This is a genomic window from Allosphingosinicella sp. (assembly GCF_036403745.1).
Lineage (GTDB): Bacteria > Pseudomonadota > Alphaproteobacteria > Sphingomonadales > Sphingomonadaceae > Allosphingosinicella.
This window is the reverse complement of sequence record NZ_DASWQI010000006.1, coordinates 1-52353: the sequence shown is the minus strand read 5'-3', so window position 1 is coordinate 52353 and position 52353 is coordinate 1. Positions and strand designations below refer to the sequence as shown.

Annotated in this window: 61 protein-coding genes (1 of these 61 only partly in view); 42 read left to right on the top strand and 19 right to left on the bottom strand. The window is 69.1% G+C overall.

Going from position 1 to position 52353, the window contains the following annotated elements:
* Positions 1-240: the 3' end of a TMEM175 family protein gene (locus tag VGC56_RS01010; RefSeq protein ID WP_464122684.1), read on the top strand. 375 nt of this gene lie to the left of the window's left edge; 240 of the gene's 615 nt are visible here — the last part of the coding sequence; the start codon falls outside the window, past its left edge; its stop codon occupies positions 238-240.
* Between the two features lie 88 nt (positions 241-328).
* Here the strand turns inward: VGC56_RS01010 and VGC56_RS01005 are convergent, their stop codons facing one another.
* Positions 329-613 carry a hypothetical protein gene (locus VGC56_RS01005; RefSeq protein WP_464122683.1) on the bottom strand — a complete coding sequence of 95 codons (285 nt, stop codon included), beginning with the start codon at positions 611-613 and terminating at the stop codon, positions 329-331.
* 388 nt (positions 614-1001) lie between these two features.
* Between VGC56_RS01005 and VGC56_RS01000 the strand changes: the two genes are divergently transcribed.
* The 4 genes from VGC56_RS01000 (at position 1002) to VGC56_RS00985 (ending at position 4314) form a co-directional block, all read left to right on the top strand.
* Positions 1002-1523, top strand: a complete 522-nt coding sequence (locus VGC56_RS01000; protein WP_464122682.1) for a hypothetical protein — start codon at positions 1002-1004, stop codon at positions 1521-1523.
* On the top strand, positions 1524-3014 hold the full coding sequence (locus tag VGC56_RS00995; RefSeq protein ID WP_464122681.1) for a DNA-packaging protein: 1491 nt from the start codon (positions 1524-1526) through the stop codon (positions 3012-3014).
* A 50-nt stretch (positions 3015-3064) separates the two neighbouring features.
* Positions 3065-3916, top strand: a complete 852-nt coding sequence (locus tag VGC56_RS00990; RefSeq protein WP_464122680.1) for an alpha/beta hydrolase — start codon at positions 3065-3067, stop codon at positions 3914-3916.
* Positions 3917-3993: 77 nt separating this feature from the next.
* Positions 3994-4314: a PilZ domain-containing protein gene (locus tag VGC56_RS00985; RefSeq protein WP_464122679.1), complete on the top strand. Its 321-nt coding sequence runs from the start codon at positions 3994-3996 to the stop codon at positions 4312-4314.
* Here VGC56_RS00985 and VGC56_RS00980 read toward each other — a convergent pair.
* Entirely contained in the window at positions 4299-4739 is a 441-nt protein-coding gene (locus VGC56_RS00980; RefSeq protein ID WP_464122678.1) for a hypothetical protein, read from the bottom strand. The genes VGC56_RS00985 and VGC56_RS00980 overlap by 16 nt on opposite strands.
* 107 nt (positions 4740-4846) lie before the next feature.
* Here VGC56_RS00980 and VGC56_RS00975 point away from each other — a divergent pair, with 107 nt between their 5' ends.
* A complete protein-coding gene (locus VGC56_RS00975) occupies positions 4847-5065 on the top strand; it encodes a hypothetical protein (RefSeq protein ID WP_464122677.1) in 219 nt (72 codons plus the stop codon).
* A 10-nt stretch (positions 5066-5075) separates the two neighbouring features.
* On the opposite strand, the gene VGC56_RS00970 is transcribed toward VGC56_RS00975, so the two are convergent.
* Positions 5076-5420, bottom strand: coding sequence for a hypothetical protein (locus VGC56_RS00970; RefSeq protein WP_464122676.1), 345 nt, complete (start codon positions 5418-5420; stop codon positions 5076-5078).
* Positions 5421-5464: 44 nt separating this feature from the next.
* Here VGC56_RS00970 and VGC56_RS00965 point away from each other — a divergent pair, with 44 nt between their 5' ends.
* The 4 genes from VGC56_RS00965 (at position 5465) to VGC56_RS00950 (ending at position 7044) form a co-directional block, all read left to right on the top strand.
* Complete coding sequence (locus tag VGC56_RS00965; RefSeq protein WP_464122675.1) at positions 5465-5872, top strand: phage tail tube protein; 408 nt, start codon at positions 5465-5467, stop codon at positions 5870-5872.
* On the top strand, positions 5869-6186 hold the full coding sequence (locus VGC56_RS00960) for a gene transfer agent family protein (RefSeq protein ID WP_464122674.1): 318 nt from the start codon (positions 5869-5871) through the stop codon (positions 6184-6186). The genes VGC56_RS00965 and VGC56_RS00960 overlap by 4 nt, the downstream gene beginning before the upstream one ends.
* On the top strand, positions 6173-6373 hold the full coding sequence (locus VGC56_RS00955; RefSeq protein ID WP_464122673.1) for a phage tail assembly chaperone: 201 nt from the start codon (positions 6173-6175) through the stop codon (positions 6371-6373). The genes VGC56_RS00960 and VGC56_RS00955 overlap by 14 nt, the downstream gene beginning before the upstream one ends.
* A gap of 80 nt (positions 6374-6453) precedes the next feature.
* A complete protein-coding gene (locus VGC56_RS00950; protein ID WP_464122711.1) occupies positions 6454-7044 on the top strand; it encodes a tail tape measure protein in 591 nt (196 codons plus the stop codon).
* 4 nt (positions 7045-7048) lie between these two features.
* On the opposite strand, the gene VGC56_RS00945 is transcribed toward VGC56_RS00950, so the two are convergent.
* Positions 7049-7495, bottom strand: a complete 447-nt coding sequence (locus VGC56_RS00945; RefSeq protein ID WP_464122671.1) for an OmpA family protein — start codon at positions 7493-7495, stop codon at positions 7049-7051.
* 36 nt (positions 7496-7531) lie between these two features.
* Between VGC56_RS00945 and VGC56_RS00940 the strand changes: the two genes are divergently transcribed.
* From VGC56_RS00940 to VGC56_RS00905, 8 genes are all read left to right on the top strand, one after another.
* The gene (locus VGC56_RS00940; RefSeq protein WP_464122670.1) at positions 7532-9820 is read left to right on the top strand and encodes a phage distal tail protein, Rcc01695 family; all 2289 of its coding nucleotides are present in this window, start codon (positions 7532-7534) and stop codon (positions 9818-9820) included.
* On the top strand, positions 9817-10632 hold the full coding sequence (locus VGC56_RS00935) for a DUF2163 domain-containing protein (protein ID WP_464122669.1): 816 nt from the start codon (positions 9817-9819) through the stop codon (positions 10630-10632). Before VGC56_RS00940 ends, VGC56_RS00935 begins: the two co-directional genes overlap by 4 nt.
* The gene (locus VGC56_RS00930) at positions 10629-11036 is read left to right on the top strand and encodes a peptidoglycan endopeptidase (RefSeq protein WP_464122668.1); all 408 of its coding nucleotides are present in this window, start codon (positions 10629-10631) and stop codon (positions 11034-11036) included. The genes VGC56_RS00935 and VGC56_RS00930 overlap by 4 nt, the downstream gene beginning before the upstream one ends.
* Entirely contained in the window at positions 11036-13216 is a 2181-nt protein-coding gene (locus tag VGC56_RS00925; RefSeq protein WP_464122667.1) for a phage tail protein, read from the top strand. Before VGC56_RS00930 ends, VGC56_RS00925 begins: the two co-directional genes overlap by 1 nt.
* A 17-nt stretch (positions 13217-13233) precedes the next feature.
* Entirely contained in the window at positions 13234-13731 is a 498-nt protein-coding gene (locus VGC56_RS00920) for a DUF2793 domain-containing protein (protein ID WP_464122666.1), read from the top strand.
* A gap of 202 nt (positions 13732-13933) precedes the next feature.
* Entirely contained in the window at positions 13934-15058 is a 1125-nt protein-coding gene (locus VGC56_RS00915; RefSeq protein WP_464122665.1) for an OmpA family protein, read from the top strand.
* Positions 15059-15387: 329 nt separating this feature from the next.
* Positions 15388-16701: a UDP-glucose dehydrogenase family protein gene (locus tag VGC56_RS00910; RefSeq protein ID WP_464122664.1), complete on the top strand. Its 1314-nt coding sequence runs from the start codon at positions 15388-15390 to the stop codon at positions 16699-16701.
* 59 nt (positions 16702-16760) lie between these two features.
* Positions 16761-17288 carry a superoxide dismutase family protein gene (locus VGC56_RS00905; protein ID WP_464122662.1) on the top strand — a complete coding sequence of 176 codons (528 nt, stop codon included), beginning with the start codon at positions 16761-16763 and terminating at the stop codon, positions 17286-17288.
* On the opposite strand, the gene VGC56_RS00900 is transcribed toward VGC56_RS00905, so the two are convergent.
* Positions 17285-18931 (bottom strand): spinster family MFS transporter, encoded by a 1647-nt coding sequence (locus VGC56_RS00900; protein WP_464122661.1) that lies wholly within the window; start codon positions 18929-18931, stop codon positions 17285-17287. The genes VGC56_RS00905 and VGC56_RS00900 overlap by 4 nt on opposite strands.
* Positions 18932-18972: 41 nt before the next feature.
* On the opposite strand from VGC56_RS00900, the gene VGC56_RS00895 reads away from it, so the two are divergent.
* Genes VGC56_RS00895 through VGC56_RS00875 form a run of 5 tightly spaced genes read left to right on the top strand, consistent with a single transcriptional unit; the run spans position 18973 to position 22201 of the window.
* A complete protein-coding gene (locus VGC56_RS00895; protein ID WP_464122660.1) occupies positions 18973-19446 on the top strand; it encodes a low molecular weight protein-tyrosine-phosphatase in 474 nt (157 codons plus the stop codon).
* Positions 19443-20252: a fructosamine kinase family protein gene (locus VGC56_RS00890; protein WP_464122659.1), complete on the top strand. Its 810-nt coding sequence runs from the start codon at positions 19443-19445 to the stop codon at positions 20250-20252. Before VGC56_RS00895 ends, VGC56_RS00890 begins: the two co-directional genes overlap by 4 nt.
* A 52-nt stretch (positions 20253-20304) precedes the next feature.
* Entirely contained in the window at positions 20305-21261 is a 957-nt protein-coding gene (locus tag VGC56_RS00885) for an alpha/beta hydrolase (RefSeq protein ID WP_464122658.1), read from the top strand.
* A complete protein-coding gene (locus VGC56_RS00880; RefSeq protein WP_464122657.1) occupies positions 21261-21536 on the top strand; it encodes an autorepressor SdpR family transcription factor in 276 nt (91 codons plus the stop codon). Before VGC56_RS00885 ends, VGC56_RS00880 begins: the two co-directional genes overlap by 1 nt.
* Positions 21533-22201, top strand: a complete 669-nt coding sequence (locus tag VGC56_RS00875) for an SdpI family protein (RefSeq protein WP_464122656.1) — start codon at positions 21533-21535, stop codon at positions 22199-22201. Before VGC56_RS00880 ends, VGC56_RS00875 begins: the two co-directional genes overlap by 4 nt.
* Here the strand turns inward: VGC56_RS00875 and thpR are convergent.
* Complete coding sequence (thpR, locus tag VGC56_RS00870; RefSeq protein WP_464122655.1) at positions 22186-22719, bottom strand: RNA 2',3'-cyclic phosphodiesterase; 534 nt, start codon at positions 22717-22719, stop codon at positions 22186-22188. The genes VGC56_RS00875 and thpR overlap by 16 nt on opposite strands.
* Before the next feature lie 122 nt (positions 22720-22841).
* Between thpR and VGC56_RS00865 the strand changes: the two genes are divergently transcribed.
* The gene (locus VGC56_RS00865) at positions 22842-23600 is read left to right on the top strand and encodes a Bax inhibitor-1/YccA family protein (protein ID WP_464122654.1); all 759 of its coding nucleotides are present in this window, start codon (positions 22842-22844) and stop codon (positions 23598-23600) included.
* A gap of 102 nt (positions 23601-23702) precedes the next feature.
* Entirely contained in the window at positions 23703-24092 is a 390-nt protein-coding gene (locus tag VGC56_RS00860) for a DUF1761 family protein (RefSeq protein WP_464122653.1), read from the top strand.
* 25 nt (positions 24093-24117) lie between these two features.
* On the opposite strand, the gene VGC56_RS00855 is transcribed toward VGC56_RS00860, so the two are convergent.
* The 3 genes from VGC56_RS00855 to VGC56_RS00845 all read right to left on the bottom strand — a co-directional run bounded on the left by VGC56_RS00855 (position 24118) and on the right by VGC56_RS00845 (position 27554).
* On the bottom strand, positions 24118-24768 hold the full coding sequence (locus VGC56_RS00855; protein WP_464122652.1) for a glutathione S-transferase family protein: 651 nt from the start codon (positions 24766-24768) through the stop codon (positions 24118-24120).
* A gap of 121 nt (positions 24769-24889) precedes the next feature.
* Entirely contained in the window at positions 24890-27229 is a 2340-nt protein-coding gene (gene clpA / locus VGC56_RS00850) for an ATP-dependent Clp protease ATP-binding subunit ClpA (RefSeq protein ID WP_464122651.1), read from the bottom strand.
* Between the two features lie 127 nt (positions 27230-27356).
* The gene (locus VGC56_RS00845) at positions 27357-27554 is read right to left on the bottom strand and encodes a DUF1192 domain-containing protein (protein ID WP_464122649.1); all 198 of its coding nucleotides are present in this window, start codon (positions 27552-27554) and stop codon (positions 27357-27359) included.
* 51 nt (positions 27555-27605) lie between these two features.
* Between VGC56_RS00845 and VGC56_RS00840 the strand changes: the two genes are divergently transcribed.
* Positions 27606-28595, top strand: a complete 990-nt coding sequence (locus tag VGC56_RS00840) for an NAD(P)H-quinone oxidoreductase (RefSeq protein WP_464122648.1) — start codon at positions 27606-27608, stop codon at positions 28593-28595.
* Here the strand turns inward: VGC56_RS00840 and VGC56_RS00835 are convergent.
* The 3 genes from VGC56_RS00835 to VGC56_RS00825 all read right to left on the bottom strand — a co-directional run bounded on the left by VGC56_RS00835 (position 28592) and on the right by VGC56_RS00825 (position 31763).
* The gene (locus VGC56_RS00835; RefSeq protein ID WP_464122647.1) at positions 28592-29992 is read right to left on the bottom strand and encodes a DUF2142 domain-containing protein; all 1401 of its coding nucleotides are present in this window, start codon (positions 29990-29992) and stop codon (positions 28592-28594) included. The two genes, VGC56_RS00840 and VGC56_RS00835, sit on opposite strands and share 4 nt — an antisense overlap.
* Positions 29989-30945 (bottom strand): glycosyltransferase family 2 protein, encoded by a 957-nt coding sequence (locus VGC56_RS00830; protein WP_464122646.1) that lies wholly within the window; start codon positions 30943-30945, stop codon positions 29989-29991. Before VGC56_RS00830 ends, VGC56_RS00835 begins: the two co-directional genes overlap by 4 nt.
* A 155-nt stretch (positions 30946-31100) precedes the next feature.
* A complete protein-coding gene (locus VGC56_RS00825; RefSeq protein WP_464122645.1) occupies positions 31101-31763 on the bottom strand; it encodes a class I SAM-dependent methyltransferase in 663 nt (220 codons plus the stop codon).
* A gap of 215 nt (positions 31764-31978) precedes the next feature.
* Between VGC56_RS00825 and VGC56_RS00820 the strand changes: the two genes are divergently transcribed.
* From VGC56_RS00820 to VGC56_RS00780, 9 genes are all read left to right on the top strand, one after another.
* Complete coding sequence (locus VGC56_RS00820; protein WP_464122644.1) at positions 31979-32599, top strand: glutathione S-transferase family protein; 621 nt, start codon at positions 31979-31981, stop codon at positions 32597-32599.
* 95 nt (positions 32600-32694) lie between these two features.
* A complete protein-coding gene (locus tag VGC56_RS00815) occupies positions 32695-33387 on the top strand; it encodes a DUF1013 domain-containing protein (RefSeq protein ID WP_464122643.1) in 693 nt (230 codons plus the stop codon).
* A gap of 12 nt (positions 33388-33399) precedes the next feature.
* On the top strand, positions 33400-34494 hold the full coding sequence (locus VGC56_RS00810; RefSeq protein ID WP_464122642.1) for an MBL fold metallo-hydrolase: 1095 nt from the start codon (positions 33400-33402) through the stop codon (positions 34492-34494).
* A gap of 45 nt (positions 34495-34539) precedes the next feature.
* On the top strand, positions 34540-34788 hold the full coding sequence (locus VGC56_RS00805; protein ID WP_464122641.1) for an exodeoxyribonuclease VII small subunit: 249 nt from the start codon (positions 34540-34542) through the stop codon (positions 34786-34788).
* 40 nt (positions 34789-34828) lie between these two features.
* Positions 34829-35695, top strand: coding sequence for a polyprenyl synthetase family protein (locus tag VGC56_RS00800; protein WP_464122640.1), 867 nt, complete (start codon positions 34829-34831; stop codon positions 35693-35695).
* A 67-nt stretch (positions 35696-35762) separates the two neighbouring features.
* Entirely contained in the window at positions 35763-36260 is a 498-nt protein-coding gene (coaD, locus tag VGC56_RS00795; protein WP_464122710.1) for a pantetheine-phosphate adenylyltransferase, read from the top strand.
* Between the two features lie 62 nt (positions 36261-36322).
* The gene (locus VGC56_RS00790; RefSeq protein ID WP_464122639.1) at positions 36323-37042 is read left to right on the top strand and encodes a peptidylprolyl isomerase; all 720 of its coding nucleotides are present in this window, start codon (positions 36323-36325) and stop codon (positions 37040-37042) included.
* Between the two features lie 11 nt (positions 37043-37053).
* Positions 37054-38085 carry a tRNA preQ1(34) S-adenosylmethionine ribosyltransferase-isomerase QueA gene (gene queA, locus VGC56_RS00785; protein WP_464122638.1) on the top strand — a complete coding sequence of 344 codons (1032 nt, stop codon included), beginning with the start codon at positions 37054-37056 and terminating at the stop codon, positions 38083-38085.
* Positions 38086-38136: 51 nt separating this feature from the next.
* A complete protein-coding gene (locus VGC56_RS00780) occupies positions 38137-39921 on the top strand; it encodes an SLC13 family permease (RefSeq protein ID WP_464122636.1) in 1785 nt (594 codons plus the stop codon).
* Positions 39922-39949: 28 nt separating this feature from the next.
* On the opposite strand, the gene VGC56_RS00775 is transcribed toward VGC56_RS00780, so the two are convergent.
* The 4 genes from VGC56_RS00775 to uvrB are packed head-to-tail and all read right to left on the bottom strand — an operon-like array spanning position 39950 to position 42866.
* Positions 39950-40096, bottom strand: coding sequence for a hypothetical protein (locus tag VGC56_RS00775; protein ID WP_464122635.1), 147 nt, complete (start codon positions 40094-40096; stop codon positions 39950-39952).
* Between the two features lie 5 nt (positions 40097-40101).
* Positions 40102-40335 (bottom strand): type II toxin-antitoxin system HicB family antitoxin, encoded by a 234-nt coding sequence (locus tag VGC56_RS00770; RefSeq protein WP_464122634.1) that lies wholly within the window; start codon positions 40333-40335, stop codon positions 40102-40104.
* Positions 40332-40625, bottom strand: coding sequence for a type II toxin-antitoxin system HicA family toxin (locus VGC56_RS00765; RefSeq protein ID WP_464122633.1), 294 nt, complete (start codon positions 40623-40625; stop codon positions 40332-40334). Before VGC56_RS00765 ends, VGC56_RS00770 begins: the two co-directional genes overlap by 4 nt.
* A gap of 36 nt (positions 40626-40661) precedes the next feature.
* Positions 40662-42866 (bottom strand): excinuclease ABC subunit UvrB, encoded by a 2205-nt coding sequence (gene uvrB, locus VGC56_RS00760; RefSeq protein WP_464122631.1) that lies wholly within the window; start codon positions 42864-42866, stop codon positions 40662-40664.
* A 78-nt stretch (positions 42867-42944) separates the two neighbouring features.
* Between uvrB and VGC56_RS00755 the strand changes: the two genes are divergently transcribed.
* The 3 genes from VGC56_RS00755 to VGC56_RS00745 all read left to right on the top strand — a co-directional run bounded on the left by VGC56_RS00755 (position 42945) and on the right by VGC56_RS00745 (position 45091).
* Positions 42945-43469, top strand: a complete 525-nt coding sequence (locus tag VGC56_RS00755) for a DUF3617 family protein (RefSeq protein WP_464122630.1) — start codon at positions 42945-42947, stop codon at positions 43467-43469.
* Positions 43470-43506: 37 nt separating this feature from the next.
* The gene (locus tag VGC56_RS00750) at positions 43507-44127 is read left to right on the top strand and encodes a DUF3617 domain-containing protein (protein ID WP_464122629.1); all 621 of its coding nucleotides are present in this window, start codon (positions 43507-43509) and stop codon (positions 44125-44127) included.
* A gap of 88 nt (positions 44128-44215) precedes the next feature.
* On the top strand, positions 44216-45091 hold the full coding sequence (locus VGC56_RS00745; protein WP_464122628.1) for a diacylglycerol/lipid kinase family protein: 876 nt from the start codon (positions 44216-44218) through the stop codon (positions 45089-45091).
* 142 nt (positions 45092-45233) lie between these two features.
* Here the strand turns inward: VGC56_RS00745 and VGC56_RS00740 are convergent, their stop codons facing one another.
* The 3 genes from VGC56_RS00740 to VGC56_RS00730 are packed head-to-tail and all read right to left on the bottom strand — an operon-like array spanning position 45234 to position 47516.
* Positions 45234-46304, bottom strand: a complete 1071-nt coding sequence (locus tag VGC56_RS00740) for an MBL fold metallo-hydrolase (RefSeq protein ID WP_464122627.1) — start codon at positions 46302-46304, stop codon at positions 45234-45236.
* A 38-nt stretch (positions 46305-46342) separates the two neighbouring features.
* Positions 46343-46780 (bottom strand): hypothetical protein, encoded by a 438-nt coding sequence (locus tag VGC56_RS00735; RefSeq protein WP_464122626.1) that lies wholly within the window; start codon positions 46778-46780, stop codon positions 46343-46345.
* Positions 46781-46820: 40 nt separating this feature from the next.
* A complete protein-coding gene (locus VGC56_RS00730; protein WP_464122625.1) occupies positions 46821-47516 on the bottom strand; it encodes an SIMPL domain-containing protein in 696 nt (231 codons plus the stop codon).
* A 315-nt stretch (positions 47517-47831) separates the two neighbouring features.
* Between VGC56_RS00730 and trpD the strand changes: the two genes are divergently transcribed.
* Genes trpD through trpA form a run of 4 tightly spaced genes read left to right on the top strand, consistent with a single transcriptional unit; the run spans position 47832 to position 52228 of the window.
* A complete protein-coding gene (gene trpD, locus VGC56_RS00725) occupies positions 47832-48881 on the top strand; it encodes an anthranilate phosphoribosyltransferase (RefSeq protein ID WP_464122624.1) in 1050 nt (349 codons plus the stop codon).
* A complete protein-coding gene (gene trpCF / locus VGC56_RS00720; protein WP_464122623.1) occupies positions 48874-50259 on the top strand; it encodes a bifunctional indole-3-glycerol-phosphate synthase TrpC/phosphoribosylanthranilate isomerase TrpF in 1386 nt (461 codons plus the stop codon). Before trpD ends, trpCF begins: the two co-directional genes overlap by 8 nt.
* Positions 50253-51428, top strand: a complete 1176-nt coding sequence (gene trpB, locus VGC56_RS00715) for a tryptophan synthase subunit beta (protein ID WP_464122622.1) — start codon at positions 50253-50255, stop codon at positions 51426-51428. Before trpCF ends, trpB begins: the two co-directional genes overlap by 7 nt.
* Entirely contained in the window at positions 51425-52228 is an 804-nt protein-coding gene (gene trpA, locus VGC56_RS00710; RefSeq protein WP_464122621.1) for a tryptophan synthase subunit alpha, read from the top strand. The genes trpB and trpA overlap by 4 nt, the downstream gene beginning before the upstream one ends.
* The last annotated feature ends 125 nt before the right edge of the window (positions 52229-52353 follow it).

Here is a 52353-nt window from a genome sequence, read left to right as displayed (position 1 = left end):
GCTTTGCTCGTCGCCGGCCTGCTCAACATCGCTGTCGTGCACATCGCCACCGGGCCGTCGATGCTGGTCGAAGACGCCGATCCGGCGCGGATCCGCTATGTGCGGGGGCGGAGCGTGGCGGTCGCTTTGGGCGCGGCGACGGCGCTGATCCTGTCCTGGTACACGCCGGAATGGGGGCAGCTCGGCATGCTGACGATCATCGTCTGGCGCCGGCTGCTGACGCGGGGCGCGAAGGCCTAGGTTCGCGCTGCGGGGACGAGGAGAAGGGCGGGCTTCGACGGGCTCAGCCCGAACGGATTTCCTGTACCTTTCACCCCATCGGGCCGGCTCAGCGGTCGAGGGCGTTGAGGGCGAGCTTGGGGTCGATCTTCGCGGGATCGACCTTCGCGGCGCTGTTGGCCATCTTGTCGAGATCGGCGGCAGTGTCGGTGGGGACGATGCGCGGCGGCACCGCCGCCTTGCGCTGGGCCTCGGCATTGTCGACCGCGGCGTGGAGAATTGCCGGCGGAACCGGCGGCGCGGCGTCGGCGTGCGCGGCGCGGCTGCTCATCGACAGCGGGAAGAGAATCGCCGCGGCGGCGGCGGCGGGAACCAAAGGAAGGTACTTCTTCATCAACCCCCAACGGACGAGGCCCACGCAAGTGCCGGAAAAAATTTGAAAACACATTTTTCTTTTCCGCGAATTCCTATTTTCGGCGGTTAAACGGGAAAAATAGGAAATCGCCTATCTGGAAAAAACGCTTGACAGCGTCACGCTGCTAAGGTACCTTTCTGTCATCGTCGAGAAGTGTAGCTGATTCGCTTCTCACCGAAATCGACAGCCAGCCGGCCGGGTTTTCCCGCCGGCTTTTTTATTGCCGCCGGGGGGCGGTCGAGGAGGGGCTATGGGCAATCGGAGGCGGGGCAGGAACGGACAGTATCTGTCCGCGACGGCGCCTGATGAGGAAGTGGTCGCCGGGGACAATGGGGACGTTGATGGCGGGGCTGTAAAGGGGGCGTCGGTGTCGCCGAAGCAGAAGGCGACGCCAAAGCCGAAGGGGAAGGCGGCGAAAAAGGCCCCGCGAAAGAACGCGGCGCGGGTGCGGTGGCCGAAGGACAAGGAGGCGATCTTCTTTCGCGAGCTCTCCATCGTCTGCAACGTGACGGCGGCCTTGCGGGCCGCGGGGCTGCTGAGGCGCAGCCGCGACGTATACGACCAGCGCTCCGACCCTGCCTTCCGGGCGCGGTGGGAGGAGGCGCTGGCGGAGAGCCGGGTGCTGATGGCGCTGGAGCTACACGAGAGGGCGCGGTTCGGCGACAACAGGCCGGCGCCGGCCAACGAGATCGAGGCGAAGCTCCGGGCGGTTCCGACGGCGCTCGCGCTGCAGCTTCTCAAGCTTTACGAAGGGCGGGCGGCCAAGGCGGCGGCAAGCGCCGGCGCGGCGCCGGTGGCGCGGCGGGACGCGGAGCGGCGGCGGGCGCTGCGGCGCGAGCTGCTCGATCGCCTGGCCGAGTTCAACCGCCGCATGGGCGGCGAGGGCTAGATGATCGCGCTGCTCCAGGCGCTCCCGGAGGCGGAGAAAGCGGCGCGCTTCTCGCCGTTCGAGCGGATCTCGATGACGCCGTTCAGCGCGCGGATCGACTTCGTGCGAGGGCTGCGGCGGGAGCTGCGGGACGAGTTCCTGCTCGGCTGGGGCGCGATGGCGCGGCCGGCGCAGATGCCGCCCGAGAGCGACTGGCGGGTTTGGCTGGTGATGGCCGGCCGCGGCTTCGGCAAGACTCGGGCCGGCGCGGAATGGGTGCTCGACGTCGCCGACGAACCGGGGCGGCGGATCGCTTTGGTCGGCGCGACCGAGGAGGAGGCGCGGGCGATCATGGTCGAGGGGCCTTCCGGCGTCCTCGCCTGCGTCGACGGGACGGCGCGGCCGGACTGGGAGCCGTCGCTCGGGCGGCTGACCTGGCCGGGCGGGACGATCGCGCGCATCTATTCGGCGGCCAATGCCGAGGCGCTGCGCGGGCCGGAGCATGATTTCGCCTGGTGCGACGAGGTCGGGAAATGGGCCAATGCCGATGCGGCGTGGGACAATCTGATGTTCGGGTTGCGGCGCGGAGACAGGCCCCAGGTGCTGGCGACGACGACGCCGCGGGGGACGCCGCTGATGCGGCGGATCGCGGCGCTGCCGGCCTTGGCGAAGACGCGGGGGCGGACGGCGGACAATCTGGCGCTGGCGCGCAATGTCGTCAGCCATTTCAGCGACCTTTACGGCGGCACCCGGCTGGGGCGGCAGGAGCTCGACGGCGAGCTGATCGAGGATGCCGAGGGGAGTTTGTGGCCGCGGGACTTGATCGAGCGGTGCCGGGTGGTGCCTCTCCAGGCTGGGCTTGGGGAGGGGGGTCAGCCGGGCGCTGGTGGAGGGGTGGAAGGCGGCGAGGTTGGCGGTTCGGGAGCGAGTGACGGCGGATCGTGCCAATTACCCCTCCACCAAGCAGAGCTTGGTTCCCCTCCCCATCTGGCGATGGGGAGGCAGGGGATGCGCCGCGTCGTCGTCGGCGTGGATCCGCCGGCGACGGTGGGCGGCGATGCGTGCGGGATCGTGGTGTGCGGGCTGGGGGCGGACGGCGTCGGCTATGTGCTGGCCGATGCGAGCGTGTCGGGGCTGCGGCCGGGGGGCTGGGCTGCGGCGGTGGTGCGGGCGGCGGACATGTGGGACGCGGACCGGGTGATCGTCGAGACCAACCAGGGCGGCGATATGGTCGAGAGCGTGCTCCGCAGCGTCGACTGCAGCCTGCCGGTGCGGACCGCGCGGGCGGTGAAGGGCAAAAGCGCGCGGGCCGAGCCGGTTGCGGCTTTCTTCGAGAGGGGCAAGGCGAAGTTTGCGGGCGTGTTTCCGGCGCTGGAGGACGAACTGGCCGGGATGATCATCGGCGGCGGCTATGAGGGGCCGGGACGATCGCCCGACCGGGCGGACGCGATGGTGTGGGCGCTGACCGAGCTGCTGCGGAAGCGTTCCGCGCCGCGGATCACGTTCTTTTGAAGGCTGTTTGCGGGCGGGGGCGGAGAGGTTTAGCCTTGGCGGCGATGTTCGTGGCTCCGCTCCTGATCGCGCTTGCCGCCGCTGCTGCTCCGGCTCCGACCTCGGTGCCGCGGGGGACGGAGGCGGGGCAGGTGCCGCTCGACTTTCTGCCGGCGCTGAAGGGCGGGTATTTCGCGCTGCGATCGAAGGCGGTGGGGCGGGTCTATCACATCTATGTTCGGGTGCCGGAGGAGTATGCGAAGGCGCCGGGGCGGCATTGGCCGATCGTTTATCTGCTCGACGGGGACAGCGCCTTTCCAATGCTCGCGCCGGAGCACCTCTTCCTCCATTACGACGAGGGGCTGGAGGACGCGATCGTGGTGGGGATCGCCTACGGATCGTTCGATCCGGCGGTGAACAAGCGCGACGTGGACTTTCTTGATGAGCCCGCGACGCCGGGCGGCACGGCGGGGGCGGCGGCCTTCTCGGTGTTTCTGAAGGACGAGCTGCTGCCCGAGGTGGAGCGGCGGTTCCGGGGCGATCCGGCGCGGCGGGTGCTGGTGGGGCAGTCTTACGGCGGTACCTACGTGCTCTACTCGGCGCTTACCGATCCGGACCTCTTCCGCGGGCGGATCGCGAGCAACCCGAGCTTCCGTTACGGGCGGGCGCGGTTGTTCGCCGGAGCGGCAGCGGGGGCCCGCAAGGATCTGGGCCTGGTGCTGGTCAGCGGCGAGCGCAACAATGGGCCGGGGCGGCAGGGGGCGGCGGAATGGTTCGCGGCCTGGCAGGGACGCAAGGACGCGCCGTGGGCGGTCAAGAAGGTCGATCTGCCCGGCGGAACGCATGCGGCGGACCTCACCAACGCCTATCGGGCGGGGATGCTGTGGCTGTTTCGGGACGGGCAGCGGGGCGCGCCGCGGTAACCTTTGGTTCGTCTTTGGGGGCGTAGGATGTGCGGGCGCGCCGCGTGGGTGGGGCGCGTGTGTGTGGGAGAACGGCCTTGCGCCTCGCGGCATCGCTCGAACGCGGCAGCGAATATGACCGGCGCCGCTACGCGCGCGCGCCGGTCCAGATCGGTGCGGGCTTGCGGAGCGGCGGCGACGACCGCCCGTCCTGCGCGATCAACGTCGTGGACCTTTCCACGGGCGGCGCCGGCATCGAGGCGGGCGTGCATCTGGAATGCGGATCGCGGGTGTGGCTGAAGCTGCCGGGGCTGCAGAGCTGGGCGGCGCGGGTGATGTGGTGCGACGGAAACCGCGCGGGCATCGCCTTCGACAGCCCGCTCCATCCGGCGGTGGTGGAGCGCTACGCGCGGGGGTGAAGGGGCGCCAGCTCCGAAATCATCAGCGCGAGGATCATCGCTGTGATCGCGGCTTCGACGAGGACGACCGTCCAATATTCCCGCGCTTTCTCGGTGCGTACGAAAAACGTGCCGAGGAATTTTACGCGGCCGTAGCGAAAGGCGCGCGCCACCTCCCGCACCAAAAGGGCGGGAAGGATGACGTCGATCGCGTTTATCGGACGGCCGTCGCCGCCGAGCATCGGCGGACCGAGCAGACACGCAACGATGTAGAGGAGGACGGCCGCGGCCGCGATCATCTCGAACCAGTAATCGGGCGCGCATTCGGCGCGGCGGTAGAGGATGCCGGCTTGGTTGATCTCGCGCATCGCCAGGGCGTTCACGAGGCGGATCGCGCCGATGAGCACGACGATCCACAGGATGAAGGCAAAGATGCCGGAGAACATAGGAGCGGAGATAGACGATGAAATGGTTTGGCAGGAAGGGCTCTTCGAGGGCCGGGCGGGAGGCCGCCCGGCCCTTTTTGTATCGCGCGTGGGCGGGGGGACCGCCGGTGGGCGAGTGGCCGCGCAGCTACGAGGCGCAGGTGCGCGAGGCGTATCTGGGCAATGCGGTGGCGCAGCGCTCGGTGCGGCTGGTGGCGGAGAGCGTGGCGTGGGCGCCGCTGCTGGCCGCCGACGGAGCGGCGGGCGGCGCCAAGGCGCCGGCCGGCGCCGATACGTTGTGGGCGGGCTCGCTCGAATTCCGCGCGCGGCTGCTCCGCGCCGGCTGACCGGCCGGGTTTAGCGCGGCGTCGTGTTGGTCTCGAAGTAGCTCTTGTAGCGCTCGAACTGCATCTCGACGATGTCCTTCAGTTCGGATGCCGCATTGTCCTGCGCCGCCGAGGTCTTGATGCCGACCGCGACGTCGGAATGGACCGAGGCCTGACGGAACGCCTCCGCCTCCGGTTTGCAGAGCGTGTCGAGCTTCGCCTTGAACGCGTCCACCGCAACGTGGGCGTGCAGATCCGTGGCGAGCGTCTCGGTGTAGCAGTGAGTCAACGCCTGGCGCTGGACATTGGGATTGGGCGGCGGACCGGCGGAATGGGCCGGCGCGGCGAGAGCCAGGAGAAGCAGCGGAGTAATCATACGACCTCCAATGCAACCGATTTGAACGAAAGGGAGAATGTCCGATGAGCGCGGAAAAGGGAAGTGCCTTCTTGCTGAAGGTCGGGGACGGCGCCGAACCGCCGGTTTACGCAACGGTCGCGGGGCTGCGCGCGACGCAGCTTTCGGTGAACGGCGAGGCGGTCAACGTCACCAGCAAGGATTCGGGCGGATGGCGCGAGCTGCTGTCCGGCGCCGGGCTGCGATCGGTGTCGGTGTCGGCGAGCGGGATATTCACCGGCTCGGCGGCGGAATTGCGGATCAAGGGGAATGCCTTGGGCGGGGCGATCGACGCGTACGAGCTGAGCTTCGAAAGCGGCGAGCGGCTGCGGGGGCGCTTCCTCGTCACCCGGCTCGATTATGCCGGCGATTATAATGGCGAGCGGACCTACGCGCTGAGCCTCGAAAGCTCCGGCCCGGTGGCGGCGGCATGAGCGGCGCGGCGAACGCAGCGCGCGGCGAGGCGGCGCTGGTGGTGGGCGGGCTGGCGCTCGTGCTGCGGCCGAGCTTCGAGGCCCTGGTTGCGGCCGAGGAGGAACTCGGCCCGCTGTTCGGCCTGGTCGAACGCGCGGCGGCGGGCGGGCTGAGGCTTGCCGAGATGGCCGCCTTGTTCTGGCATTGCGTGCGCGACCGGCCCGCGGGGCTGAGCCGCGAGCGGGTCGGCGCGGCGATCGCCGAGGCCGGGCTGGCACGGGCGACGCCGGTGCTGAAGGCCTTGCTAGGGCAGATTCTCGATGGCCGCGGATAGGTTCGCGCCCGCAGCCTCGCGGCTCGCGGGGCTCGCGGGGGTGTTGCTGGGCTGGAGCCCCGAGGCGTTCTGGCGGGCGACGCCGACGGAGCTGCGTGCGGTGCTCGAGGCTCTGTGCGAGCCGGCGGGTGGTGCGGCGGTGGGGCGCGACGAGCTGGCGGGGCTGATGGCGAAGTTTCCGGATTAGAGTTTCGCAGATCGGGGCGGGTACCCCTCCACCAGGTTTCACCTGGTCCCCCTCCCCATCTGGCGACGGGGAGGAAGATGATGGACGAGGAAATCGAGCGCCTGCTGGTGAGCGTGCGGGCGGATACGGGCGCGTTCTCGCGGGACGTGGCGGAGATGCGGGCGCAGCTCGCCGGGCCGCTTTCCGAAGGCGCGGCGCGGGCCGGGCTGACGATCGAGGCGGCGCTGCTGCGGGCGGTGCGGACGGGCAAGTTCGGCTTCGAGGATCTGAAGCGGACGATCCTGACGATGATGAACGAGATCGCCTCGAGCGCGCTGCGTTCCGGGGTGAACGCGCTGGCGGGCGGCGGCGGGGGCGGCGGCGGGTCGGGAGGAGGCCTGGGGGGCTTGGCGGGGCAGCTGATCACGTCGCTGCTCGGCCTTCCGGGCCGGGCGGGGGGCGGACCGGTGGCGCCGGGCCGGGCCTATGTGGTCGGCGAGCGGGGGCCGGAGCTGTTCGTGCCGACCGCCAGCGGGCGGATCGACGCGGGCAGCGGGCAGACGGCCCCGCGCGACATCCGGATGAGCATCACGGTCAACGCACCCTCGGGCGGCGCACCGGAGGCGTTGGCGAAATCCAGCCGCCAGGTCGCGCGGGCGGTGCGGGAGGCCCTGCTGCGCGTCGAGGATTGAGCGGTCAGAGGCACTCGATGATGCTGCCGGGCGGATACAGGTTCCGCACGGCGGCGAGCGGCGCGAACGCACGGGCGTGCCCGGCATCGCTGAGCTCGATGGCGTAGTCGTCGAAGGCGGTGAAGCGCAGGCGCTGGCCGATGACGATCTTGATCCGGGCGGGCGGGACACCGTGCTGAACCAGAAAGCTCTTCATCGTCGACGCGCGACGTACGGCGAGGCGGCGGTCGAAAGGATGACCGGGAATCGCATCGCCGCCGCCTTCGACCTCGTAGGTCGGCGGGACGGCGGCTTGCTGCGAATCCCGCAGGAAAAACCCGAGATGCTCCAAAGCCTGCGGCGTCAGCCGGGCCTTTCCCCGCCCGAACCGGATCATCGCGCTGCCAAAGCATAGTCGTGCGTCCGAAGCCGCGGCCGGGGCTGCAAGCATCAAGGCGAGCGCCGTCAGCATAGTGGCCGGGTAGGCGCTAAACGGGGGAGAAGCGACATGGCATATTGGCTTGCGCCGCGCGGGGCGGGGCGGCGGACGGGGTTCGTCAAGCGCTTCGACTCCCGCTTCTGGACCGTCAATTTTCCGCGGCCGATGGTGGCGTCGGTGGTAACGATTGCGGCGGATGCGCTGCGCGTGGATGCGGTCTTCTACAAGGCGAACGATCTTGCCGGGTTGATTTGGGAGGCCGAGGACCGGTTCGACCACGCCTTGCTCGGCTATGAGACGAGCCGCGATTTCCGGGGCTGCACGCTGCGCTTCCGGTGGCGGAGCGGGGGCGTGATGCCGCTCGATGCGGTGAACGGGCCGACGCTGACGATCGAGGCGCGCGACGCCGGCGGCGCGGCGCGGACCTGGTACGTGCGGCTGTGGAATTATGCGTCCGGAGCGCCGGAGGATGCGGCGGTGGCGCTCGACTTCGACGCTCTCGCAGGGGGCTGGGCGAAGGACGATCCGGTCTGGGCGGGCGATGTCGACCGGATGTTCGTGTCGCTGGTGCCGCCCGGTTTTACCAATTCGGATGTGCCGCTCGCGGCGCCGGCGGAGGGGTGGGTCGAGCTGAGCGGAATGGCCTGCGACGGGCCTGGATCCGTGCTGGCGATCGGCGACGTGCTGGTGCCGGAGCACCGGCTTCGCATCGCCACCGGCTATGACGATCTCTATCATCTGACGCCGGCGCGGGTGCTGCGGAACATGCTGCAGCTCGGCTACCGCGGCGCCGTCGACCATTATATCGGGATGAGCCATTATTTCCGGCTCGAGGCGCTGGGGGCGGATTTCTACGTCAGCCTCGCCGGCGGGGTGCTGAACGGGCCGTGCGCGGTGTGGCACCGGGACTTTGCGGCGGGGGCGAAGGCGCTCCGGTTCGAGCTTATCCTGTCGCTCTCCTACGAGCTGCTCGACCGCCATTGCTGGAACGATTGGAAGCAGCGGGCGGCGGACGGAGCGCCCGCGCTGACCGGCTGGGAGCCGCCGTCGGCCTTGCTTTCTCCCGCGCATGACGGGGCAATGGGCTATCTGCGGCAGGTGGCGCAGGCCTTTGCCGGCGTCGCCGCCGAGGCGGGGCTGCGGGTGCGGTTCCAAATCGGCGAGCCCTGGTGGTGGGTGCGCGGCGACGGGGCGATCTGCCTCTACGATGCGGCGGCGGTGGCGGCCTATGCGCCGGTGCCGATCGGAGATGTGCGCGGGACACTGGACGCGGCGCAGAAGGCGACGCTCGACGCGGCGGGGGCGGTGCTCGCGCAGTCGACGGCGCAGCTCGCGGCAGCAGTGCGCGCGGTGGCGGCGGAGGCCGAGCTGCTGCTGCTCGTCTATTTGCCGACTGTGCTGACGGGGGCGGAGGTCGTGCGGGCGAACCTTCCTACGGGCTGGGCCGCACCGGCTTTCGATGTGCTGCAGTTCGAAGATTATGAATGGGTGACCTCGGGCCGCACCGGCGCCAGCGCCGCGGGTGCGGCGGCGGCCGGCGCGAGGCTCGGCTACCCGTCTGAAGACCAGCATTATTTCGCCGGCTTCGTCGAGGCTGCGGCGGATGCGGCGCAGTGGCGGCCCATCGCGGACGCGGTGGGCGCGGCGCGAGGGCGCGGGGCAGCGGAGGTGTTCGCCTGGGCGCTGCCGCAGGTGCTGCGGGACGGCTTTACCTGGTTCGATCTGGAGGAGGGGGATGTGGACGCATTCGATGACGTGCGCTTTCCGATCGCGCTCGGGCGCGCGGCGAGCGTGGAGCCGGCTTTCTCGACCTCGGTGGTGACCGCGGCGGGCGGAGCCGAGCAGAGGAACAGCGACTGGGCCGACGCGCGGCTGCGCTTCGATGCAGGGCCGGGGGTTCGGGGACAGGCGGAGATGGAGACTCTGGTGGCCTTTTTCCGCGCCCGGCGCGGCGCGGCGGTCGCCTTTCGGTTCGAGGACCCGTTCGATCATAGCTCCAGCGGCATGACGGCGGAGCCCGGCGCGGCGGACCAGTTGCTCGGCATTGGCGACGGGGCGCGAACCGATTTCCCGCTGGTGAAGAGCTATGGCGACCAGGTGCGGCGGATCACCCGGCCGGTCGCGGGGTCGGTGCGGGTGGCGGTGGCAGGGGAGGAGCGGGCGTCGGGCTGGACGCTCGGGCCGCTCGGCATCGTCCGGTTCGATACGCCGCCGGCAGCGGGGGCGGAGGTGCGGGCGGGGTTCCGCTTCGACGTGCCGGTGCGCTTCGCCGAAGACCGGCTGAGCCTCAGCCGCGCCACGTTCGCGGCGGGCGAGGCGGCGTCGGTGCCGCTCATCGAAGTGCGGGAGGGGTTATGAGCTTCTTCGAACGCGACCTCACGACGATCGCCTTTTGCTGGCGGCTGGAGCGGCGCGACGGCGTTGCGATCGGCTTCACGACGCACGACCGCGACCTCGACATCGAGGGCCTGCGCTATCGTGCTGCGCCGGGGATGCTGCCGTCGGCAATTTCGCTGTCGGACGGCTTCGAGGCTTCGGCGCTCGACGTGACGGGCGCGCTGACCAGCGCCGCTATCTCGGAGGCCGATCTTGCCGCCGGGCGGTGGGACGGCGCCGCGGTGCGCCTGTTCCTCGTCGATTGGGAGGATCCGTCGGCGCCGCTGCCGCTGGTGCGCGGCGAGCTCGGCAACGTCTCGATGCAGGGGGAGGGGTTCGAAGCGGAGCTGCGCGGGCCGGCGGCTTTGCTCGACCGGGCGGTGGTCGAGCAGACCTCGCCGACGTGCCGCGCCGAGCTTGGCGACAAGAGGTGCCGCGTCGACATGGCGGGGCGGACTCGGGTGACGCGGGTGATTGCGGTCCCGGAGGAGGCGGTGGTGGAGGTGGCTTCGGCTTCCCCGGAGACGAATGCCTACGGCTTTGGCCGGCTGCGGTGGCTGAGCGGGCCGAATAGCGGTCTCGAGGCGGCGATCGTCGCTTCGGACGGCCCGCGGCTGATGCTGCGTGAGGCGCCGGTGCACCCGCCGAACCTGGGCGATCTCGTCGAGACCGCCGAAGGGTGCGACAAGCTGTTCGCAACCTGCACCGGGCGCTTTGCGAACGGCGAGAATTTCCGCGGCGAGCCCCATCTGCCGGGGATGGACCTGCTCACCCGCTATCCGGGTGCGTCATGAGCCTGCGGGGGGATCGCATCGCGGCGCGGGCGCGGGACCTGGTCGGCACGCGGTTCAGGCCGCAGGGGCGCGACCCCCGCTTCGGGCTCGACTGCGTCGGCACCGCCGCGCGGGCGGCAGGCGTGGCGGCCGAGCGGGTGCGGCGGGACTATCCGCTGCGCGGGCCGGACCTGACCCAGGTCGAGAACGGCCTCTGCGATCTCGGCTGCGCGCCTGTGCGGCAGGAGGAGATGGAGGCGGGGGACGTGATCGTCTGCGCTCCGGGCGCGGGGCAGATCCACCTCGCCGTCGCGATCGGCACCGGCATCGTCCACGCCGATGCCGGGCTCAAATTGGTCGTCGAGCGGCCGGGGCCGTTGCCGTGGCCGGTGCTCGGCGTGTGGCGGATGATGGGAGACGAATGATGGCGACGCTCGTCCTTACCACGGTCGGCACCTTGGTCGGCGGGCCGATCGGCGGCGCCGTCGGCGCTTTGCTCGGCCAGGCCGTCGACAGCCGGCTGTTCGCGCCCAAGGCGCGGCAGGGGCCGCGGCTCGGCGACCTTTCGGTGCAGACCTCGACCTATGGCAGCGAGATTCCGAAGCTGTTCGGGACTCTCAGGGTGGCGGGCACGGTGATCTGGGCGACCGACCTCAAGGAAACCCGCTCGACGGCCGGCAACGGCAAGGGTCAGGCGAAGAGTGTCTCCTACACTTACTCGGCGAGCTTTGCGGTGGCCCTGTCAGGGCGCCCGATCCTCGGCGTTCGGCGGATTTGGGCCGACGGCAAGCTGCTGCGCGGCGCGGCGGGCGACTTCAAGAGCGCGACGGGGTTTCGGCTGCTCTCCGGCGGCGAGGGGCAGGTGGTGGACCCGCTGATCGCCTCGGTCCAAGGGGCGGGGCAGACGCCGGCCTATCGCGGCGTCGCTTATGCGGTGTTCGAGGATTTCCAGCTCGCCGACTACGGCAACCGGATTCCTTCGCTCACCTTTGAAGTCGATGCCGATCCCGGCCCGGTCGCCGTCGCCGCCATTGCCGCCGAGTTGGCGGATGGGGATGTGGAGGCGGGGGAGACGGACGACGTCGCGGGCTATGCCGCGAGCGGGGACGGAGTGCGCGCGGCGATCGAGGCCCTGGGCGAGATCGCGCCGCTGTCGCTGGTCGACACCGGCTCGCGGCTGCGCATCGAGCGACGCGGGGCGGGCGCGGCGTGGCTGGTTGGAGACGACGAGCTGGGCAACGCCGCGGGAAGCGCTGGCGGGCGGGCGAAATGGGCGCGGGTGGCGGCGTCGAACGTGCCGGGCGAGACGACGATCGCTTATTACGATCCCGCGCGCGACTATCAGACGGGATTGCAAAGGGCTTCGCGCGGCGGGGCCGGCGGCAAGGGCGAGCGGCGCTCGGTGGCGGCGGCACTGGATGCAGAGGTCGCGAGGGCCGCCGCGCAGCTCCGGCTGGACAGTCTGTGGGCCGGGCGGGAGACCGGGACGGTGAACCTCGCGCCGCGCCGGCTCGGCCTGCGCCCGGGCGCGGTCCTGAGGATCGAGGGCAAGCCGGCCGGCTGGAGCGTCGCGCGGCTGACGCTGGAGAAGATGGTGCTCGCCGCCGAGCTCGAACGCCTGCCGCCGTCGACGCAGGCCGCCGCAGCGGCGGCTCCGGGCCGGCCGGTGGCGCAGCCAGACGCGCCGGCCGGGACGACGCGGCTGGTGCTGCTCGACCTCCCCTCGCTCCAGGACGTTCCGGCGTCGCGGCCGCAGCTCCTGGTGGCGGCGGCGGGCGATGAAGGCTGGCGGGCTGCGGCGCTGAGCGCGAGCTATGACGGCCGGGCCAGCTGGCAGGCAGCTGGAAGCACGGCCGCGCCTGCGGTGATGGGCAACGTGGTGGTGCCGCCGCTCGCGGGGGGCTCCGCGCTGTTCGACGATAGCGCAAGCTTCGAGGTCGCGTTGCTGAATGAGGAGATGTGGCTCGAGAATCGTGACGATTCCGCTCTTGCGGCGGGCGCAAATCTCGCGGTCGCCGGGGATGAGCTGCTGCAGTTCGGCCGCGCCGACCCGCTCGGCGGGCGCCGATTCCGCCTGTCGCGGCTGGTGCGCGGGCGGCGGGGAACGGAATGGGCGGCGAGCCTCCACGGCGCCGGCGAAGCGTTCGTGCTGGTCGATGCGGCGGCGCTAGCAGCGGTCGAACCGCCGCTTGCCGCCGTCGGCGCCGAGGTGCGCCTGCAGCCGCACGGGATCGGCGACGGCCCGGATCCGCCGGCGGCGGTGCGGGTCTTCGGGGGCGAGAGCCTGCGGCCGCCGTCGCCGGTCCATCTGCGCTGCGAGCGGCAGGAAGACGGCGCTCTCGCTTTCTCCTGGGTGCGGCGGAGCCGGAGCGGGTGGCTGTGGATGAGCGGCAGCGACACGCCGCTCGGCGAGGAACGCGAGGCCTATCGGCTCACCGTCGCCGGCGTGGCCGGGGGCGGGCGCACCGTCGAAACGGACCAACCGGTGTTCAGCTATGCCGCCGCGGAGCAGGCCGCGGACGGCATTGCCTTCCCGCTGACGGTGCGGGTGGCGCAGATCGGGACCTCCGGCAGCTCGCGTGAGGCGGTCCTCACGATTTCCTGACAAGAGGAGTGAACGACATGAGCGATCAAAGCCCGCGCTTCGGGCTGCCCTTCATCCTGCCGGGGCAGGCGCAGAAGGAGCTGTTCCACAACGAAGCCCTCATCCTCGTCGACGCTGTGCTCCAGGCGGCGGTGGAGGAAGGACCGCGCGCGGCGCCGCCCGCGTCGCCGGTCCCGGGGGAGTGCTGGATCGTCGCGGCGGGGGCGACGGATGCCTGGAGCGGCCGTGGAAATGCCTTGGCGGCGTGGATCGACGGCGGCTGGCGGTTCGTCACGCCGCCGGCGGGGATGACGGTCTGGGACAAATCGGGCGGGTTCCCCCGGCGGTGGGACGGGAGCGTCTGGAGCGGCGGGCGGCTCACCTGCTCCGGCCTGTCGATCGACGGCAAGGCGGTGGTCAGCGAGCGGCTTCCGGCGCTTGCAAACCCTTCTGGCGGAACGATAATCGACGCCGAGGCGCGGGCAGCGGTGGCGGCGCTGATTGCGACATTAAAGTCACACGGCCTCACCGATTGAGGTTTCTTGATGCGGCGGTGAAACCAAGGCCGCTACCTGTCGTTTGCGGCCCGTCTGACGAGGTGTTTGCACTTCCCCTTTCGAGGCGAGTGCGGCATTTCGGCAACATATGTACGGATAAGCCTGCTTGCGCCGAAACCTCGGTTACCGTATTGAGTTCAACGGTCGTCCTGATGGGACGCAGTAGAAAGGGGATTACGTTATGCGGAAGCTCGCCATTGCTGTGGCGCTTTCATCCACCTTGCTCGCAACACCAGCCTTTGCGCGCGATGGCGCCTGGTATGTTGGCGGCGATTTCGGTGCGATGATCGTCGAAGATTCGAATGTGAACGTGGGTGCCACGACCAATGCGCTTCGGTTGCGCTACCGGTATGGCTATGACGGCGACATCAATGTCGGCTACGACCTCGGAAGCTTCCGCATCGAGGGCGAAGTCGCTTACAAGCACGCCAACATCCGGAGCGAACTGAACACGATCGCGCTTCCGGGCCAGAACAGCGCCACCTTCACGCAGAGCAACCGTTCGTCGGGTACGACGACGGCGCTCAGCTTCATGCTGAACGGCATGCTCGATTTCGGCGACGACGCCGGCATCAGCGGCTTCGTCGGCGGCGGTGCGGGTATCGCCCGGGTGAAGATCAACAATGCGCGGATCTTCTCCAACCAGTCCCCGTACCTCGACGATTCCGACTCGCGCTTCGCGTGGCAGGTCTTCGCCGGCGTTCGTCAGGCTGTGAGCGACAACATCGACGTCACCGTCAAGTATCGCTTCTTCAACGTTCCGAACGTGCGGATGACGGCGTTCAACGGCCAGCAGGTCAAGATGCGGTTCCGGTCGCACAGCCTGCTCGGCGGCATCGCGTTCAACTTCGGTGCGGCCCCGCCGCCGCCGCCGCCACCGCCGCCGCCGCCGCCGCCTCCCCCGCCGCCGCCGCCTCCTCCGCCCCCGCCGCCTCCGCCGCCGCCTCCGCCGCCGGTTCAGGTTGGGCCGTTCATGGTGTTCTTCGACTGGGATAAGTCGGACATCACCCCGCAGGCAGCTGCGATCCTGGACAATGCGGCTTCGTCCTATGCGCAGACCGGTCAGGCCCAGGTGATGATCGCCGGCCACACCGACCGCTCGGGTTCGGACCAGTACAATATGGGCCTTTCCCAGCGTCGTTCCGATGCGGTCCGTGCGTACCTGGCCGGCCACGGCATCCCCGATGGCGTCATGACCACCCAGGCGTTCGGCGAGAGCCGTCCGCTGGTCGAGACCGCCGACGGCGTGCGCGAGCCGCAGAACCGTCGCGTCGAGATCACCTTCGGCGGGGGCATGGCCCACTAAGAAGGTCCGGCTCCGCTCTCGCGGACCGGTCGATACGAAAGAGGAGCCGGCCTTCGGGCCGGCTCCTTCTTTTTTGGGCGCAGCGCCGCGCGCCGCCCGCGGGAGGCTCAAATTGCGCGGCCGCCGACAGTCATCTGGAAGGCGGTGGGTTTCATCCTTTTCTGTGCGGTGAGAGGGGGTCCCACGGCCCGCTTCCTATCCTCCGCCACCGGCTTCCTTCCCGAGCGAAGCCTTGCTCTGGAGGCGTCTTCCGGAAAACTGCTTGTCCGGCGTCGGCGGCGGGGGCTATCGGCGCCTCTTTCCACCCTCATTCCGCAGCGGGAATTTCGATGCGTATTGCAATGATCGGGACAGGCTATGTCGGGCTGGTTTCCGGCACCTGCTTCTCCGATTTCGGCCACGACGTGGTCTGCGTCGACAAGGACGCGGCCAAGATCGACGCGCTGCACCGGGGCGTGATGCCGATCTTCGAGCCGGGCCTCGACCGCCTGGTGGCGAGCAACGTCCGCGGCGGCCGCCTCTCCTTCACGACCGACCTTCCCGGCGCGGTCGCGGAGGCTGACGCCGTGTTCATCGCGGTCGGAACCCCCTCCCGGCGCGGGGACGGCCATGCCGACCTCTCCTACGTCTTCGGCGCGACCGAGGAGATCGCGCGAGCGCTGCGCAAGCCGGCCGTGGTCGTGACCAAATCCACCGTGCCGGTCGGCACCGGGGACGAGGTGGAGCGGATCATCCGCGAGACGGCGCCGGACGCAAAGGCATGGGTCGTCTCCAACCCCGAATTCCTGCGCGAGGGCGCCGCCATCGAGGACTTCAAGCGGCCGGACCGCATCGTCGTCGGCACCGAGGACGAAGATGCGGCGGAGATCATGCGCGAAATCTACCGGCCGCTTTACCTGAACAAGGCGCCGCTCCTATTCACCAGCCGCCGTACCGCCGAGCTCACCAAATATGCGGCCAATGCCTTCCTCGCGACCAAGATCACCTTCATCAACGAGATCGCGGATCTGTGCGAAATCGTGGGGGCGGACGTGCAGGACGTCGCCCGCGGCATCGGCCTCGACAATCGGATCGGCGCGAAATTCCTCCATGCCGGGCCGGGCTATGGCGGCTCGTGCTTTCCCAAGGACACGCTCGCCCTTCTGAAGACGGCCGAGGACCACCAGACCCCGCTGCGCATCGTCGAGTCGGTGGTGGCAGTCAACGATGCTCGGAAGCGCGCGATGGGCCGCAAGGTCGTCCAGGCGCTCGGCGGCGATGCGCGCGGCAAGATTGTCGCGCTGCTCGGCCTCACCTTCAAGCCCAATACCGACGACATGCGCGACGCGCCGTCGCTGAGCATCGTCCGGGCCCTGCAGGATGCCGGGGCGATCGTCCGGGGCTACGATCCGGAGGGCGTCGAGCAGGCGCGGCCGCTGATGCCGGGCGTGGAATTCTCCGACAGCCCCTATGCCGCCGCCGACGGCGCCGCCGCCGTGGCCCTGGTGACGGAGTGGGACGTGCTGCGCGCGCTCGACCTGCCGCGCCTGGCGCGAACGATGGCGGAGCCCAATTTCGTCGACCTGCGCAATGTCTATCCGATCGAGGATGTCGAGGAGGCCGGGCTGCGCTGGTTCGGCGTCGGGCGCCCCCCGCGGGGCTGAGCGGGCTACTCTTCAAGCCGCCGATCGCCTAAGATCGCGGCAGCAGAAGGAGGCGATCGATGCGACTGCGCCATGCCATACTCGTCTCCGGAATGGTCGGGCTGAGCGCCTGCGCCACCGTCCCCCCGCCCGCGCCTTCGGCCTCTGCGGCGATTGCCGATGCCGCGGTAAGGACAGTCGCCCGCGCGAAGATCCGGCAGGGGCCGAATGGGCTGTCCGTGCATGTCGAGGCGGCGGGCCTGGCGCCGGGCACTTATGGCGTTCACCTCCACGCGGTAGGCCGCTGCGAGGTGCCGGCCTTCGCCAGCGCGGGGCCGCACTGGAACCCGACGGCGCGCCAGCATGGCCGCGACAATCCCGCCGGTTCGCACATGGGGGATCTTCCGAACCTGACCATTGCCGCTGACGGCCGCGGCACGCTCGATTTCGATCTTAGCGGGGCGGCGCTCACGGGCCCAGGTCCCAATGTGCTTCTCGACGCGGACGGGGCGGCGATCGTCATTCATGCCCAGCCGGACGATTACCGCACCGACCCCTCGGGCAATTCGGGCGCGCGGATCGCCTGCGGGGTGCTCGCCGCGGGCTAGACGGGCTCCCCGGCGAGGCGTGCCCGCTCGACCTTGCTTTCCTCGAGTGCCGCGAGACGGTTCGCGCCAGCCCACAACGCGACGAGCGTGAAAGGCGGGACGACGTAGAGCCAGGCGATCCCGCCGGCGAGGCTGCCGGTCACGACCGACATCTTGCCGGCGAAATAGGGGCCGAGCGCGAGGCCGACCATCGTCGTGCCGAGCACGTAGGTCGCGCCGGCGGTTGCGCGCATGCGGGGGAGGACGACGTCCTGGAGTGTCGCCACCGCGGCGCCGACCCACATCGAGCCGAACAGCTGCGCGACCGGGCTCATGGCATAGAAGAGCGGCAGGCTGCGCGTCGTGAACATGATCGCGACCGCGGGGAGGGGCAGGACGACGGCGAGGATGTTGACGAACACCCGCCCGCGCGGATCGCGGCGCCGCCACGCGTCGGCGAGGATGCCGCCTGAGATGACGCCGACGGCGGCGGCGATGGCGGCCGTCGTGCCGATGATCAGCGAAGCCTCGTCCCGGGCGGTGGCGCCGGCGAGGTAGCGTGCGGCGTCCGCGGGGCCGGCGTAGAAGGTTCTGAGCGCATAGGGCGCCGCCCAGAAGGAGACGGCGTAGGTGATGAACGAGATGCTGCCGAAGGCGATGGCGAGCATCACCACGGTGGGCGAGCCCCAGATCAACTGCCAGGTCGGCTTGTCGCGGCGGTGGAGGACCAGCACCCACGAGTAGATCGCATAGGCGCCGATGCCATAGGCGACCCATTGCGGGGCGTCGCCCGTCAGCCGGATCAGCCCGAGAGCGGCGAAGGTGATCCCGGCGAGGCCCATGAGGTTAGCCGCAAGGGTTCCGTTCGCCGCGGCGGCGATCAGAGTGAGCGGCGGCAGGATGGCGACGAGTTCGGCACCGAAGCTGCGCCAGGCCCCCTCGCGCACCACCGGCTGCGGCAGGCCGTCCGAAGCCCCGCGTTGCGGCTCGCGGAGGGTCAGCACCCACAAAGCGAGGAGCAGGCCCGGTATGCCCACGGCGAGGAAGGCAGCTTGCCAGCCGGCGAGGTGGAGAGGGGCCGTCGCGGGATTCGGATGCAGGTGGTTCCAGCGGCTGCTGACCAGCGCGCCGATGGGCAGGCTGAGACCGCCGCCGATGTAGAGGCCGCTCGAATAGATGGAGAGCGCGGTCGCGCGCCGCGCCTTCGGGAAATAGTCGGAGATCATCGAGTAAGCGGCGGGGGAGGCGCTCGCCTCGCCGATGCCGACGCCGATCCGAGCGAGGCCGAGCATGTGGAACGAGCTGGCGAAGCCGGAAAGGGCGGTCATGCCCGACCAGAGCGCGAGGCCGGTGGCGATGAGGCGGCCGCGATACCAGCTGTCGGCGAGGCGGCCGAGCGGGATTCCGAACAGCGCATAGAAGACGGCGAAGGCGGTGCCGTAGAGGAAGCCGATCTGGGCGTCGTCGAGGTGGAGGTCGCGCTTGATGTCCTGGGCGAGGATCGAGATGATCTGCCGGTCGACGAAATTGATCGCGTAGACGAGGACGAGGACGATGAGCGCGTACCAGCCATAGGCGCCGACGCCGCGGCGGCCGCTTGCGGCGGAAGATGCTTGTGCGGCCTCGTCCATCCCGCTCCCCCGATTGTCTGCCTCGTCCGACATGGCTAGCAGAGGCGCACCTTTTGGCAATGCGGCAGGTTCCTGTGGCCGTTTCAATGCTCTTCGTCTGCCTCGGCAACATCTGCCGCTCGCCGCTCGCGGAGGCGACGTTTCGCGCGGAGGCGGAGCGGCTGGGCCTCGAGGTCGAGGTAGACTCGGCCGGCACCGGCGACTGGCATGTCGGCCGTGCGCCCGATCCGCGGGCGCAGGCGGTGGCGGCGCGCAACGGGGTCGACATCGCCCATTTGCGGGCGCGGCAGGTGAAGGCGGGCGACTTCCAGCGGTTCGATTACATCGTCGCCCTGGACGAGAACAATCTCCGCGATCTCGAGCGGATGAAGCCGGCGGCCGCGAAGGCGAAGCTCTCGCTGCTTCTCGACCATGTCCCCGGACGCGCGGGCTCGGCGGTCGCCGACCCTTATTATGGCGGCGAGGAGGAATTCGATCTGGCCTGGGCCGACGTCAATGCGGGCGCTCGGGCTCTCGCCGAACATATCGCCGACGAAGCCGGGCTGTGACGGCGTTCCGCCACCGCGTCGCGACGCTGACCGGTGTGGCGGAGGAAGGGCTCGAACGGCTTGCCGGCGGACAGCTGTCCGAAGTCCTCCTCGTGCGGCGCGCGGACGGGCGGGTTTCGGTGGCCAAGGGCGGCGCTGCGGTCACCGCCGAAGCGGCGATGCTGCGGGGCCTTGCCGGGGTCGGCGTTCCCGCGCCGGCGGTCGAGGCGGAGCATGATGCGCTGTTGCTGCTCGAATATGTGCCGAACGACAGGGTCTTCACCGCCGCAGCGTGGGCGGAACTCGGCGCCGCGCTCCGCCGCCTCCACGATGATGAAGGGGAGCATTACGGCTGGCCGGTGGATTACGAGATCGGCACCGTCACCCTCGACAATCGCCGCCGCGACGACTGGCCGGGCTTCTGGGGGGAGCAGCGCCTGCTCTCGACGGCGGCTTTGCTCGACCGGCCGTGGCGCGCGAGGATCGAAGCGCTGGTGCCGCGGCTGCCGGAGCTGCTGCCCGCGGCGCCGCGGGCGTCTCACCTCCATGGCGACCTGTGGAGCGGCAACATTCTTGTCAGCGGCGGTAGCCTGGCCGCCCTGATCGACCCCGCCTGTTATTACGGCGATGCCGAGATCGACCTCGCGATGCTGACGCTGTTCGACACCCCGCCGGACGGGTTCTGGCACGCTTATGGGCCGCTGGAGCGGGGCTGGCGGGCACGGCGTGCCGTCTACCAGCTGTTTCCCGCGCTGCTCCACCTCCGGCTGTTCGGGGGCAGCTACGCCGGCATGGTCGAGCGGCTGCTCGACGCGGTGGGGGGTTGACGCGCGATTGGATATTAGGTATTTGCCTAAGTACCTAATTGGGGGACTCGCCGTGTTGCTCATCGCTGCCTTTATCGCCGCTGCCCTCGCTGCCGCACCGGCGCCGGCCGGAGCGCCGATCGAGGCGCCGGGGCCGCTCGCGCCGCTCAAGGGCACCTTGCTGGCGCCGGCCGGGAAATCGCGCGCGACCGTGCTGATCGTTCCCGGCTCCGGGCCGACCGACCGCGACGGCAACAACCCTATGGGTGTGGCGGCCGCGCCTTACCGGATGCTGGCCGAGGCGTTGGCGGGGCGGGGCGTGACGACGGTGCGGATCGACAAGCGCGGCATGTTCGGCAGCAAGCCCGCGATTGCCGACGGCAATGCGGTGACCATCGCCGACTATGCCGCCGACGTGCGGGCGTGGGTGAAGGCGGCGCGGGAGCGGACCGGCGCCTCCTGCGTGTGGGTGCTGGGGCATAGCGAGGGCGGGCTCGTCGCCCTGGCGGCGGGGCAGCAGCCCGACGGAATATGCGGGCTGGTATTGGTGTCGGCGCCGGGGCGGCGGCTCGGCGAGACCATCCGCAGGCAATTGCGCGCCAATCCGGCCAACGCGCCGGTGCTGCCACAGGCGATGGCGGCGCTGGATAGCCTTGAAGCCGGCAAGCGCGCGGACACGGCGGGGATGCACCCGGCCCTGCTGCCGCTGTTCGCGCCGCAGGTGCAGGGCTTCCTGATCGATCTCCTCTCCTACGATCCGCCGGCGCTCGCCGCGCGCGTCCGCCGGCCGGTGCTCATCGTCCAGGGCGAGCGGGACCTTCAGGTGCTTCCCGACGACGCCAGGGCGCTCGCCGCGGCCGACCCGAGGGCGAAGCTGGTCATGATCCCCGGCGCCAACCATGTCCTGAAGCCGGTCGCCAGCGACGATCGTGCGGCCAATTTCGCGACTTATGGCGATCCCGCGCTGCCGCTGGCGCCGGGGATCGCCGACGCGATCGCCGCGTTCGTGACGGGCCAAGCCGCCCGCTGATGAACAGCGTGTTCGAAGCCCTGGCGCATCCGACGCGCCGCGCGATTCTGGAAATGCTGAAGGGCGGCTCGAAGACCGCCGGCGAGCTGGCCGACGCCTTCCAGGTCTCGAAGCCGACCATGTCCGGCCATTTTGCCAAGCTGAAGGAAGCGGGGCTGATCCAGGCGGACCAGCGCGGCGCGACCATAATGTACAGCCTCAACCTCTCGGTGCTCGAGGAAGTGTTGCTCGGGTTCATGGGGGCGATGGGGGCGGGGAAGGAGGCAGGGGAATGAACCGGACGTCGATGGGGATCGCCTCGGTGGCGATGGTGCTGGCGCTGGCGGCGGTGGCCTTGTGGGTGGGCAGCCGGCTGCCGGCCGACATGCTGTTGCCGACCCATTTCGGAATCGGCGGCGAGCCCGACCAATATTCCGGAAAGTGGGTGGCGCTGCTGCTGCCGGTCGGCATGGCGGGGGGCCTTTCGCTGCTCCTCTGGTGCCTGCCGGCGCTGGAGCCGCGCCTCGCCAATCTCGAGCGCAGCGCCGGCCTCTATTATTGGAGCTGGGCGGCTTTGCTGCTGATGAGCGCGGTGATCGAGTTCGTGATCGTCTCCACCGCGCTCCACTGGGGGCTGAGGATCGAGCATATCGTCGCCGGCGCGATCGGCGCGATGTTCGTTCTTATCGGCAACCAGCTCGGCAAATCGCGCAGCATGTACATGGTTGGCATCCGCACGCCGTGGACGCTGGCGAGCGAGGAGGTGTGGATCCGCACCCATCGGCTCGGCGGGAAGCTGATGGTGGCGGGCGGGCTGCTGATGATCCTGGCCGCACTGCTGCCGATTCCGTCGGGGCTGCTCGCCGGGGTCTGCGGCGCGTGCGTGGCGGTGATGGTCTGCGTGCCGGTCGTCTACTCCTACGTTCTGTGGCGGCGGGAAAAGGCTCAGCCGAGCCTGTAGCGCTCGACGATCGTGTATATCGGGCCGGCGGGGGTGAGGCTGCTCTCGTACAGGCAGAATTCGTCCACGGGGAATGAGGGGCCGGAAAGGGCGCCGCCTGCCTCAAGGAAGTGGCCGATCGGCCCGGCGCCGCGGGGCAGGCGGGCGAGGGTGATGTGGGGGTGGTAGGCGCGGCCGTCGGCCTCCAGGCCGGCGCGGACGATCGCCTGGTCGATCTTCTTGTGCAGAATCTTCAGCGGCGCCTGCGGAGCGACGCCGGCCCAGAGGATCGCCGGCTGGCCGCGATGCTCGAAGGTGCCCGCGCCGGCGAGGGCAATCTCGAACGGCGGCTGGAGGCTCGAGGCGAGGGCGGCGTCGACATCCGCCGCCTGGTGCCGATCCACGTCGCCTATGAAGCGGAGGGTGAGGTGGAGTTGGTCCTCGGCCTGCCAGCGGGCGCCGCTTACGCCGCCCATCATGGCGAGCAGATGCGCGCGGACGCTTTGGGGCAGCCGGATCGCGACGAACAGGCGGTGCATGGCCGAGCGCCTTAGCGCAGCCTGTGCCGGGGCGCGAACCGGTTTCGCTTGAATGTCTCCGCGCGCCCCACGATATTGGGGAGACGCGCGGGCGGGTGCCCGCGCACAAGGAGAATGTCATCATGGCAAACGGATTTGACCCGCGCATCGGCGCCGCGCCGCGTTCGGCGACGACGCTGGACGGCCGCACCGCCGTCGATGCGGGCCTGCGGTCCTATATGCTGTCCGTCTACAATTACATGGCCTCGGGCGTGCTGCTTACCGGTATCGTCGCTTTGCTCGTCGTCCAGACCGGCGCGATCAACGCGCTGATCGGCGTGCGTGCCAACGGCGGGATCGGCATGACGCCCCTCGGATGGCTCGTGACGCTGGCGCCGCTCGGGCTGGTCATGTGGTTGAGCTTCGGCATCAACCGCATGACGGCGAGCACGGCGAAGGCACTGTTCTGGGTCTATGCGGCGGTCGTCGGCGCATCGCTCTCGACGGTGCTGCTGGTCTACACCTACTCGTCGGTCGCGCAGACCTTCTTCGCGACCGCGGCCGGGTTCGCCAGCCTCAGCCTCTGGGGCTACACGACCAAGCGCGATCTCAGCGGCATGGGGAGCTTTCTCATCGTCGGCCTCGTCGGCCTGATCGTCGCCTCGCTGATCAACATGTTCTACCATAGCGGCCCGTTGGGCCTTGCGATCAGCGGCATCGGCGTGCTGCTCTTCGCCGGCCTCACGGCCTACGATACGCAGAAGATCAAGAGCATGTACTTCTTCGTCGGCAACACCGGCGAGGCGTCGCAGAAGAGCGCGGTGATGGGGGCGCTGACCCTCTACCTCGACTTCATCAACATGTTCCTGTTCCTGCTCCGCTTCATGGGCGACCGCCGCTAAGGTTGCTCCGATGGACGCACGAGGGAGGGCCTGGCGGCGACGCCGGGCCCTTTCTTTTTGCACGGCGTCGATCGTGCTACGCTCACGGCCGGGGAGGATCGCATGACACTCAATCTCATCTGGGCGACGCTGGCGGGCGCGGTTCTCGGCTCGCTGGCCGACTGGCTGTTCGCCGGCGTGCTGTTCCACGACCGCTACCAGACCTATCCCGAAGTCTGGCGGCAGGGCGGCGAGCGCGGCCGGATCCTCCTCGCGCAGGCGCTGGCCCTGGTCACGGCCGCGGGTTTCGTCGGCCTGGCGTGGAAGATGCACCAGACCGACGCGCGCGGCGCACTGAAGCTCGCGGCGATGATCTGGCTGATCGGCCCGCTGCCGCTGCTGCTTGGCAACCACCTCTTCATCAAGCTCGACCCACGGGTGACGGCGAGCCATGCCGCCGGCTGGCTGGTCAAGCTGCTGCTGATCGGCGCCGCGACGGCCTGGTTGCTCTGATCCTCCCGTTCCCGCTGGGGAGGGGCTAAGTCGCCGCCGGCTGCTGGGCCTGCTGCTGCGCGATGAGGGCGTCGTCGATCTCCATCGCCCGCTTGTAGTCGCGACGCTCCTTCACCCGCCCGACATAGTCGGTAAAGGCCTGCCGCTTATCGATGATCCCGAACTCCATGCCCCAGCCTATCGAGGCGCCGACATAGACGTCGGCGGCGGTGAACTGCTCGCCGCAGAGATACGGATGCGCGCCCGCCGCCGCTTGCTCGAGCGTATCGAGCGTCTCCTCGAACGTGCCGTAGCCGGCCATGCGCGACTTGTCGGCGGGGGCGAGGAGGCCGAGCGCCTTGCCGGTGATAATCGCCTCGACCGGACCGGCGGCGAAGAACATCCACCGGTAATAGGGGCCGCGCAGCGCGTTGCCGGAGGGCGGTGCGAGGCCGGCGTCGGGGAAGGCGTCGGCGAGATAGGCGCAGATCGCAGCGGCCTCGGTGACCACCGTGTCGCCGTGCTTGATCGCTGGCACCTTCCCCATCGGGTTGATTGCCCGATACTCCGCGCTCTTCATGCTGTCCTCATAGCCGAGGATCACTGTCTCGTACGGCTGGCCCACCTCCTCCAGCATCCAGCGGACGATCCGCCCGCGCGACATCGGGTGGGTGTAGAAGGTCAGTGACTGGCTCATGCTCGCTCTCCCTTTGCGGGCCAGCGTAGCGCTTTCGCGCTGGCGCGAGGAGAGGGCGCAAAAAGAAAGAGCCCCTCCCGTGGTGGGGAAGGGCTCTTCTACTCCATGATCGGCGGAGCGATCAGGCCTGGGCCTCCGGCTGGCCCTGCTCGCCCTCGGGCTCGGGGGCGGCCTTCTTGCTCTTCCGCTTCGACGCCTTGGGCGCCGCGGCGACGATCTCGAAGGACGGCGCATTGTCCTTGATGGTGACCTTGACCTCGCCGCCATGGATGAGCTTGCCGAAGAGCAGCTCCTCGGCGAGCGGCTGCTTGATCTTCTCCTGGACGAGCCGGCCCATCGGGCGCGCGCCGTAGAGCTTGTCGTAGCCCCGCGACGTCAGCCACTTCCTGGCTTCCTCGTCGAGATCGATGTGGACGTTGCGGTCCGCCAGCTGCAGCTCGAGCTGGAGGATGAACTTGTCCACAACCCGCGCCACCACCTCGGTCGGGAGGTAGCTGAACGGAACGATCGCATCGAGGCGGTTGCGGAATTCCGGCGTGAACATCCGCTTGATCGCTTCCTCGTCCTCGCCCTCGCGGGTCTGGGCGCCGAAGCCCACGCCTTCGCGCGCCATATCGGAGGCGCCCGCGTTCGTGGTCATGATCAGGATGACGTTGCGGAAATCGACCGTCTTGCCGTGGTGATCGGTAAGCTTGCCGTTGTCCATCACCTGCAGGAGGATGTTGAACAGGTCCGGATGCGCCTTCTCGATCTCGTCGAGCAGCAGCACGGAGTGCGGATGCTGGTCCACGGCATCGGTGAGGAGCCCGCCCTGGTCGTAGCCGACATAGCCCGGAGGCGCGCCGATCAGCCGGCTGACCGAATGGCGCTCCATATATTCCGACATGTCGAAACGCTGCAGCGGGATACCCATGATGTTGGCGAGCTGGCGCGCGACCTCCGTCTTGCCGACGCCGGTGGGGCCGGAGAAGAGGTAGTTGCCGATCGGCTTGTCCGGATCCCGGAGGCCGGCCCGCGACAGCTTGATCGCCGACGAGAGCACGCCGATCGCCGCGTCCTGGCCGAACACGACCCGCTTCAGGTCACGGTCGAGATGCTCGAGCGTCTTCTTGTCGTCGGACGACACGCTCTTCGCCGGGATCCGCGCCATGGTCGAGATGACGCTTTCGATCTCCTTGGTGGTGATCGTCTTCTTGCGCTTGTTGGGCGGCACCAGCATCTGCATCGCGCCGACCTCGTCGATCACGTCGATCGCCTTGTCGGGCAGCTTGCGGTCGTTGATGTAGCGCGCCGAAAGCTCGACCGCCGCTTTGATGGCGTCGGGCGTGTATTTGACGTGGTGATGGTCCTCAAAGGCCGTGCGGAGCCCCGCGAGGATCTTCACCGTATCCTCGATCGTCGGCTCGTTGACGTCGATCTTCTGGAAGCGGCGGAGCAGCGCGCGGTCCTTCTCGAAATGGTTGCGGAACTCCTTGTAGGTGGTCGAGCCGATGCAGCGGATGGTGCCGCCCGACAAAGCCGGCTTCAAAAGGTTCGACGCGTCCATCGCGCCGCCCGACGTGGCGCCGGCGCCGATCACCGTGTGGATCTCGTCGATGAAGAGCACCGCGTCCGGCATCTTCTCGAGCTCGGTGACGACCGCCTTCAGCCTTTCCTCGAAGTCGCCGCGATAGCGGGTGCCGGCGAGCAACGCGCCCATGTCGAGCGAATAGATCACCGCGTCCTTCAGCACCTCGGGCACATCGCCCTCGATGATCTTGCGGGCGAGTCCTTCGGCGATGGCGGTTTTGCCGACGCCGGGATCGCCGACGTAGAGCGGATTGTTCTTCGAGCGGCGGCAGAGGATCTGGACGGTGCGGTCGACCTCCGGCCCGCGGCCGATCAGCGGATCGACGCGGCCGCTCTTCGCCTTCTCATTGAGGTTGACGGTGAACTGCTTGAGGGCACTCTCGTTCTTCTTCTTGCCCTCCTCGGGCTTGCCCTCGTCGGCGCCCTTCACCTCCTGCGGCTCGGCGGCGGTCTCGCCTTTGCCGACGCCGTGGCTGATGTAGCTCACCGCATCCAGCCGGCTCATGTCCTGCTGCTGCAGGAAATAGACGGCATAGCTCTCGCGCTCCGAGAAGAGGGCGACGAGCACGTTGGCGCCGGTCACCTCGTCGCGGCCGGAAGACTGGACGTGGAGGATGGCGCGCTGGACGACGCGCTGGAAGCCGCTGGTCGGCGACGGGTCGGTCGTCCCGTCGATCTTCAGCGCCTCCAGTTCATTGTCGAGATAGGCCTTTACGGCATCGCGCAACTCCTTGAGGTCGACGCCGCACGCGGTCATCACCTTGGACGCATGGGCATCCTCGGTGAGCGCGAGCAGCAGATGCTCGAGGGTTGCATATTCATGGCGACGCCCGCTCGCTTCGGCGAGCGCCGTATGCAAAGTCTGTTCGAGTTCGCGGGCAAATGACGGCACTTAACTCACTCCTGTGAGCCCGCGAGGAATCACGGACTGCTTTGCTCCAATGTCGGGTGTGGGAGACCCGTCATCAAGCAGGTCTCTAAGAAAGCTGGGGAAAAGCTTTTCTGTTCCCCGCGCCCCCTCATTTTTTGAACAAAGCTTCGGCGGCGGACATGTGGGTGACCGACGCGTCGATCTTGGCGCGGACGCGGGCGATCTCGCCCTCAAGCGTCTCGATACGCGTGTGAAGTTCCTCGACCGACAGCGGATCGAGGTCCTGCTTGACGAGCTGCGTCAGCGGGTCCTGCGGCTTCGCGGGGAAGAGCTCGTCGAGGTCCATTGACCGGAGAATCCGCTGTTGCGGCCCCTCCTGTCAAGTTAATCGGCGGCGATGCGAGATATTCCCGAGACGATGCCCGAAACGATGGTCGCCATAGACCCCGCCGCGCCGGGCGGGCCGGAGGTGCTCCAGCCGGTCGAGCGGCCGGTGCCGCAGCCGGGCCCGGGCGAGCTGCTGATCCGCGTGGAGGCGGCGGGCGTCAACCGTCCGGACGTGATGCAGCGCCGCGGCCTCTACCCGCCGCCGCCCGGTGCGCCGTCGATCCTCGGCCTCGAAATCGCCGGCACCGTGGTTTGCGGCCCGCGGACGGGAGAGGGCGTCTGCGCGCTCGTCGCGGGCGGCGGCTATGCCGAATATTGCGCGGCGCCGGAGGGGCAGTGCCTGCCGGTGCCGGACGGCCTCTCGATGGTCGAGGCGGCGGCCCTGCCGGAAACGTTCTTCACCGTCTGGACAAACCTTTTCCAGCTCGGGCGCGCCAGGGCCGGCGACACATTGCTGGTCCACGGCGGCACGAGCGGCATCGGCACGACCGCGATCCTGCTCGGCACGCTGTTCGGCCTCAGGGTGATCGTCACCGCCGGCACCGCGGAGAAATGCGCGCGCGCGATCGACATCGGCGCAGCGCAGGCCATCGACTACAAGGCTGAGGACTTCGTCGCCCGCATTGCGGAGCTGACCGGCGGCCGCGGCGTCGACATCGTGCTCGATATGGTCGGCGGCGACTATGTGCCGCGCAACCTCGCCTGCCTCGCCGAGGAAGGGCGCCACGTGTCGATCGCGATCCAGCGCGGGGGCCAGGCGGAGATTCCGCTCTGGCCGATCATGGCGAAGCGGCTCGTCCTCACCGGCTCGACGCTGCGCGCCCGCCCCGCGGCGTTCAAGGCGGCGCTGGCTGCCGAACTGGGCCGCGAGGTCTGGCCGAAGCTGGGCGGAGTGCGTCCGGTCATCGACGCGACCTTCTCCCTCGCCCAAGCGGCCGACGCGCATCGCCGCATGGAAAGTGGTGATCACATCGGCAAGATCGTCCTGACCACAGTCTAGACGCTGTAGAAGGTGGCTGCGATGGTGCCGAGCGTTGCAGCATGAGCGGCTAGCACGAGGGCGATTGTGACTGTCATGACACCCCGCGGCGCGTCTTCGCCACGCCGCATCAGCCCGATCGCGCCCAAGGGAAGCACGGGCAAAAAGTAGCGGGCCTGGATACCCTCGATGACTATTGCACCGCGGGCGGCGAGGGTCAGGAACATGGCAAAGGCGATCAGCAGGGCCACGGCCCCAAAGGTCAGCAGTATCCACAGCCGCCGTCCTCGCGTCAGGTCCAGGGCGTTTCGCTCGCCATAGGCCATGGCAACCAGCAGCGCTGCGGTCCCGGGGATTGCCGCAGCCCAGATCGTTGGCACCGTGGAATCGCCAAAGGTGTAGAACCGCGCCCAGAGCGTCGGCAGTTCGAAGAGGAAGGTGCGCCCGATCAGCGCGGTGAATTCCAGAGGATGGGCCGCGGCCCACGAGACCTGCTCCGGCATGGTCGGCACCCAAGGGCGAAACGACGGAACCAGCGCCGGCGCGTTGATGCGGATCCAGGCGTAGACGAGAAATGCGGCGGCGGCGCCGATCAGCAGCGGCGGGGTGAACCAGCGCCGTAAGCTTACGGCGCGCGGCAGCGGAAAGACGGCGACCGCCACCAGCGGAAGATATACGAATTTCGCCAGCGAGACCGCGAGGGTGGCGAGACCCACCGTCGTCGCCCGCGCGCCGGTCCAGCGCCGCTCGGCGGCGATCCTCAGCCCGAGCGCGGTGAGCAGAAACCCGCTGCCGCCCACGAGGGCGTCCTGACCGAACGACGCTGCCGCCGCCGCCATCGGGGGCGAAAGGGCGATGATCGCCATCGGCCAGCGGCCATAAGGAATGAGCTTCAAGGCCCACAAGACGAGGCCAAGGCAAAGCGCCACGTTGGACAGCCGGCCGAGCCTGAGCGTCCACTCAACCGAGAGGCCTGCGGCCACGCCGATGCGCACGGCGAGAATTTGCGGCAGATAACCGACCGGCGCGTAAACGACGGCGCCAAAGAAATCGTAGTAGATCGGCTTCTCGGCGGTGCCGATAGGCGTGTTCCATCCGAACATTTGGGAGACCGGTCGGCGGACCGTCCGCCTCGCTGTCTGTGGGGTGATGGACCCGATCTCCTGCACCGTCGCACGCGCCAGCCCCGGCGGAAGTTCGCCGCCCGACCGGGCCCCTCTCCGCTCCCCCACCAACTGCGATGTGCTGATCTGCCAGGCGCGGTAGAGGTGCTGGTTCTCGTCGAAATTCTGGAAGGCAGGCGTCAAGAGGGCATATGCCGCGTACAGAAAGGGCGCGAGGAGCAGGAAAGCGCGTCGTGGGACAAGGTCGGGCCGCAGCTCCCGCACGCGATCGGTGATCGGCTGGAAGGCGCTCATCTGCGCAGCCGGAGGGCCAGTGGATGCCGCACGACGGTGGGGACATTGCGCATGTCGAAGTTGAGCGCCGAGAGGAGCATCTGCAGGCCGCTGAGGATCGGGAGCGCCGCGATCATCACCTGACCCGGCGTAGCCAACTGGCCAGCTGTATAGGATCTTCCCCAGAAAACCGCCCCCGCGATCAGGCCGAAGGCGAGGAGAGCGAGCCCCGCTATGGCTTCGAGCGTCGCGAGCGAGAAGTCGCGGATGAGATACTGGACAAGAAAGCGTCGCGCGGTGTTGCGGACGTTCTTTACGAAGAACGGCAGGACGATCCGGCCGATGCGCAGGTTGCTCTTCTCCGCGCCGTAAACCGCCTCCATCGGTACGTCCTGCACGACCGCGCGCAGCAAATAGAGGTTGAGCAGCATGTCACTTTCGAAAAAGTATCGCTTGTCGATCTTGCGCTGGAGGATGAGCTCCCCGAGCGACCGGTGGATCGCGGTGTAGCCGTTCGTGGGATCGAAGATGTTCCAGTAGCCCGAGGAGAGCTTGGTCAGGAAGGAGAGGGCTCCGTTGCCGACCAGGCGAAGGATGGGCATCCCGTGGACGTTCTCCAGATTGAAGAAACGATTCCCCTTTGTGTAATCCGCCGCTCCCGTTTCGATAGGGTAGACGAACTGGGGAATGAGCGACGGATCCATCTGTCCGTCGCCATCGATCTTGACGAGGATGTCACAGCCGTGGGTGATCGCCGTGCGGTAGCCGGTCAGCACCGCGCCGCCGACGCCCTGGTTCGTGTCGTGATAGAGAACCTTGACGCGCTCATCGGCGATAGCGCCCTCGATCAGCTTCCCGGAACCGTCCGGACAAGCGTCATCAACGCAGTAGATCGCGCACACCTCCGGCCCAATGCTTTCGATGACGGCGGCGATATGCGCCTTCACCCTGTAGCATGGGATGATCACCGCCACTCGGGGCGCTCCCATGATCGTGGTATGCTGGATCGCGGCGTGAAACATATCAGCCCCGCGACGTTCTCAGTGGTGGGAAGCGGACCGGCCGAAGGCTGCCGCAAAGTCGCGGCGAGTGCCGTTTATCCGCCACGATAGTCGGATTTCCCACGATCTTAGCGCGCAACCCGCGGGCGCCAGGCGGTTACCCTGAACAGCGCGGGCAAGAAGGGAACCCGCCGCGCATCGACCAAGGTGCAATGCTTTGCGACGATCGCCTCGATGTCGAAGATGTTGGAATGGTGATAGTGGCCGGAGAAGCCGGCGAGGCGCCGGCCGAGCCTGTAGAACCAGCTCTCGGTCGGCCCCGACAAAATGAGCACGCCGTTTTCCCTCAGAAGCGGCACGAGGCGCGCCACGAGTGTCGGAATGTCCTCGTTGTGCTCGAGCGAATCGAGCGCGAACATGGCGGCGAAGCTGCCCGGGCGTGCTTCGTCGAGCGTCGTCCTTTGTGCCTCCTGCCACTCCCCGCAGACGCCGGCGAGCAGGTCGTCCTGCTCGATGATGGTGTAGGCCCCCCGCTTCTCGATCAGGTGGCCGACCTCGCCGGTGGCCGCGCCGAAATCGAGGATGGCTCCGGCGCTCCCATGACGCCGGTAGAGGGCCGCGGCTGCTTTCGTACGCTGCCATGCCACCCATGCGGCGAGCTTGTTGCCGTGAACGTAGGAGGGGACGCAGCTTTCCTCCAGCTTCTCGAACTGGCGTCGCACGTCGAAGTGCGACTGAAGGGTGCGGCGCCGCGCGGCGATCACAGGTCCGAAGACGAGATTGTCCAACATAGCTGTCCCCGTTCGCGCCTGTTCCCCATCGTGGGGCTGGTCCGCATTGCAGGGGTCGCACGGAAATCACTACCAAAGGATTAACCAAAGATCTTGTGGCGGCCTTCACGCCGAAGAGACGCCGTCGCAGGCCCTTCGGTCATCGCGGGAATTCACTTCCGCGACCGATCGCCTAGGATGGCGCCCATGCAAAAGAAGCAATGACGGGGATGCAGATGACCTCACCAATGATCCTCCACGAATATACCGCGTCCGGCAATTGTTACAAAATCCGGCTCACCGCCGCTTTGCTCGGCCTGCCGGTGGAGCGGCGCGAATATGACATATTGAAGGGCGAGACCCGCACGCCGGAATTCCTCCACGAGGTTAACGCCAACGGCCGCATCCCGGTGCTGCAGATCGGCGAGCGCTTCCTGCCGGAGAGCAGCGCCGCCTGCTTCTACCTTGCCGAGGGGACCCGCCTCGTTCCCGAAGACCGGTTCGACAAGGCGGACATGCTGCGCTGGATGTTCTTCGAACAATATAATCACGAGCCCAATGTCGCCACCTTGCGCTTCTGGCTCGCTTATGTCGGTGAGGAGCGTCTGTCGGAGGCGCAGAAAGCGCAGGTTGGGGCGAAGCGGGCTGCCGGCGACGCGGCGCTGAAGCTGATGGACGAGCATCTCGCCGACCAGGATTGGTTCGCCGGCGGCCGGTTCAGCCTCGCCGACATCGCGCTTTATGCCTACACCCATGTCGCGGAAGAGGGCGGCTTCGACCTCGCCGCCTATCCCGCCGTCGGGCGCTGGCTGGCCCGGGTTGCGGCGGCGCCAGGCTACATCGGGATCGACGCCTGACTCTTGGCTTGCTTCCTAAGCCCCCTCTCCTTACATCTCCGTTCAGGATCGGCCGCTCCGCAAGGGGCGGCCCTTATTGTTTCCGGGAGATTTCAGTGGCCCAGCCGCTCATGCCGCACGCGACCGCCTCCTGGCTGGTCGACAACACCGCGCTCACCTTCGAGCAGATCGCCGAATTTTGCGGCCTCCACATCCTCGAGGTCCAGGCGATCGCCGACGACACCGCCGCGACGAAGCTGACCGGCCGCGACCCGATCCGCGCCGGCGAGCTCACCCAGGAGGAGATCGAGAAGGGCCAGAAGGACCCGTCCTACCGCCTCCACATGCACAAGGAGCCGGACCAGACCCGCCGCACCAAGGGCCCGCGCTACACGCCGGTCTCGAAGCGCCAGGACAAGCCGGACGGCATCGCCTGGATCATCCGCAACCACCCGGAGATCACCGACGGCCAGATTTCACTGCTGATCGGCACTACCCGCACGACGATTGCCGCGATCCGCGACCGCAGCCATTGGAACATCGCCAACATCCAGCCGAAGGACCCGGTCACCCTCGGCCTGTGCTCGCAGCGGGAGCTCGACGCTCTGGTCGCCAAGGCGGCCAAGCAAGCGGGGATCGAAGCGCAGCAGGACACCAAGTTCGACGGCGACCGCGAGGCGCTGATCGAGGAGCTGCGCCGCGAGCGCGAGACCGCGGCGCGCGACGCCGAAGCGGCGCTTGCCGCGGAGGAAGCGGGCGACACGCCGCAGACTCCGGCGTCGGAAGCCGAAAACCTGTTCAAGAGCTGAGGCGCAAGGGCGGTGCCCGCCCCGCCGGACGCGGAAGCCTTGTCTCCGGACGTCTCGCTCGTCGCGTCGGACGCCTATAGCCACAAGGGTCTCACCTACCCGCTCGGCCGCCGGGCGCCCGAAGCGGGGGAGCTAATCGCGCTGGCGGACGGCGTCGGCTGGGCGCGGCTGCCGATTCCGGGCTCGCTCAAGCATATCAACGTCTGGGTGCTGGAGGACGGCGACGGAGTCGCTCTGGTCGATACCGGCCTTAACATCCCCGACTGCCGGGCCGCCTGGGACGCGCTGTTCGACGGCCCCCTCGCCGGCCGCCGCGTCAGCCGGCTGATCGTCACCCACTTTCACCCGGACCATCTCGGCCTTGCCGGCTGGCTCACCGAGCGCTTCGGCGTGGCGCTGTGGATGACCCGCGGCGAATGGCTGTTTGCCCGCATGCTGTCCGCGGACGTGCGCGACGCCCCGCCGCGCGAGGCGATCGCGAGCATGCGGGCCGCCGGATGGAGCGAGGCGCGGATCGCCGAGGAGCAGATGAAGGGCTGGGGCCGCTTCGCCGCGATGATGAGCCCGGTACCGGTCAGCTTCGTCAGGATCCGCGACGGCGACACGCTGCGGATCGGCGCCCGCGACTGGCGGATCGTCGGCGGCTGCGGCCATTCGCCCGAACATGCATGCTTGTGGGACCAGACCGCCGGGCTGCTCATCGCCGGCGATCAGGTGTTGCCGCGCATCAGCTCGAACGTGTCGCTCAGCCTCTCCGAGCCGGAAGCCGATCCGCTGGGCGACTGGCTGGACTCGATCGCGACGCTCCACACGCTGCCCGAGGACCTCCTCGTCCTTCCGTCGCACGGCGAGCCCTTCACCGGCCTCCACGCCCGGCTCGACGCGCTCGATTACGGCCATCGCGACCGCCTCGACGCCCTTCACCGCCGCCTCGCGGAGCCGGCGCGCGCCGTCGATTGCTTCGCCACCCTCTTCGCCCGAAAGATCGAGGACAACATGCTCGGCCTCGCCACCGGTGAGGCGATGGCCCATCTGCGACGCTTGGAAGTCGAAGGGCGGGCGACGCGGGAGGTACGCGACGGCGTCTTCTGGTACCGCGCCGCCTGACGCGGAGCCTTGACCCCCAAGAGCGGGCGGACCATTGCTCCGCCCATGGCCGAACAGCCCGACACCATCGCGGATCTTTCCTTCGAAGCAGCGCTGAAGCGGCTCGAGGAGATCGTCCGCCGCCTTGAAAGCGGCGATGCGTCGCTGGACGAATCGATCGAGCTTTACGGCGAGGGCGATCGCCTCCGCCAGCAATGCGAGGCGCGGCTGCAGGCGGCGCAGGCGCGGATCGAGAAGATCCAGCTCGGCCGCGAGGGCCAGCCGGCCGGCACCGCCCCCTTCGACGCGGCCTGACTCGGCCGTGGCGGGGACGGCATCCCTCCTTCAAGCGGAGATGGCGCGCGTTCAGCGTGAGGTCGACGCGTTCCTGGACGGCGTGCTCGAAATCCCGCCGGACCCGCGCGTGCCGCTCTACGAGGCGATGCGGCACGCGGCGATCGGCGGCGGCAAGCGCCTCCGGCCGCTGCTCGTCGTCGCCGCCTGCGCGCTGTTCCACACCGACCGGAGCCGCGCGATGCGGGTCGGCGCCGCCGTCGAATGCGTTCACGTCTACTCGCTGATCCACGACGACCTGCCGGCGATGGACGACGACGACATCCGCCGCGGCAAGCCGACCGTCCACCGCGCCTTCGATGAGGCGACGGCGATCCTTGCCGGCGATTCGCTCCACGCCCTCGCCTTCGAGATTCTCGCGGACGACGCCACGCATGAGGATCCCTTCGTCCGCACCGAGCTGGTGAGGGAGCTCGCCCGCGCCGCCGGGCCCGCCGGCATGGCGGGGGGCCAGATGATGGATCTGGGCGCCGCCACGGCCTCGCTCGATATCTCCGCCGTCACCAGGCTCCAGCAGCTCAAGACGGGGGCGCTGATCGGTTTCTGTCTCGATGCCGGCGCCATCATGGGCCGCGTCCCGCCCGAGGGCCGGACGCCGCTGCGGGGCTATGCGCGCGACGTCGGCCTCGCCTTCCAGATCGCCGACGACCTGCTCGACGAGGAAGGGTCGGAGGCGAAGACCGGCAAGCGCGTCGGCAAGGACCGGGCGCGGGGCAAGGAGACCTTCGTCTCCCTGCTCGGCCGCGAACGGGCGCGGCAGCAGGCGGAGTTGCTCGTGGGCCAGGCCGTGGAATATCTCGCCCGCTACGGCGTCGAAGCCGATCTGCTCCGCGAGATCGCACGGTTCGCAATCGATCGCGACCACTGACCACCGGCTTCGACAAGCGCATGCGGAGCCGCTAAGAGCGCCGGTGCTGAAAGCGACGGGGGAGCGGATGAGGACGGGAGTTTATCCAGGCACGTTCGACCCGATCACGCTCGGGCACATGGACATCATCCGGCGCGGCGCCAAGCTGGTCGACCGGCTGGTAGTCGGCGTCACCACCAACCCTTCCAAATCGCCCATGTTCACGATTGACGAGCGGATGCACATGGTCCGCCGCGAAGTCGCCGGCATTGCGGACATCGAGGTCGTCCCGTTCGATTCCCTGCTCATGGCCTTCGCCGAAGCGCAGGGGGCGAGCGTCATCGTCCGCGGCCTGCGCGCCGTCGCCGACTTCGAATATGAATTCCAGATGGCGGGCATGAACCAGCAGCTCAACGACCGGGTGGAGACCGTCTTCCTGATGGCCGACGTGTCGCTGCAGCCGATCGCCTCGCGCCTCGTCAAGGAGATAGCGATGTACGGCGGAGACATCGTCAAGTTCGTCCCCGCGGCCGTGGCGGCCGACGTTGCCCGGCGGGTGGAGCAGCTCGGCCGCAAAGGGGCTTGATCCTTGCCGCCGCTCCATGCACGGTCTCGCGGGGGCCACAGGCCATTTTCAGGAAATTCGCCATGCGTTTGAAGGCTTTTCTCGCGGTGCTGCTCGGCATCTTTTTCGCCGGGGCGCTCGCCGCGCAGGGAATCCAGGCGCCCCCGCCGGTCCCGCCGCTCGACCCGGGCGAAACGCTGCTGCTCGACCTTTCCACCGGCGGCCGTGTCGCGATCCAGCTCCGCCCGGACGTGGCGCCCAAGACCGTCGAGCGGATCAAGACACTGACGCGGCGCGGTTTTTACAACGGCCTCACTTTCCACCGGGTGATCGAAGGCTTCATGGCGCAGACCGGCGATCCGAAGGGCGACGGTACCGGCGGCTCCGATCTTCCGAACCTCGCCGCCGAGTTCAACGGCCTTCCCCACGTCCGGGGCGCCGTCGCGGCGGCCCGCGCCGAGGACGAGAACAGCGCCAACAGCCAATTCTACATCATGCTCTCGCCCAAGCTGCCGCTCGACGGCCGCTACACCGTGTTCGGCCGGGTGGTGAGCGGCATGTCCTATGTCGATGCGATCAACCGCGGCGAGCCGCCGTCGCAGCCCTCGGTGATCGTCCAGGCCTCGATGGCGTCGGACAATTTGCCGCCGCCGTCCGCGGAAAGGGTCGCCGCTGCGCTCAGCCGTGCGGGCCCTGCCTCGGTGCTGCCCGCCTCCGGACATGCCGCCGGGCCCGCCCAGCCGCCGCCGCCGTCGATCAAGATTCCGGACCCGCCGAAGCCGCGCCCCCGGAAGCCGGACTGAGCCAGACGCCGATGCGGGTCGACCAGTTCGACTTCGCGCTGCCGCCCGATCGGATCGCGCTTCGCCCGGCGGCTCCGCGTGACAGCGCGCGCATGGTGGTGGTGCGGCCGGAGGGTCTGGAGGACCGCATCGTCTCCGAGCTTCCGCAGCTGCTGCGGCGCGGCGACGTGCTGGTCTTCAACGACACCCGCGTCATCCCTGCACAGCTCGAAGGGCGGCGCGGCGACGCGAGCATCGGCGCCACCCTCCATAAGCGCGAGGGACCGCGGGAGTGGCGCGCCTTCGTCCGCAACGCCCGCCGCGTCCGCGTCGGCGATCGTATCGATTTCGGCCAAGGCGTCCATGCCGCGGCGGTCGAGAAGGGCGAGGACGGCTCTATCCTCCTGGCGTTCGAAGGGGCGGAGCCGGTCGAGCTCCTCCTGGAACGCGCCGGACGCATGCCGCTGCCGCCCTACATCGCCGGGAAGCGCGAAGCGGACGCCCGCGACGCTGACGATTACCAGACGATGTTCGCGCGGGAGAAAGGCGCCGTGGCCGCACCGACGGCGGCGCTGCACTTCACGCCCCGGCTGATCGAGGCGCTCGACGCCGCCGGCATCGGCCGGGAGACGCTGACCCTCCACGTCGGCGCAGGCACCTTCCTGCCGGTCAAGGCGGAGGAGGTGTCGCAGCACCGGATGCACGCCGAATGGGGGAGGATCACCGCGGAGGCGGCCGACCGCTTGAACGCCGTCCGCGCCTCCGGAGGGCGGGTCATCGCCGTCGGCACCACCTCGCTCCGCCTCCTCGAGAGCGCGACCGGCGAGGACGGCGTCGTCCGCCCCTTCGAAGGGGACACCGCGATCTTCATCACGCCGGGCCACCGCTTCCGCGCGGTGGGCGGCCTCCTCACCAATTTCCATTTGCCGCGTTCGACCCTTTTCATGCTGGTATCGGCGCTGATGGGTCTGGAGCGGATGCAGTCGGCCTATGCGCACGCCGTCGAAACCGGCTACCGTTTCTATTCCTATGGCGACGCGAGCCTCCTGCTGCCCGAGGGCTGACGATCCGGCGGTGCGGCACCGCGGCCCCGGCGGCGCGTTGAGCGCTGTCCGATGACGCTCCAGCAGGCCCTTTCCTTTGCCGTTCTCGGCGGCGCGATCATCCTCTTCGCCTGGGGCCGCTGGCGCTACGATGTGATCGCTTTGGGCGCCCTTCTCGTCGGCATCGTCGTCGGCGTGGTGAAGCCCAAGGCGGCGTTCACCGGCTTCACCAGCGACGTTGTCATCATCATCGCCTGCGCCTTGGTGGTGAGCGCGGCCTTCGCCCGTTCCGGCGTCGCCGAGATGCTGATCCGCCCGCTCATCCCGCGCCTCCGGACGGCGCGAATCCAGGTGCCGGTCTTCGCCGCCGCGACGTCGGTCCTGTCGATGCTGACCAAGAATGTCGGCGCGCTCGCCATCCTGATGCCCGTCGCAATCCGGGTGGCGCGGCGCACGCGCACCTCGCCCTCCTGCCTGCTGATGCCGATGTCGTTCCTCGCCTTGCTCGGCGGCCTCGTCACCCTCGTCGGCACCTCGACCAACATCATCGCCAGCCAGGTGCGCGAGGAAACGCTCGGGCGGCCGTTCGAGATGTTCGACTTCGCCCCGGTCGGCCTCGGCCTCACCCTCGTCGGCCTGATCTTCGTCAGCTTCGGCTACCGGCTGCTCCCGAGCCACCGCAAGGCCGGAGCGGGTCTGAACGAAGTCATCGCCGACGCGGCCTTCTCGGTCGAGGCGCGGGTCCCCGAGGGGTGGCCGAAGTCGCTCGCCAAGGTGAGCGACCTGAAGCTCGCGGAGGACAATGTCCGCGTCGCCGCGCATATCCGCGGCGAAGGCATACGCAGCCTCGCCTTTCCGGACGCGACGCTCCTCCCCGGCGACATCCTCGTCCTCGAGGGCGATCATGACGCGATCGACCGCATCTACGGTCGCCTGCCGCTCGTCGAGGCGCATCGCGAGAGCCGGGTTCGCTCGGAGACCCCAGCGGAGGAAAGCCGGTCCGTCGAGGCGGTCATCCAGCCCGGCTCGCCGCTGATCGGCAATTCGGCGCAGCGCGTGCGGCTGCAGCAGGAATATGGCGTCAACCTGATGGCGGTGGGGCGCAGCGGCGAGCGGATCACCGAGCGCCTGCGCGACGTAACCCTCCGGGCCGGCGACATCCTCGTCCTCCAGGCGGGCGAGCGCGCGCTGCCGTCGGCGATGAAGGCGCTCGGCATCCTGCCTCTGGCCGAGCGCACGGTGCGGCTGGGCGTCGTCCGCCGCCGCTTCCTTCCCGTGATCATCCTGGCCGCCGCGATCCTCCTCGTGGCGCTCAAGATCACGCCCGTTGCCATCGGCTTCTTCGGCGCGGCGATGATGATCATCCTCACCGGCGGGCTGTCCATCCGCGAAGCCTATGGCGCCCTGGAGCCGGAGGTTCTGATCCTGATCGGCGCGCTCACGCCGTTGAGCGAAGCGGTGCGCGAGACCGGCGGCACCGACCTCATCGCACACGGCCTCGCCTTGCTGCTCCACGATGCCCCGGGACTGCTAGCCCTGGGCGCGATGATGCTGGCGGCTTTGCTCTGCTCGCCCTTCCTCCACAACGCGCCGACGGTGCTGGTGATGGCCCCGATCGGCGTCGCTCTGGCCCGCGCCCTGCACCTCAACCCGGACACCTTCCTGATGGCGATCGCCACCGGCGCCGGCTGCGATTTCCTCACCCCCATCGGCCACCAGTGCAACACATTGGTCATGCGCCCCGGCGGCTACCGCTTCGGCGACTATCCCAGGCTCGGCGCGCCGCTGTCGGTGCTGGTGATCCTGATAGGCACGCCGCTAGTGGCGTGGGTCTGGCCGCTAGCGCACGCGCATTAAGCGGAGGGGGCGCTCCACAGCGCGGCTGTCAGTCGAGCCTGATCTGAGTGCCCACCTCGCGCTTTGCAGCTTTCCGCTCGCGCTTCCAAAAAACGCGTTTCCAGTCGCGCAGATGCCGCCAGAAAGCAGCGTTGCTCGGCGCAGGGCTCAGCTGACCCTTCTTGATGCTGGCCATGTCGCTCAGGCCGCAGCCTTTTCGGGAGCAGGATTCGGGCGATACTCAGCCTCGGGGATCTCGGCACCGTGTTCACCTGCCCAATCCAGCCACAAGCCGATTGCCACCTCGGCTTCGCGAACGGCTTCCTCGGGAGTATCGCCATGCGCTGAGCACGGGTGAAGGTCCGGAACGTCTGCGATCCAGCAGCCGTCCGCGTCGGACCAAAAGACATTGATATGGTAGCGGTGGTGAGTCATTGCGGCTTCGACAGTCCGTATTGCTCCATCATATCAAGAAACTCCTGTTGCTGGTAGGGTTTCGCGTCCTTCCCTCGCGGCTGCACGATCAATGGCCGCGCCGCCGCCGCATGTTCGTACACTTTGTGGCTGCCGCTCGTTCTCACGCACACGAATCCCGCGGCCAGCAGGCAGCGTTCGAAGTCACGGAACGGCAGCGGCCGCCGGGGAGCGGCAGCGAGCCGCTCGAACAGCTTCGAAGCCTTGACGACGAGACCCTCCTCTTGCGAAGAGTCTCGGAAGGTCCCCAAATCAGTCGCCCGGGCTACAAAATATCTCGTCGACCTTCACCGCCGCCCGCCCATCCGCTTTCCCATGCGCATCTGCTGCTGCTTGCCGTAGCGGGTCTTGCGGGTGCCGGGTTTGCCCTCGGTGGAGCCGCCGAGCAGCGGCGCCTTTTTCTCGTGGTCGGGGATGCCGAGTTCGTCGGCTTCGAGCCTTCGAATCTCGTCGCGGAGGCGGCCGGCTTCTTCGAATTCGAGGTCGGCGGCGGCCTTCCGCATCCGTTGCTCGAGGTCGGCGATATAGGCCTTGAGGTTGTGGCCGACGAGGTGCGGGCGCGCGTCGTCGCCGGTGTCGACGACGACGCCGTCGCGCTGGCTCACATCGGCCAGGATGTTCGAGATGTTGCGCTTGATCGTCGTCGGCGTGATGCCGTGCGCCTCGTTATAGGCGACCTGCTTCTCGCGGCGGCGGCCGGTTTCGTTGAGCGCGCGCTCCATGGAGCCGGTCATGCGGTCGGCGTAGAGGATCACCCGACCCTCGACGTTGCGGGCGGCGCGGCCGATCGTCTGGATGAGGCTGGTTTCGGAGCGCAGGAACCCTTCCTTGTCGGCGTCGAGGATGGCGACGAGGCCGCATTCGGGAATGTCGAGGCCCTCGCGCAGCAGGTTGATGCCGACGAGGACGTCGTAGACGCCCATCCTCAAGTCACGGATCAGCTCGATGCGCTCCAGCGTCTCGACGTCCGAGTGCATGTAGCGGACGCGCAGGCCTGCCTCGTGCATGAACTCGGTGAGGTCCTCCGCCATGCGCTTGGTGAGCGTGGTGACGAGACTGCGGTAGCCCTTCTTCGCGGTGATCCGCGCTTCGTTGATGAGGTCGTCGACCTGGTCCTCGACCGGCTTGATCTCGACTGGGGGGTCGATGAGGCCGGTGGGGCGGATGACCTGCTCGGCGAAGACGCCGCCGGTCTGCTCCATCTCCCAGGGCCCGGGGGTGGCGGATACGGCGACGGTCTGCGGCCGCATCGCGTCCCATTCGTTGAAGCGCAGCGGGCGGTTGTCGATGCACGACGGCAGGCGGAAGCCATATTCGGCAAGCGTGATCTTCCGCCGGTGGTCGCCGCGCGCCATCGCGCCGATCTGCGGCACCGTCTGGTGGCTCTCGTCGACGAACAGCAAAGCGTTGTCCGGGAGATATTCGAACAGGGTCGGCGGCGGCTCGCCGGGCAGGCGCCCGGTGAGGAAGCGGGAATAATTCTCGATGCCGGCGCAAGAGCCGGTGGCGGCGATCATCTCGAGGTCGAAATTGGTGCGCTGCTCGAGCCGCTGCGCTTCCAGGAGCTTGCCCTCGGCGTGGAGTTCCTTGAGGCGCTCGGTCAGCTCGTGGCGGATCGCCTCCATCGCCTGCTTCAGCGTCGGGCCGGGCGTCACATAGTGCGAATTGGCGTAGACCTTGACGCTGTCGAGGCTCGCCACCTTCTTGCCCGTCAGGGGATCGAATTCGACGATCTCCTCGATTTCGTCGCCGAAGAAATTCACCCGCCAGGCGGTGTCCTCATAGTGGGACGGGAAGATCTCCAGATTGTCGCCGCGCACACGGAAATTGCCGCGGGCGAAAGCCTGGTCGTTGCGCTTGTACTGGAGGGCGACGAGCTTGCGGATGATCTCGCGCTGGTCGACCGTCTCGCCCTTCTTGAGGCTGAACACCATCGCGCTGTAGGTCTCGACCGAGCCGATGCCGTAGAGGCAGGAGACGGAGGCGACGATGATGACGTCGTCCCGCTCGAGCAAGGAGCGCGTCGCCGAGTGGCGCATGCGGTCGATCGCCTCGTTCACCGAGCTTTCCTTCTCGATGTACGTGTCGGACCGCGGCACGTAGGCCTCGGGCTGGTAATAATCGTAATAGCTGACGAAATACTCGACCGCATTGTCGGGGAAGAAGCTCTTGAACTCGCCGTAGAGCTGGGCGGCGAGGATCTTGTTCGGCGCGAGCACGAGCGCCGGGCGCTGAAGCGCCTCGATCATCTTCGCCATGGTGAAGGTCTTGCCCGAGCCGGTGACGCCGAGCAGCACCTGCGTCTCCTCGCCGTCCAATGCGCTGCCCACGAGCTCGCGGATCGCTGCCGGCTGGTCGCCCGCGGGCGCATAGTCCGAGACGATGCGGAACGCCTTGCCGCCCTCCGCCTTGGCGGGCCGCTGCGGACGGTGGGGGACGAATTCCTTGCCGGTCTCGGGCTCTTCGAGGCCGGTTCTGATCGCGATTGCCATGGCCGCTATATGGTCATTCGAACGCGCCCGCGCTACCGTGCCGGCAACAACAGGGGAGGATCTATGCGCAGGTTTGGAATGGCGCTCTTGTGCCTTGGCGTCGCGGCGTGCGGCGGCGGGGCCGAGGAGAAGAAGGCGGAAGCGATTCCGGCGACGCTGCCGGCGGGGACCTGGACCGTCTCCTCGCAGATCACCTCCCTCCGCTCCCTCGACAAGACGCCCCCGGCGATCAAGGCGGCGGTGGGCGACAAGGACGTCGCGACCTTCTGCGTTCCCAAGGCCGGTCCCCAGCCGGAGCCGGCCCTGTTCGCCGGCAGCGGCTACACCTGCAGCTATAAGAGCGCCTACATCAAGGAAGGCCTGCTCAACGCGACGATCGATTGCCGCCGCGCGGACGTCGACGGGTCGATCATGATGAGCGTCCAGGGCAATTACACGGCGACCGGCTTCACCGGCACGGCCGACACCACCGCCTATTTGCCCGGCGCGGGGGACTTCGCGATGAGCCGCAAGATCAGCGGCAGCGTCAAGCCCGGCGCCTGCACGCCGACGCCGCCGGCCACGGGCGAAGAGGACAAGACGGAGGGCAACGCCGCGGGCTGACCCGGACGAACATCACACGCACGAGGAGGGGGGAATCATGCGCAAGACCGAGTTGATGATGGGCCTGGCCCTGGCGGCGGCGCTTGCCGCCTGCGGGAAGCCGACGCCGGGCCGCAGCGACAATGGGCCGGCAGCGAGCGCGGGCGGCAACGCAGCCGCGCCGTCCGCCAACGCCGCTGCCAACGTCACCGCGTCCGCCGCGCCCACGCCGGGAGCGGCTCCGGCCACTGGCGGGGCGCCGGGCGGGGTCACCCTCAATCCTGGACAGTGGGAGACGGTGACCGAGTCGGCGGTGACCGGCCTCCCGCCGAACATGCCGCCGGACGTCGCCGCCAAGATGAAGAGCCAGAAGATGACCAGCCTCCACTGCCTCACCCCGGAAAAGGCGGCCCATCCGGGCAGCGACTTCTTCGGCAAGGCGAGCAAGCAGTGCAAGAACGACATCGTCATGGCCGGAGGGCGCGTCAGCGGCAGCATGACGTGCACGGGGATGGGCGGCGGCAGCTCCGTCGTGTCGATCGACGGCCATTATGGCGGCGACGCGATGGACATGGCGATGAAGATGAGCACCAATTCGCGCGGCCAGTCGATGACCATGACCAGCCACATGGTCGGCCGCCGGATCGGCGAATGCCCCGCTGGCGCCAAGGACGAATAAGGCGGCATCCGGACCGGCGGCGGAACAATTCAGTCCGCTGCCGCGTCGGGGCGGGCATGAGCTGGTATCGCCGCGCGTGAAAGTCCGCGTGATCATCAACCGCGGCGGCGGTTCGTTCGGGGAAGACAGCGCGGAGAAGCTCCGGCCGCTGTTCGAAGCGCACGGCATCGACGCCAAGATCCTGGCCGTGGAGCCGGGCGAGCTCGACCGCCATTGCGGCGAGGTGGCGAAGGAGGCGGGAGTCGACGCCCTCGTCGCGGCGGGCGGCGACGGCACCATTGGCACCGCGGCGGCCGCCGTGGCCGGGACCGACATGCCACTCGGGATCCTCCCGCTCGGCACGCTCAACCATTTCGCCAAGGACGCCGGCATCCCGCTCGATCTCGAGGAGGCAGTGGCGGCCATCGCCGGGGGGCGGACGCGGCAGGTCGACATCGCCGAGGTCAACGGCCGGGTGTTCATCAACAACAGCGCCGTTGGGCTCTATCCGAAGCTGGTGCGGACGCGGGAGGCCCAGCAGGAGCATCTCGGCCGCGGCAAGAAGTTCGCCATGGTGGTCGCCGCGGCGCGGACGATGTGGCGCTTCTCGCGGCACCGGCTCACGATCCGCGTCGAGGGCCGCGAGGCGCCGATCGAGACGCCGTTGCTGTTCGTCGGCAACAATCGCTACCAGATGAGCCCGTTCGCGCTCGGCACCCGCGAGGCGATCGACAAGGGCGAGCTGTGCATCTTCGCCCCGCTCGCCCGCAGCGCCTTCCAGTTCTTTTCCATCTCGGTGCGTGCGATTTTCGGCCGAGAGGACGAGCAGGCGGACTTCGTCAGCCTCGACGGCATTCAGGCGGTGGAGATCGGCTCCCGCTACAGGAAGCTGATGGTCGCGACGGACGGGGAAGCGTCCGCGATGGAGACGCCGCTGCGCTACAAGGTCAGGGCCGGCGCACTGAAGCTGCTGGTGCCCGCTTAACCCCTCTCCCTGCAGGGGAGAGGGACAGCCGTCGCGAAGCGGCGGCAGGGTGAGGGCACGGCGTGGGAGGAGAGGACCGCCCTCACCGTCCCACCCGCTGCGGGGGCGGGTCCCTCCTGTCCCCTGCAGGGAGAGGGGTTGGTCAGGGGACCTCGAAACTGTGGCCCACCTCAGTCGCGATAAAGCGGTCGGGCGCCACGCCTTGCGCCTTGAGCGCCGCCGCCAACCGGCGGGGCGGGTCGTCAATGCCTTCGAAGGTGAGCTGGAAGGTGCCCCAATGCACGCCCAGCGCCGTACGGGCCCCGAGCAGGCGGAAGGCGGCGACGGACTCGTCAGGGTTCATGTGGTTGGACTGCATGACTTCGCGCGGCAGGTACGCGCCGATGGGGAGGATGGCGAAGCGGTAGGGGCCGTCGCGCGCCGCGTCGGCGGGCCAGCTGCCGTCGCCCCAGCCGGTGTCGCCGGCGAAGAAGACGTTCCCGCCGGGAAGGCGGATGGTGAAGCCGGACCATAAGGAGCGGTTGCGGTCGGTGCCCCAGCGCGAGCCCCAATGATGGACGCGTTCGATCGTCACGGAGGCACCGCTGCGCACCGGGATCGATTGGCCCCAGTCGCGCGCGACGGCGCCGATGCCCGCCCGCTTCAGGATCGTGTCGTTGCCGAGGCTGGTGACGATCAGCGGGCGGTCTCGGTCCCACAGGCGCTTGAGGGTCGCGACGTCCATATGGTCGTAATGGTTGTGGCTGACGAGAACGAGGTCGATCTTCGGCAGATCCTCGAAGCGGACTCCCGGCGCCCGCACCCGCTTCGGGCCGATGAAGGCGAAAGGGGAGGCGCGCTCCGACCAGATCGGATCGGTGAGGATGTTCAGCCCGGCTGTCTGCGCCAGCACAGAGGTGTGGCCGATCCAGGTGACGAGCATCTTCTGCCCGTCCACCCGGCGCGGCGGCACCGTGGGGGTGACGGCGACATGGTCCGGCCATTTCGCCCGCTCGCCCGTCGCCCAGCGGTTGAAGAAGCGGGCGGGGGTGATTTCCGCATGCCGCGCGGCACGATCACGGGGATCGAAGAAGTGCGCGCCGTCGTAATGGTCGCTTCTCGGCCCTTGATAATAGATGCGGTCGAGGAAGGGCGGGATCACGCTCGGCGCGAAGCAGAGGCCGACGAGGAGGAAGAGAAGCGCCGTGCCGAGCCGGCGCAGGAAGGTCCGCATCGCGCCTGCTTAGCGGCGGCCGCGGGCGGCGGAAAGGCTCAGCGCGGCGCGAGCGTGAAGCCGCCGGGGGCGCTGTCCTCGCGATGCTCCTCGAAGTACAGGTCCACGGCGATCTCGGTGCGGCCCGGCGCGGCGCCGCCGCAGTCGAGGGAGACCATATCGGCGACGCTGCCATAGGGGTCGGTGCCGGCGTGGCGCGGTATGCCGGGGCGCGGCGCCTTGCCGTCGGCGCAGCGCAGGCGCGCGACATAGGCCCGCTCGCCGTCGGGGCCGCCGACCCGCACCGGGTTCTGCAGGCTGCCGAGCGGGTAGGCCGCGGCGGCCGCTTCGGCCCGGGCGATCTCGGCGTCCGACGAGCCGCCGCCGATGCCGGCCATGCTCTGCTCGGGCGGGGCGGTGCGCTTGCCGAGGTTCGGGGTCTGGGCGGCGGCGGGCGCGGCGAGAAGGGCCGCGATCAGGAGCGATTTCAGAGGCATGGCAATCCTATGGGGGTGCGGATCGGGCTTGTCGAGGCGGTCAGTCGAGCTCGAACGCGACGTTGAGGCTGACCGTCAGGGTCTGCGTACCGGGGTCGATCGCAGTCGCAGCCTGCGCCGCGACCGCCATCCGGTACATCGGGCGCGGACCGGGAACGGAGGTGCCGCCTTCGACGATGGAGACGATCCGCACGACATGCTTCCCGGCGGCGCGGGCGTAGAGGTCGGCGCGGGCACGGGCGGTCGCGAGCGCCTTGACCCGTGCCTCGTCGAACGCCGGCTCGGGATGCTCGACGGAGAGGCTGGGGCCGTTGATCTGGTTGGCGCCCTGCGAGACCAAAGCGTCGAGGATGCGCCCACTGGAAGCGATGTCGCGGAAGGTGACGACCACTTCGTTGGAGGCGCTGTAGCCGGTGATCTGCGGCGCCGCGCCGTTGGTCTCCTGCCGGTATTCGGGCGAGAGGCTGAGCGAGCTCGTCTGGATGTCGCGGTCGGCGATGCCGGCCCGCTTCAGCGCCGCGCGCACCGCCGTCATCTGCCGCGCATTCTGCTCCATCGCCGCCGAGGCGGTGGAGGCGCTGGTGACGACGCCGGCGCCGATGCGCGCGATGTCCGGCACGCGGCTGGCCTCGCCGGTCGCCGAGATGTCGAGGCGGGTGCCGTGGAGCGGCGCCTCCGCCTGCGCGAGAGCCGCGGCGGGGAAAGCGAGGAGGGCGGCGGCGAGGAACAGGCGCATGAAGGGACTCCGGGTTCGTTACGCGTCCGCACTTCTAGCCGGTTGGCCGCTGCACGGCAGCTGAACGCCTTCCAGGGGCCCGGCACGGGCTAAAGAAGCGGTTGACGCAGAGGCGCCTGGGCGGGCATTGCAGCCGCGATGTCTCCGCGCGCACTCTCTTCCGCTCCCCATGCAGCCGCCGCCTGGCGCTGGCGGACGGACTTTGCACGCGCGGCGGCGGCGTATCGATGGTGAGACGGAGCTGATCCGACCGATCGAAGACCAGGCCCGCCCACCAGCGGGCCTTTCTTTTTATCTGCCGCCAGGATGCCTTGCATGAATGCCGCCGCCCCTCTTGCCGACATTCCCGAACGGGACAGCGCGCCGCTCCTCCATCGCCTCTACGACGGCGAGGCGCTGGACGCGCGCGAGGCGGAGGATCTGTTCTCGGCCCTGGTCGCCGGCGAGCTGGACGAGCCGTCGATCGCCGCGATGCTCGTCGCGCTGCGCCTGCGCGGCGAGACGCCGGCGGAGCTGATCGGCGCGGCGCGGGCGCTGCGGGCCGCCGACGAGGATTTCCCGCGGCCCGATTATCTGTTCGCCGACAGCTGCGGCACCGGGGGCGACGGCTCCGGATCGATCAACGTTTCGACCGCCGCGGCCTTCGTCGCCGCGGCCTGCGGGCTGCCCGTCGCCAAGCACGGCAACCGCTCGATCACCTCGCGCTGCGGGTCGGCGGACGTGCTGGAGCGGCTGGGGGCGAAGATCGACGTGCCCCCCGCCGTCTCGCGGCAAGCGCTGGACGAGGTCGGCGTCTGTTTCCTGTTCGCGCCGCGCTACCATCCAGGCCTGCGCCACGCGGGGCCGGTGCGGCGCATCCTCAAGGTCCGCACGCTGATGAACATCCTCGGCCCCTGCCTGAACCCCGCCGAGCCGCAGGTGCAGCTCCTCGGCGTCGCGGACCCGCGGCTGGTCGAGCTCGTGGCGCACACCCTTGCGGGGCTTGGGGTGCGGGACGCCCTCGTCGTTCACGGGGCAGGGCTCGACGAGGTGGCGATCCATGACGAGACGCAGGCGGCGCTCGTGCACGATGGCGGGGTCGAGCGGCTGACCCTGACGCCGGAGCAGGCGGGCCTGGCGCGGCAGCCGGTCGTCGGGCTGGAGGGCGGCGGCCCCGAGGAAAATGCGGAACGCCTCGCCGCTGTGCTGCAGGGCCGCGGGCTCGGCGTCGAGCGGGACATGGTCGCGATCAATGCCGGCGCGCTGCTGATGACCGCCGCCCTCGCCCAGGACCTTCGCGAGGGGACGGCGATGGCATTGGACGCCATGGCGTCTGGCGAGGCGCACCGGCGCCTCACCCTGTTCGCGGAGGCGACCCATGGCTGAGGGCGTGCTCGGCGAGATCGTTGCGCGCAAGCGCATCGACGTGGCGGCGCGGCTGGCGGGGCGAAAGCTCGACAGCCTGCGGGCCGAGGCGCGGCCGACGCAGCGGGGTCTGCGCGCGGCGCTGGCGCTGCCTGGGGCGCGGTTCATCATGGAGGTGAAGCGTGTGTCCCCGTCGCAGGGCGCGCTGCGCTCGGACGTCGATCCGGCGGCGATCGCCCGCGCCTATCGCGGCGCCGCGGATGCGATCAGCGTGCTCACCGACACGCCCTATTTCGGCGGCTCGCTCGACGATCTGCGGGCGGTGCGGGAGGCGTTCGATGGGCCGATCCTCGCCAAGGATTTCGTCGTCGACGTCCGCCAGGTGCCGGAGGCGAGGATCGCCGGCGCCGACGCGGTGCTGGTCATCCTCTCGGTGCTCGGCGACGACGAGGCGCGGGAGGTGAGCGAGGAGGCGCGGCGGCTCGGCATGGACGTGCTGGTCGAGGCGCATGACGAAGCGGAAGTGCGCCGCGCGGTCGCGCTCGGCGCCGCCATCGTCGGCATCAACAACCGCGACTTGAAGACCCTCAAAATCGACCTCGCGGTGACGGAGCGGTTGGCAGCTTTGGTCCCCGCCGACAGGCTGGTCGTGTCGGAATCCGGCATCGAGAGCCGCGCCGACGTGGAACGCCTCGCGCCCTTCGCCGATGCCTTTCTCGTCGGCTCCTCGTTGATGCGTGCGCCCGATCCGGCGGTCGCCGCCCGCGCCCTCGCCTTCGGCCGGGTAAAGGTCTGCGGCGTCGCGACCGCCGAAGACGCCGCTCTCGCCGCGGAGGGCGGCGCGAGCTTCCTCGGGCTGATCATGGTGCCCGGTACGCCCCGTGCGCTGACGCTGGCGGAGGCCGAAGCGGTGGCGAACGGAACCGTCCTCCCGCGGGTCGGCGTGTTCCGCAACGAGAAGCCGATGGCGGTCGCGCAGGCGGCGCAGGCGCTCGGCCTCCACGCGGTGCAGCTCCACGGTGAGGAGGATGCGATCTACATCCGCGCGCTTCGCGGCCTGCTGCCGGGCGGGACGGAGATCTGGGCCGCCGCGTCCGTCGGCGAGGACGTGCCGGAGCCGCGGCTCGGCGCGGACCGGACCGTCTACGACAGCGGCTCGGGCGGCACCGGGCGCGCCTTCGACTGGTCGCGGATTGCGGGCGGGGCGGTGCTTGCCGAGGCGCTGCTCGCCGGCGGTCTCAACCCCGGCAATGCGCGCGACGCGGCGCGGGTCGGCGCCTGGGCGCTCGACGTCAGCTCGGGCATCGAGGCGGCGGCGGGGCGGAAAGATCCTGAGAAAGTGCGCGCCTTCTTCGAGGCGCTGCGGGTGCCGGTGCGCGGGGAGAGTGACGGATGCTGATGAACGGCCGCTTCGGCGATTATGGCGGCGCCTATGTGCCCGAAATCCTCATGCCGGCGCTCGAGCAGCTCGAGGCGGCGTTCCTCGATGCGCAGGAGGATCCGGCGTTCCGCAAGGAGCTGAACGGTCTCCTCGCCAAATATGCCGGGCGGCCCACGCCGCTGACCCGCTGCCGCAACCTCGGCTCGGACAAGGTCCGCCTCTATCTGAAGCGCGAGGACCTGCTCCACGGCGGCGCGCACAAGACCAACCAGGTGCTCGGCCAGGCGCTGCTCGCAAAGCGGATGGGCAAGACGCGGATCATCGCCGAAACCGGCGCCGGCCAGCACGGCGTGGCGACGGCGCTGGCGGGCGCGCTCTTCGGCCTCCCCACCCGCATCTACATGGGCGCGCACGACGTCGAGCGGCAGCAGCTGAACGTCTTCCGCATGCAGCTGATGGGCGCCGAGGTGATCCCGGTCGAAAGCGGCTCGCGGACCTTGAAGGACGCGATCAATGAGGCGCTCAGGGACTGGGCGGCGAGCTTCGCCGACACCCATTACCTCCTCGGCACCGTCGCCGGGCCGCATCCCTTTCCGCTGATCGTGCGCGAATATCAAAGGGTGATCGGCAAGGAGGCGCGGGCCCAGGTGCTGGAGGAAGAGGGCCGGCTGCCCGACGCGGTGATCGCCTGCGTCGGTGGCGGCTCGAATGCAATGGGCGCCTTCGCCGAGTTCGTGCCGGACGAAGGCGTGCGGCTGATCGGCGTCGAGGCGGCGGGGCGCGGCCTCGACGGCCCCGAGCATGGCGCGACCCTGCTGCGCGGGCGGCCGGGCATCCTCCACGGCGCCGAAACCTATGTGCTGCAGGATTCGGACGGACAGATCAGCGAGAGCTGGTCGGTCTCGGCCGGGCTCGACTACCCCGCGGTGGGCCCCGAGCATGCGCATCTCAAGGACAGCGGCCGCGCCGAATATGTCGGCGTCACCGACCGGGAGGCGCTCGACGCCTTTGCCCTCTTGGCTCGGAAGGAAGGGATCATCTGCGCGTTCGAATCGGCGCATGCCTTGGCGTACGCGCTGAAGCTGGCGGAGGCGGCGACGGAGGAGACGGTGCTGATCGTCAACCTCTCGGGCCGGGGCGACAAGGACATGGTGCAGGCGCAGGGCCTGCTGGGGCCCAGCGCATGAGAAACGTCTCCCGCTACGACGCGATGTTCGACCGGCTCGCCGAGCGCGACGAGGCGGCGTTCGGCGCCTTCGTGATGCTCGGCGATCCCGACCTCGACACCAGCGCCGCCATGCTGGACGCTTTGGTCGAGGGCGGCGCCGACATGCTCGAGGTCGGCATCCCCTTCTCGGACCCGATCGCCGACGGTCCCGTCATCCAGGCGGCGGCGGTGCGCGCGCTTGGCCAGGGGGTGACGCCGGCAGACTGCTTCGCGTTGCTGAAGGCGTTCCGGGCGCGGCATGGCGAGGTGCCGGTCGGCATCCTCACCTACGCCAACCTCGTGCTGGCGCGGGGGCGGGACGATTTCTACCGCGCCGCCGCCGATGCGGGGGTGGACAGCGTCCTCGTCGCCGACGTGCCGATGCTGGAATCGGCGCCGTTCGTCGCCTCGGCCAATGCGGCGGGGGTCGACCCGGTGCTGATCGCCGCGCCGAACACGCCGGCAGGGACCCTCGCGAGAATCGCCGCGACCGGGCGGGGCTACACCTATTGCGTCGCCCGCGCCGGAGTCACCGGCGCCGATACCGAGGTGCGGTTCGATGCCGAACTGCTCGGCCGGGTCGCGGCTCTGGGCGCGGCGCCGCCGGTGCTCGGCTTCGGGATTTCGCAGCCCGAGCATGTCCGCCTCGCCCGCGCCGCCGGGGCGCGGGGCGTCATTTCGGGCTCGGCGATCGTCGCGCTGGCCGCGGCGCATCCCGGCGGCGAAGCCGACGCCGTGCGCCGCTTCGCCGCCGGGATGAAGGCTGCGACGGCCGGTTAGGGTCCGTGCTCAATACCGGCAATGGCCAGGATCGCCCGGAGAAGGGCAGCGGCAAGGAGCGGTGCGCAGGGCGGGCTTGTTGCCCGCACAAGCGCCGCGACGTAGCCGCTGCCCTTCTCCGGGCG

What these genes read in the sequence shown, in the direction of transcription:
- VGC56_RS00735 (WP_464122626.1), bottom strand. Translation starts at nt 46,780, where the DNA reads ATGCCTCTGAAATCGCTCCTGATCGCGGCCCTTCTCGCCGCGCCCGCC.
- VGC56_RS00730 (WP_464122625.1), bottom strand. Translation starts at nt 47,516, where the DNA reads ATGCGCCTGTTCCTCGCCGCCGCCCTCCTCGCTTTCCCCGCCGCGGCT.
- VGC56_RS00935 (WP_464122669.1), top strand. Translation starts at nt 9,817, where the DNA reads ATGAGCTTCTTCGAACGCGACCTCACGACGATCGCCTTTTGCTGGCGG.
- VGC56_RS00835 (WP_464122647.1), bottom strand. Translation starts at nt 29,992, where the DNA reads ATGAGCGCCTTCCAGCCGATCACCGATCGCGTGCGGGAGCTGCGGCCC.
- VGC56_RS00860 (WP_464122653.1), top strand. Translation starts at nt 23,703, where the DNA reads ATGACACTCAATCTCATCTGGGCGACGCTGGCGGGCGCGGTTCTCGGC.
- VGC56_RS00820 (WP_464122644.1), top strand. Translation starts at nt 31,979, where the DNA reads ATGACCTCACCAATGATCCTCCACGAATATACCGCGTCCGGCAATTGT.
- VGC56_RS00980 (WP_464122678.1), bottom strand. Translation starts at nt 4,739, where the DNA reads ATGTTCTCCGGCATCTTTGCCTTCATCCTGTGGATCGTCGTGCTCATC.
- VGC56_RS00770 (WP_464122634.1), bottom strand. Translation starts at nt 40,335, where the DNA reads ATGACTCACCACCGCTACCATATCAATGTCTTTTGGTCCGACGCGGAC.
- VGC56_RS00960 (WP_464122674.1), top strand. Translation starts at nt 5,869, where the DNA reads ATGAGCGGCGCGGCGAACGCAGCGCGCGGCGAGGCGGCGCTGGTGGTG.
- VGC56_RS00790 (WP_464122639.1), top strand. Translation starts at nt 36,323, where the DNA reads ATGCGTTTGAAGGCTTTTCTCGCGGTGCTGCTCGGCATCTTTTTCGCC.
- VGC56_RS00805 (WP_464122641.1), top strand. Translation starts at nt 34,540, where the DNA reads ATGGCCGAACAGCCCGACACCATCGCGGATCTTTCCTTCGAAGCAGCG.
- VGC56_RS00930 (WP_464122668.1), top strand. Translation starts at nt 10,629, where the DNA reads ATGAGCCTGCGGGGGGATCGCATCGCGGCGCGGGCGCGGGACCTGGTC.
- VGC56_RS00965 (WP_464122675.1), top strand. Translation starts at nt 5,465, where the DNA reads ATGAGCGCGGAAAAGGGAAGTGCCTTCTTGCTGAAGGTCGGGGACGGC.
- VGC56_RS00900 (WP_464122661.1), bottom strand. Translation starts at nt 18,931, where the DNA reads ATGTCGGACGAGGCAGACAATCGGGGGAGCGGGATGGACGAGGCCGCA.
- trpA (WP_464122621.1), top strand. Translation starts at nt 51,425, where the DNA reads ATGAGAAACGTCTCCCGCTACGACGCGATGTTCGACCGGCTCGCCGAG.
- queA (WP_464122638.1), top strand. Translation starts at nt 37,054, where the DNA reads ATGCGGGTCGACCAGTTCGACTTCGCGCTGCCGCCCGATCGGATCGCG.
- trpB (WP_464122622.1), top strand. Translation starts at nt 50,253, where the DNA reads ATGCTGATGAACGGCCGCTTCGGCGATTATGGCGGCGCCTATGTGCCC.
- VGC56_RS00875 (WP_464122656.1), top strand. Translation starts at nt 21,533, where the DNA reads ATGAACCGGACGTCGATGGGGATCGCCTCGGTGGCGATGGTGCTGGCG.
- VGC56_RS00925 (WP_464122667.1), top strand. Translation starts at nt 11,036, where the DNA reads ATGGCGACGCTCGTCCTTACCACGGTCGGCACCTTGGTCGGCGGGCCG.
- VGC56_RS00995 (WP_464122681.1), top strand. Translation starts at nt 1,524, where the DNA reads ATGATCGCGCTGCTCCAGGCGCTCCCGGAGGCGGAGAAAGCGGCGCGC.
- VGC56_RS00955 (WP_464122673.1), top strand. Translation starts at nt 6,173, where the DNA reads ATGGCCGCGGATAGGTTCGCGCCCGCAGCCTCGCGGCTCGCGGGGCTC.
- VGC56_RS00970 (WP_464122676.1), bottom strand. Translation starts at nt 5,420, where the DNA reads ATGATTACTCCGCTGCTTCTCCTGGCTCTCGCCGCGCCGGCCCATTCC.
- VGC56_RS01005 (WP_464122683.1), bottom strand. Translation starts at nt 613, where the DNA reads ATGAAGAAGTACCTTCCTTTGGTTCCCGCCGCCGCCGCCGCGGCGATT.
- VGC56_RS00825 (WP_464122645.1), bottom strand. Translation starts at nt 31,763, where the DNA reads ATGTTGGACAATCTCGTCTTCGGACCTGTGATCGCCGCGCGGCGCCGC.
- VGC56_RS00915 (WP_464122665.1), top strand. Translation starts at nt 13,934, where the DNA reads ATGCGGAAGCTCGCCATTGCTGTGGCGCTTTCATCCACCTTGCTCGCA.
- VGC56_RS00910 (WP_464122664.1), top strand. Translation starts at nt 15,388, where the DNA reads ATGCGTATTGCAATGATCGGGACAGGCTATGTCGGGCTGGTTTCCGGC.
- VGC56_RS00740 (WP_464122627.1), bottom strand. Translation starts at nt 46,304, where the DNA reads ATGCGGACCTTCCTGCGCCGGCTCGGCACGGCGCTTCTCTTCCTCCTC.
- VGC56_RS00780 (WP_464122636.1), top strand. Translation starts at nt 38,137, where the DNA reads ATGACGCTCCAGCAGGCCCTTTCCTTTGCCGTTCTCGGCGGCGCGATC.
- VGC56_RS00800 (WP_464122640.1), top strand. Translation starts at nt 34,829, where the DNA reads ATGGCGCGCGTTCAGCGTGAGGTCGACGCGTTCCTGGACGGCGTGCTC.
- VGC56_RS00855 (WP_464122652.1), bottom strand. Translation starts at nt 24,768, where the DNA reads ATGAGCCAGTCACTGACCTTCTACACCCACCCGATGTCGCGCGGGCGG.
- VGC56_RS00940 (WP_464122670.1), top strand. Translation starts at nt 7,532, where the DNA reads ATGGCATATTGGCTTGCGCCGCGCGGGGCGGGGCGGCGGACGGGGTTC.
- VGC56_RS00950 (WP_464122711.1), top strand. Translation starts at nt 6,454, where the DNA reads ATGGACGAGGAAATCGAGCGCCTGCTGGTGAGCGTGCGGGCGGATACG.
- VGC56_RS00920 (WP_464122666.1), top strand. Translation starts at nt 13,234, where the DNA reads ATGAGCGATCAAAGCCCGCGCTTCGGGCTGCCCTTCATCCTGCCGGGG.
- trpD (WP_464122624.1), top strand. Translation starts at nt 47,832, where the DNA reads ATGAATGCCGCCGCCCCTCTTGCCGACATTCCCGAACGGGACAGCGCG.
- VGC56_RS00755 (WP_464122630.1), top strand. Translation starts at nt 42,945, where the DNA reads ATGGCGCTCTTGTGCCTTGGCGTCGCGGCGTGCGGCGGCGGGGCCGAG.
- VGC56_RS00775 (WP_464122635.1), bottom strand. Translation starts at nt 40,096, where the DNA reads ATGGCCAGCATCAAGAAGGGTCAGCTGAGCCCTGCGCCGAGCAACGCT.
- trpCF (WP_464122623.1), top strand. Translation starts at nt 48,874, where the DNA reads ATGGCTGAGGGCGTGCTCGGCGAGATCGTTGCGCGCAAGCGCATCGAC.
- VGC56_RS00945 (WP_464122671.1), bottom strand. Translation starts at nt 7,495, where the DNA reads ATGCTGACGGCGCTCGCCTTGATGCTTGCAGCCCCGGCCGCGGCTTCG.
- coaD (WP_464122710.1), top strand. Translation starts at nt 35,763, where the DNA reads ATGAGGACGGGAGTTTATCCAGGCACGTTCGACCCGATCACGCTCGGG.
- thpR (WP_464122655.1), bottom strand. Translation starts at nt 22,719, where the DNA reads ATGCACCGCCTGTTCGTCGCGATCCGGCTGCCCCAAAGCGTCCGCGCG.
- VGC56_RS00865 (WP_464122654.1), top strand. Translation starts at nt 22,842, where the DNA reads ATGGCAAACGGATTTGACCCGCGCATCGGCGCCGCGCCGCGTTCGGCG.
- VGC56_RS00750 (WP_464122629.1), top strand. Translation starts at nt 43,507, where the DNA reads ATGCGCAAGACCGAGTTGATGATGGGCCTGGCCCTGGCGGCGGCGCTT.
- VGC56_RS00840 (WP_464122648.1), top strand. Translation starts at nt 27,606, where the DNA reads ATGCGAGATATTCCCGAGACGATGCCCGAAACGATGGTCGCCATAGAC.
- uvrB (WP_464122631.1), bottom strand. Translation starts at nt 42,866, where the DNA reads ATGGCAATCGCGATCAGAACCGGCCTCGAAGAGCCCGAGACCGGCAAG.
- VGC56_RS00845 (WP_464122649.1), bottom strand. Translation starts at nt 27,554, where the DNA reads ATGGACCTCGACGAGCTCTTCCCCGCGAAGCCGCAGGACCCGCTGACG.
- VGC56_RS00905 (WP_464122662.1), top strand. Translation starts at nt 16,761, where the DNA reads ATGCGACTGCGCCATGCCATACTCGTCTCCGGAATGGTCGGGCTGAGC.
- VGC56_RS00880 (WP_464122657.1), top strand. Translation starts at nt 21,261, where the DNA reads ATGAACAGCGTGTTCGAAGCCCTGGCGCATCCGACGCGCCGCGCGATT.